Here is a 57,119-nt window from a genome sequence, read left to right as displayed (position 1 = left end):
ATCAGCAGAGCCACCGGCTCTACGACAAGTTCCTGCCGGTGCTGGTGCAGCATATGGGCAAGGGCATTGTCGTCGATGTCGGGGCCAATTGCGGGGACAGCCTGGCCTCGATGCTGAGCCTGAATAGCCAGCTCCACTACGTCTGCGTCGAGGCCGATGCCGCGTTTTTCCAGTACCTGACCCGCAACGTCGAAAAAATGCGCCAGGCGCGTCCGGACGCCTCGGTAAGTCTGGTCAATGCCATGGCCGGACCAGCCGGAAAATCCGGCGTCATGGAGGGCATCGGTGGCACCAAGACCGCCGTCGCGGCCGCTGACAGCGCCCACTCGATGACCACGACCCCGCTCGATGATCTGGCCGAACTCGCCACCGAACAGCGCGTGGTGTTGATCAAGGTGGATACCGACGGGCACGATTTTGAGGTCATTCAATCGGCTGGCAATATCCTCGCCAAGCATTCGCCGATGATCCATTTCGAATGCTATCTGCCGGACGCCCAGACTCACCAGAACTATGTTGCCGCCATCAAGGAGCTGTTCGATGACGGCTACAAGACCTGGTACGTGTTCGACAATTTCGGCTATCTGCTGATTGCCACCAGCGATCTGGCTGTGGTCAACGCGCTGATCGACTACAGCTACCTGCAGAACGCTGCGCCCGATGGCGGGGCCATCCAGTATCTGGATTTTCTCTGCTGCCGTTGGGCCCAGGATCAGGCTATCGCAGATGCTGCGGTTGCCGATTACATGGCGACAATTCGGCGCGGCAATTTCGCTCATTGATGGCGTCGGCGCGATGCCTTGCCTGCCGCAACCAAAGGAAATCCTAGCATGCGTCTGTTTGGCTCCCTGATCAGGAAGTTCAAGGCCCTGTTGCTGCTGTCCACCCGGGCCGATGAACGGTTTGACCGGATTGCAACCACGCAGGGTCTGGTACTGGCCACGCTCAATGCCGGCAAGACCAGTCGGGACCTGAAGGACTTCGAGTTTTCGGTCTTCTCCCAGTGGGGCGAGGACGGCATCATTCAGCGCCTGATTGACCTTGTGCCGATTAAAAACAAAACCTTCGTCGAATTTGGCGTCGAGACGTTTTCCGAGGCGAACTGCCGCTTCCTGATGGTCAAGGACAACTGGCGCGGCTTTATCATCGACGGCAGCAGCGATAATATCGCGGCGCTCAAGGCCTCGTACTATTTCTGGAAGTATGACCTGAAGGCGATTTCCGCCTTCGTCGACAAGGACAATATCAACGGTCTGATTGCCCAAAGCAATTTTGACCGGGACGTTGGCATCCTCTCCGTCGATATCGATGGCAATGACTACTTTGTCCTCGATGCCATTTCGGGCATCTCGCCACGGATCATCATTGTCGAATATAACGGCACCTTCGGTCCGGACCGCAAGATCGTCGTGCCCTACGACAAGAGCTTCTGGCGAAACTCGGCCCATTACAGCAACCTCTATTGGGGTGCCTCGCTGGGGGCGCTGGCCGACGTGGCAAGGTCCAAAGGGTATTCCCTGGTCGGCGTCAATTCGTCCGGGGTCAATGCGTTCTTTGTCCGCGATGACCTGATCACCCCGGCGCTCGAAGTGCTCTCGGTGAAAGACGCCTTTGTGCTCCCCCACTTCAGGGACAGCCGCAATGCCGAAGGCGGCCTGACCTATCTCGACATGAGCGAGCGGATGGCGGTCATCAAGGGCATGCCGGTTCTCAATATCGAAACCGGTGTCGTCGAGCCGTTGTAGGGGCGCGGTGTCCGCTTAGCCGACGAAGTGCGGGGCGATATCGCCCCCATTGGCGTCGTTGGGCATATCCAGAACACCGGGGAACTGCGCGACAGTTTCGGCCTCGACCTCAAAGCGGGTAAAGCTCAGTTCGAGCACGGTCGGCACACCATGCCGGCTGATCGTGCCGTAATTGTTGACGTGCAGGTGGCACAGGTTGAGTGGAAAGGCCGAGATGAAGGCCTCGATCTTGGGCATATGCAGATCGACATCATGCAGCTCGAGCGCCATGCCGCTGAACCGCGCAGCATGGGCAACGATATCCTCGAACACCCGATATTCCGAGCCTTCGATATCCACCTTGAGGAAGATGTCGGCGTCTGACGTCTGGCGCGCCATGGCCATCACGGTGTCAAACGACGCGCTGTTGGCGCTGTCGCGGTCCGACACATATTTCATGACGTGGGAATGCTTGCCGAAGAACTGCTTGTAGCTGCGGTAAAGCCGCAGATTGCGGGCGAATATGCCGGGCTTGTCGATCCGCGCCGCCGATTTGATCATGGTGTTGCGAAACTTGAGCAGGCCCACGGTAGGATCGAATGCCAGCACCGGTGCGCCGGTGGCCCGCGCGAAATCTTCCTCGAAACTCCAGTCATCATTGATGCCAAGACCGACCAGCAGTTTGGACGCATCCACGCTGCGCTGGTCGACGACATAGCCGCCGTCATTGTCCCGGCCAAGACGAACCAGGGTGTTGATCCGGTGCGGGTGCAGAAATTCGGGGAGGGAGGCTTTTTGCAGTTCGGGCATATGGATCTCTGTCAACAACGGTCAGTGCTGTCGCCCGCTGGGGTTCAGCGCAGCAAGGGTTGGCTCGAAAGGCACTGGCGCTAGCTATCGGCGCCGTACATGGCGGAAATAACCTCTCGCATTTTTTTGGTCGCCGTCCAATTGAGCTTTTCCCGGGCCTTTGCCGGATTGGCAAAGCCGGCGCGGATGTCACTCGGTCGCACCAGCGCTTCGGACAGCTCGACATGATCGTGCCAGTTTAGACCCGCCTGCTGGAAGGCGATGTCGACGAAGTCTTCCAGGCTATTGGTCTCGCCAGTCGCCACGACGAAATTTTCCGGCTCCGGCTGCTGCAGGATCAGCCACATGGCCTCGACATATTCGGGAGCCCAGCCCCAATCCCGCGAAATGTCGAGATTGCCCAGCCGGAGCGGCTCCTTGTCACCCCCGGCGATGCGCTTGACCGCATGGATGATCTTTTGCGTCACAAACCTGGTCGGTCGCAGCGCCGACTCGTGATTGAACAGGATGCCGGAGCAGGCAAACATGCCATAGGATTCGCGGTAATTATCGACGAGCCAGATTGCTGCCGCCTTGGCGACCGCATAGGGACTTCTTGGCTGAAACGGTGTGGTCTCGTTGGCGGCGGCGCCCTCGGTATTCCCAAAGCACTCGCTTGAGCCTGCGTGAAAGATGCGAACAGGTCGGTCCAGCAGGCGACAGGCCTCCAGGATATTCAACGCGCCCAGTGAGATGCTCTGGATGGTTTCCGCCGGCTGCTCATAGGACAAGCCGACAGAGGTCTGGCCCGCCAGGAAATAAACCTCATCGGGTTGCGCGCGACGCAGTGCCATGAACACGCTGCGAAACTCTTCGGGGTCCATCGAGAGCGTGCGAACCTGGCCTTCGACGCCCAGCCGGATCAGATTGCCGAAGGAAGCCCCGCCGGCGTCACGCGAGGTGCCCCAGACCTCGTAGGATTTGGCCAGCAGAAATTTGGCCAGCAAAGCGCCATCCTGGCCACCGACGCCGCAGATCAATGCGGTCCTGATTTTGTTGGACGAGATTATAGCAGCCTCCCATACACTGACAGCGTTTCGTCGGCGCATCTCTGCCAGCTGAATTCGGCGATCCGGTTTCTGCCCAAATTGATCAGCTCCCCGCTGCGACCATCGGAATAGACCACGCTCTCGATGGCACGAGAAATATCTTCCGGCTGGTTTGGGTCGAAATACTCTGCCGCTGTCCCGGCAACTTCGGGAATGGAACTCACCCGCCCGGTGATGACCGGACAGTTCTGGGTCATCGCCTCAAGCGGTGGCAGGCCGAAACCCTCGTAGAGCGAGGGGTAGATAAAGGCCTTCGCGCCGCGGTAAACCTGCCGCAACCGTTGATCATCGCCACGCAGGTGCCGCACATTGGCATGGTCGACGCCGAGATCCGACACCATGTCGTATTCCGACGCATCAAAGTCGTGGCTCCCGAAAGCGACGATATCAAAGTCCTTCCTGAGACGTGGCGACAGCGCATAGGCTTTTAATAGCCCTGAAAAATTCTTGTAACCAGCCCGGCTCCCGACAAACAGCAGGTATGGCCGTTCGCCATGAGACGCTGTGAGGCTTTCCAGCGGCCAATCCTCGGCGCCGAGGTAAACAACGGTCGCCTTCTCGGCCGGCAGTCCGGTCAGGCGGATCAGGTCGTCCTTGGTGCTTTGCGAAATGCAAAGCACATGGTCGGCCTGCCACACAGCTTGGCGCTTGAGCTCCGCCGTTCTGTCGCCGGCACCGAAGGCCGTGGGATACAGTTCATGGATCATGTCATAGACGGTCGTTACCGTGGGCACGCCGTTCGGCGCGCGGCGTCCTTCCTCGAAATAGGTCCGGTGCAGGACGTCGGGCTTCCATGCCGCAATGCTGATCTGGTTGACGATACCATTGATCGTCCGCACCACGCGGCCGCTGCCCTTGGGCAACCCATCAAGCGTTACGCCAAAGACCTCGCCCCGGCTCAGATCGCGCAAATAGCTGTTCTGGTTGATCGGGGCAAAAACCTTGGCCCGATGTCCCCTGAGGCCGATATGCTCGATCGTGCGCGCATAATATCGCGATATGCCACCATATTTTTGCATGACGAATGCTTGGGGATCATAAGCGATTTTCAAGAAAACGATCTCCGGATGAACAATTGGGCATTGTATCGACGGCGCTGGTCGGCGCGTTCAATACGAGCAGGATTAGCCTTGGGCGTCCCGGTTGCTTCTGACTTCGATGCCGTCGTAAGCGATGAGTTCGTTCCCGCCGGGATACCCGAAATAGTCAAAGCTGATGACTTTTTTGTCACCAATCAACGCAGCCCACCACAGCGCCGAGGATACGTCCCCAGCGACCACCCGGCTCGCTTCTATCAGCGCTTCAGCAGAGAGTGTAGGCGCAACCGCCGAGAGTTGCGCAAACGCCGCCTTCAGGTTCTGGATCGTGCGCATCCAGATCGGGTCATTGGCGGCGGCGGGATGAAGCTTGATGACCATGGGCCATGCCGGGTGTTCGCCTTCAAGCTCTGAAAGTGCAAGCGACCATGCCTGGCTCAGGTACCCGACGACCTCATCGTCCGTTCTGGTTTTCTGCAGTTCCGTGGTGAAGCCCACAGATGGCAGGATGACGATCTGATCGTGAACGATAGTGGAGCGCCCCAGCAGTTGCGCCAAATCGCGACGGTGCGCCTTGGCGGGGTGATCGATTGCGCGCACTCTGCGCAAGCCCACCTTGCGGTAGATATCGGCCTCGTATTCCACGTAGGCGAACACTTGGTCCGTCGCGGTGTTCCACTGCTCGCAATAGCCGCTGGTGATGACACCCGTATAGACATTATACCATGGCCGAAATTGCTTTCCGGTCAGCAGCATTGGAAAAACAGTATAGTTCAAAAATGAAAGGACCATGCCCCTCAGTTTGACCAATGCAGTTGCGATCGGCCATGGCAGATGCATTTTTTCATGAATTATTTTTGCGTCCATCGCGATGCGATACTGGAAGTCGAGCCTGAAATCTCCGGTCAGGCGGCCATTCTGGAAAAATACTCTGGTGATGCCTTCGCCGCGCGATCGAAAAAGGCGAAGCAGGTAGAAATCTTCGATGTAGTTCATGTTGTGGAGATACAGCAGGTCAGGCGGGTATTTTGCCGTCGCAGCTTCTAGCGCGCGCTTGACCAGCAGATGCCGGGACAGCAGCCTTTGTCCGACGATCTGGACATGCTCGAGAACGAATTCCAGTTCGCGGATCGTCTGAAAATCCGGGCTCTGGTCGTAGCGGCCGTCGTCGGTGACAATAACCACGTCATGTGTGCGCCCCAGCTCCAGCAGGTGAAACACCCCGGTGGTCCAGAACAGGTGGGCAGGACCTGGCATGAAGTAGGCGATTGGTCGTGGCGTGGTCATTTGGTACTCGCTGTGAAATCAGCGAATAACATGACCGGCTAGACAGCGGCCAGCCTTCTGTGGCAACGATCTTGCGCATCGATCCCGTCATGTTTTTTGGTCTGCTCATGATTGTTGGTATCGACGCTTCAAATATCCGGGCAGGCGGTGGTGTCACTCACCTCAAGGAAGTGCTGGGGGCAGCGCAACCGGCGCGCTTCGGGTTTGAAAAGGTCGTGGTCTGGTCGTCGGCGGCGACGCTGGCAAAACTCCCTGACCGGGAATGGCTGGAAAAGCGCTCGGAACCATCGCTTGAGGGTGGCTTGCGACGGACCATGGCCTGGCAGATGTTTGATCTGGCCTCGCGAGCCACGCAGGCAGGTTGCGACCTGCTCTTTGTTCCCGGCGGCTCGTTCACCACGGCGCGGCGGCCCATCGTCACCATGAGCCAGAACCTGCTGCCATTCGATTGGCGCGAATTGCTGCGCTATGGCGTTTCGGCTATGACCTTGAAACTGATCGCCCTGCGCATCAGTCAGTCGCGATCGTTTCGAAAGGCCTCCGGAACGATCTTTTTGACCGAGGCGGCAAAACAAACGGTGCTGGCAGTGACCGGGCCACTGTCCGGCGCCACGGTGACGATCCCGCATGGTATCGATCAACGCTTTGCCGAGGCCCCGCGATCGCCCCGCTCGCTAGCCGATTGCAGCGCCGCCGATCCGTTCCGCGTGATTTATGTGTCGGCTGTCGAGCACTACAAGCATCAGTGGCATGTCGCCGAAGCCGTGGCCGCCTTGCGGGCCGAAGGTCTGCCCATCAGTCTCGATCTGATCGGACCGGCCAATCCGGCGGTGCTGCCCAAGCTGCAAAAGGTGCTGGCCCGGGTCGATCCCGCCGGCGAGGCCATCCGCTATACTGGCATGGTGCCCTATGACGAGCTGCACACCAGATATCGCAGCGCGGACCTGTGCGTGTTTGCCTCCAGCTGCGAGACCATCGCCAATATCCTGATCGAAGGCATGGCTGGCGGCGTTCCCACAGTCTGCTCCGATATCGGCCCGATGCGTGAAGTGCTGGGCGATGGCGGGATTTATTGTGATCCCGAAAGCCCGACCAGCATCGCGGAAGCTATTCGGGCCATGGTGGTCTCGCCTGAACTGCGCCTCGAAAAAGCCCGCATCGCCTTCGAGCGGTCAAAACACTACTCGTGGACGCGCTGCGCCGACGAGACCTTTGCCTTTCTGGCCAGCGTGCTGTCCGGCACGGCAAATGAAACGAGTGGCAAGCCCTGATGCGTATTCTAGTCGTTAGTCAGTATTTTTGGCCGGAAAGCTTCCGCATCAACGATGTGGTCACTCAGCTGCATCAGGCCGGATGCGACGTGGTGGTGCTGACCGGCCAGCCCAATTATCCCGGTGGGCAGATTTTCGACGGCTACAAGGCCAGCGGGCTTGGCCTTGATCCGGCCATCACCGATGCCAAGGTCTACCGTGTCCCGATGCTGCCCCGCTATCAGGGCAAGGGTCGGCAACTGGCGCTCAATTACCTGTCCTTCCTGGGCTCGGCGACGCTGTTCGCGCCCTGGCTGTTGCGCGGGCAATCGTTTGACGTGATTTTCGTCTATGGCGTCTCGCCGATCCTGCAGGCCATACCCGCCATCGTTTTAAAATGGATCAAGCGTGCCCCGCTGGTCGTCTGGGTGCAGGACCTGTGGCCGCAGAGTCTGGAAGTCACCGGTTTTGTCAAAAACCGTGCGATCCTTGGCGCAGTCGGCGCCGTGACCCGCTGGATCTATCGCCGGTCCGACCTTGTTCTGGGCCAGTCGCGGGCCTTCGTGCGCACCATCACGGCGATGTCTGGCAAGACTCCAGTCCGCTATCACCCCAGTCCGGGCGATATTGCATCGACTGTCGTGCCGGCCGCAGACCCGCTCGGGCTCAAGCTCGATCCGGGCTTCAACGTGGTTTTCGCCGGCAATCTGGGGACGGCGCAGGCGCTGCCCACCATTCTGGACGCCGCCACCGCGTTGCGCGATGACGCCAATATCCGCTTCGTGCTGGTGGGCGATGGCAGCCGGCGCGACTGGGTGGCTGACGAAGTCAAGCGTCGTGGTCTGGCCAATGTGCAATTGCCGGGTCGGTTTCCACCCGAGGCCATCCCCGCCATTCTGCAACAGGCGTCCGCCTTTCTCGTCAGCCTCAGCCGCTCCGATATCCTATCCCAGACCGTGCCGGCCAAAATCTCGACCTATCTGGCTGCCGCAAAGCCCATCATCGCCTCGCTCGATGGTGAGGGTGGCCAGGTCGTGACCGATGCCAATGCGGGCATCGCCTGCCCGGCCGAAGATGCCGTCGCTCTGGCCGCCGCAGTGCGCAAAGTGGCCGGGATGCCGGAACATCAGCTGGCGGCATTGGGACGATCCGGCCGGGTCTATTTCGACGCCAATCTTTCCCCCGGCGTGCTGAACGAGCGCTTGATGGCGCTGTTCCAACATGCCATTGACTCGCGCGGTTCCGCAAAAAAGAATTGAGTTCGAAGACGTGGCCGATACCGAAGCGATGAAAATACTGGTGCTTGGCGCCTCCGGCATGATGGGTAACACCATCCTGCAGGTGTTCAATGCCGAGCCCGGTCTCAGGACTCTTGGAACGGTCCGCTCCGATGCCGCGCGAGATCGGTTGCCGGCTGCGCTTCGCGATAAAGTCATCGTTGGCGTCGATGCCCAGGATCTGCAGGGGATCGACGCGCTGTTGCGCGATCACCAGCCCCAGGCCGTCATCAATTGCATTGGCGTGGTCAAACAGCTTCCCGAAGCTTCCGATCCGCTGGTGACGATCCCGCTCAATGCCGTGTTCCCACACCAGTTGGCACGGTTGTGCGAAAAGCACGGCGCCCGGCTGGTTCACCTCAGCACCGACTGCGTGTTTGATGGCAAGGGCAGCATGTACACCGAGACGGACTTTGCCTCCGCCGACGACCTTTATGGGCGGGCCAAATTCCTCGGCGAAGTCGATTATCCCCATGCCATTACCCTGCGCACCTCCACCATTGGCCACGAACTCGGTCATCGCCACGGTCTGCTCGAGTGGTTCCTGTCGCAGGAGCAGGAAGTCGGCGGCTTCACCAGGGCGATGTATTCGGGGCTTTCCACCATCGAATTTGCCCGCGTCATCCTCGACATGGTCTTGCCGCGCCCGGACCTGCATGGCCTGTTGCAGGTTTCCGGCGACGCCATTTCCAAGTATGACTTGCTGGTGCTGATCCGGCAGATTTACGGCCGGTCAACGCCGATCCGGCGCAATGACGCGTTCAGCATCGATCGCACGCTGGATTCCACGCGCTTCCGCACCGCAACCGGCTACCGTCCGCCGTCATGGCACGATCAAATCCTGGAAATGTATCGGGCCCATCAAGGCTCGAACTGACGCCAAAGGGATAACAATGTTCAACGACAAAGTCCTGCTGATCACTGGGGGTACCGGCTCATTCGGCAACGCCGTGTTGAACCGGGTGCTCAGCTCCAATTTTGGCGAAATCCGTATCTTCAGCCGGGACGAGAAGAAGCAGGAGGACATGCGGATCGCCACCAAGGACGATCGTGTGAAATTCTATATTGGCGATGTTCGCGATTACGGATCAGTCGATGATGCCATGCAGGGCGTCGATTATGTGTTTCACGCAGCGGCCCTCAAGCAGGTGCCCTCGTGCGAATTCTATCCGATGGAAGCTATCCGTACCAATGTGCTCGGCGCCGAAAACGTCATGCGCGCCGCCATCGAACGCAAGGTACAGCGCTGCGTGGTGCTGAGCACCGACAAGGCGGTCTATCCGATCAATGCCATGGGCATGTCCAAGGCGATGATGGAAAAAGTGATGATCGCCAAGTCTCGCCTCAGCAACAATGGCGAAACGGTGCTGTGCGCCACCCGCTATGGCAATGTCATGGCCTCACGCGGCTCCGTGATCCCGTTGTTCATCGACAAGATCAAGGCTGGGCTGCCCCTGACGGTCACCGATCCCAATATGACCCGGTTTCTGATGTCGCTCGAGGACTCCGTCGACCTGGTGTTTCACGCCTTTGAGAACGCCCAGCCCGGTGATATCTTCGTGCAGAAGGCGCCGGCATCAACAGTTGGCGTACTCGCGGAAGCCTTGCGCACGCTGTTGGGAAAGTCCACCGACATCAAGGTCATTGGGACGCGCCACGGCGAAAAGCTCTACGAATCGCTGGTCTCCCGCGAGGAGATGGCGCGCGTTCAGGATCTGGGCGGCTATTACCGGGTTCCCGCCGATAACCGCGACCTGAACTACGACAAATACTTCGTCGAAGGGGCCGAACAGGTCTCGCAAATGGAAGACTACACCTCGCACAATACGCGTCGCCTCAACCACGACCAGGTATGCGAACTGTTGTCAAAACTCGATATCGTCCAGGAGGCGTTGCGTGCTTAAAGTCATGACCATCGTTGGCACGCGGCCGGAAATCATCCGGCTGTCGCGGGTCATTGAGAAATTTGATCGCCATTTCGATCATATCCTCGTTCATACCGGCCAGAATTACGACTATGAGCTGAACCAGGTCTTCTTCAAGGATCTGGGCATTCGCGCGCCCGACTATTTCCTTGAGGTCGCCGGCGCCACCGCTGGTGAAACCATCGGCAAGGTGATCATCGCTGCCGACGCCTTGTTCGAAAAGCTCAAGCCGGACGCTTTGCTGATCCTGGGGGATACCAATAGCGCGCTGTCGACGATCCCGGCAAAGCGCCGCAAGATCCCGATTTTCCACATGGAAGCGGGCAATCGCAGCTTCGATCTGCGCGTCCCCGAGGAAATCAATCGGCGTATTGTCGATCAGATGGCCGACATCAACATGCCCTATGGCGATATCGCGCGTGGCTATCTGCTGGCCGAGGGTTTCCCACCGGATCGCCTGATCAATACCGGCAGCCCGATGCGCGAAATCATCGAGCACTACCGTGAAGGCATCGACGGCTCGCAAGTGCTTGAGACCCTTGGGTTGAACCCGCGTGAATATCTGCTGGTCAGCGCCCATCGCGAAGACAATGTGGATTCCCCGGAAAACCTGCGGCGCCTGCTGGACGTACTCAACAGCCTCGCCGAAAAATACGACCAGCCGGTCATCGTCTCGACCCATCCGCGCACCCGCAATCGGATGGACGCGCTTCAGTCCAAGCCGCACCCCAAGGTCAATTTCCACAAGCCGTTCGGGTTTTTCGACTATGTACAACTGCAGATTTCGGCGCGCGCCGTTCTCTCCGATAGCGGCACGATCACCGAAGAATCCTCGATCCTGAATTTCCCGGCCCTCAACCTGCGCGACATGCATGAGCGGCCCGAAGGGTTCGAGGAGGGCGCCGTCATGATGGTGGGGCTGAACCTCAACCGCATCGTGGAGGGTCTCGATATTCTGGAAACCCAGCCGCGTGGCCAGGAGCGCCTGCTCAACATGGTGGCCGACTACGCCGTGACCAACGTCTCCGACAAGGTCGTGCGCATTGTACAGAGCTATACCGACTACGTGAACCGCAAGGTGTGGTCCAAGCCCATGTCGGACCGGCGCGCCGACGGTACGCCCGGTTAGCCATATGGCCGACTTTGATCTGGCAATTGTCGGAGGTGGTGCGACGGCGCACGCATTTCTGCTTGGATTGCCGGAACAGTCGAGGCGCAAGGTGGTGATGATCTCGCCAATGTCCGATCGCACGGACCGACCTGTGGCCCGATCGTCGACGATGGCGTCTCCGAAGATGAACAATCCGCTGCTGCAGCAGTCAGCGGCGGATTGGAACGCCCATTTTCCAGCCGAACTGTCCGTGACCGGTGACTTTGCGTATATGGGCTTCGGCAATGGCGGGGGCACCCGCTTCTGGGGCAATTCGGTCGGCATTTTTGATGATGATGACTTGCGCCATGTGCGTCTTGATCCAGATCGCATGCATCATGCCTATGCCGAGCTCGGGCGGCGCCTGCAGATCTGGGGTAATGTGGAAGATGCCCATGCCGGCATCTATAAAGATTTGCAACCTTCCAGAGCACCGTTCCGCAGCGGCCGAATTGCTCCGATAGACGGTGTGTATCGCGGCGGAAACTTACGCGTCGGCACCGCGCGCAACGCTGTGAAGTATCATGGCGAAAACGCCTGTACAGGATGCTCGCAGTGCATCAACGGCTGCCCGATTGGGGCGCTTTGGCAGTCGGCTGCCCCGAAAGTGGCGATTGGCAGAACCGATACTACCCTTTGCGATGATTGGGTCAGCAGCATCCTTCCGTTATCAGAAGGCTATCGCCTCCATCTACGGTCGGCTGAAGCGATTTCGGCAAACCAGATAGTGCTTGCTGTTGATCCATTGGCCTGCTTTGCGCTGCTGGCGCCTCTGGCAGGAGATGTGCCGACTGCTGCCTTGGCCTACAACCCCGCCGTTGCGTGGCTGGCTCTTTCCCCCAGACGTCAAGAAAGGGACGAAATATTTGGCTTGGCCCACTCGCAGGCAATCTACGCCGATGCGGGCAGCACTTTCGCATTCGGGCACATCTTCGATGGCTACCCGATGACCCTGTCCTCCACTCACGTTCTGAGCGAGAACAAGCTCATTGAGGCGGCGTTCAAGCTGGCATTGCCAAATGCCCTACTCGGCAACATGTTTTTCCGTTCACCGGCAAGCCTGCCGCAATTGAGCTTCTCAAAAGCCAGCATCCGGATTGAGGCGCCAACCGCGACGCGGCCTCAGGAGAGCGATGAGGTTTTGTGCGGTATTCGCGAAATGTTGCTGCGCCACGGCATTGTCATGGTCGCGTCGAAATTTTCGCAACCGGGATCGGATCTGCATTTCGCCGGCGGCACCCCGCATCAACTCCAGACCGCGACGGCGCACCACACCAGCCTGCGAGGAATATTTGTGGCAGGCGGCGCCGCCATGGAATCTCTGCCGCCGCAAAGTCCGACATTTACTTTCATGGCTGCGGCCTTCGATCTGGCGCGGCACTGGCAATGAGCACCGAGCCCAAACGGATGGTCATTACTGGCGCGACCGGCTTTATTGGGAGCCACCTCTGCGGCCATTTTTCCAGGCTGGGCTGGGATGTGATCGGAACCTTCCATACCGCGCTCCCGATCGCAACGACCAGCCAATGGCTACACTGGGACCTTAAGGATGCACCGCCGCCCGCGCTCGCCGAGGCCGACGTCGTTTTGCACCTGGCTTGTGCCTGTATTGCTGAACCCGCACCGCGTTCCGAGGAGGCGCAGTCGCCCGACGTTCGCGCTACACTGGCGCTTCATGCACAATGGCATGCGGTGCATAGCAAGCCAGCGCCACAGCAGAAGTTCGTGCTTTTTTCCAGCCGGGCATCGCATCCCCATGCCGCAAATCAATACGGCCGCGTCAAGCATCACTGCGAAGGCATCTGCGACCAGCCTGACGACATCATCATCCGCCCGGGCGTCGTTGTGGGGGAGGGCAGTCGCGGCGTTTATAGCACCCTGCGGCAAATTCTGCGGCGCCTGCCCGTAGTCCCGGTACCCGCCTCCCGGAGCCGTTTTCATCCAACGACGCTCGCCGATCTCGAAGCCGCGCTTCACGACGCCATTGCCGCGCCCGCGGGGCAATCTGCACAGATGCTCGCGCCGGCGGCGGCAGAAGACATGACGCTCAGGCAATTCCTTGAATTTATCTGTGAGCGAGAAAGCCTCAAACGCCCGGCTTTATTCGAAATTGATGCGCGATTGCCGGCGACGCTCCTTGCCGGTCTCGCCAGAATCTTTCCCCGATTGCGCTACCTGGAAGAACGGTTCTGCGGGCTTCTGCCGCCAACGCGATAGTATTTGCAGCGTTCAGAGCGTCAGCATGACGATGCCGACAATAATCCCGCCGATACCCAGTGCATGCATCGGGGAGATAGTTTCGCCCAGAAACGCGACCCCGGCTATTTGCGTGCCGACAATCAGTCCTGCAGACGCAATCGGAAATGCCAGCGACAGCGGCATGGATCGAATGATCAGAAACGAAAACAGGATATAGCCGATGCCATATAAAAATGTGCCGAAGGCATACTGTATCGAGATGACGTTCTCGCTGGCCTTCATGAACGACAGCCCAGTGGTCGTTACGATAAAATAAAACATCAGCGTCGCGGCACTTGTGAGGTTCATTCGGACGATCGTTTCACTGGAGTACGCGCCGAGGTAATTGCAATCGATCTGGCCAGGGCGGTGACGATTTCGGAGTTCGCCCGGATCCGCAGATGCACGTTCAAAATGGCGACGATGAAGATCAGAATGAACATGTAGAGGATCAGGTCCGAACCTCTGCCCACGCCCATCGCGACTGCGATATTAGTGGTCAGCTGCGGCGCGAGCGTGAAGACTATGCCAATGACCGAAGCACACAGCACCGTCAGGCTGAGCGCTGGTGCCAACTTGCGCTGCACCACGGAGTAAACGGACATCAGCAGGAAAAACAGAATCAGGATGAACTGAATAATCAATTCCGTATCTTCTCCACGATCAGGTCGATGATTATCGCAATCGCGCCTGAGATTTTCTGGCCTTTGGCTTTTGAGTGTTCCGTGTAGGTGATGGTATTTGGCATCTCGATAAAAGAGAGCTTGGCGGTGCCGATCTGATGTAGAATTTCGGAGGCATGCGCCATACGGTTTTGCCGCATGTGGATGACTTCGGCAGCACGCCTGCTCAACACCCGCAATCCGTTATGCGTATCGGTGACGTCAAGGCCGGTGGTGAGCCGGGTGAACAGCGTCGCCGCGCGCAGCAGCAATCGCTTTGAGACCGGCATGCCTTCGGTATGGCCGCGAAATCGCGATCCCAGAACGACATCCATCCCTCTCGTCTGCATGGTTTCCAGCATGGCGGTGGCGTCATCGACGCTGTGCTGGCCATCGGCATCGAAGGTAACGATCGCCTGCGCTCCCAGCGACAGTGCGTATTTTATGCCTGTAGTAAGGGCCGCACCCTGACCCAGATTGACGGGGTGCCGGCATACATGCGCACCGGCCTCAAGCGCCAGATCGCCGGTAGCATCGGATGAGCAGTCGTCGACGACCACGACATTTTCATATCGGGCTAGCACGGTTTTAAGGGTCGTGCTTATCGTATTCTGGGCCGCCTCGTTGTAAGCGGGTATCACGAACCAGATAGTGTCGCCTGTCATCGAGAACCGACCGATCTTATAGAAAGCATTCGCGCAATGGCCTCGCCAAGCACATCGATGGACGCCACCGATAGCGGCAACCGGCCAACCATATCACTCGATATCTTCGCGGCGCTGGTCAGCATTGTGAGCTATTGGTGCAGCCTGCAGCGCTATGGTGTTTACGACTATTTCGACGGTATCCGCTACCTCGCAAGTGGCGTTGCCCTCCTGGTCGATGGCGCCGCCAGCCCCATTCCGATTGCTTACCAATCCAATGCCGTCGTCGCCGATTTTGTCGCCCAGCAGTCGCTGAACTACCCCTCGATCCCGTTCCAGCTCTGGGCTGCCGTCACCACCGGATTGGGATCGCTCCCGCTGGTGGCCACCAGCATCGCTGCCGTGATTTTTTACATCATACACAACATTGCCTTTGCGCGGGTGGCAAGACAGTTTCTCCCCTTGAAGCTGACGGTCGCCGCACTAGCGATGCTGTGCTTTGCCCCATCCATCTTCGTGCGCACCATGACGCGCCCGCTGCCGGACAGCTTTTTGTGCATGACATTTACGCTGGGCCTGTGCCTGGCGTTGAGCCGCCGGCCGATTTCGGCCGGGGTGGTCGCGGGCCTTGGCAGTGTGGTGCGGTTCCAGGGACTGCTGTTTGCCTGGTCGCTGGCGTTCCTCAATCGAACGCCCCGGAGCACTATTGCGACACTGGTCGCCTTCGCCGCCGTTGTCGGCGTCACCAGCGTCCTGCTGTCGCTGGTGTCGGCCGGCCTGCACGTGGAAAAGTCCGCCAGCAATTTCGGATTTTATCTCAACCTGATGTCGCCCGAACTTGCGGCCGCCGCCGTGCGGAAGATTCCGGCGGACTTAATGATGACGGTGTCGGCGCTGCTGGCGGTCAGGGAATTTGTTGTCCTGCTGCTGTCTGTGCCGGTGATCGGCCTTGCGATATTTCTGTCCTCGAACCGACTCGAAAAATCGACGCTGACATTTTTTCTGCTGGTGTCGCTCTACATCGCCTTTTTCAGCTATCACGTCATGACGGTCACGCTGGGGAGCGGACATGACGCACGCTATATCGTCTATACGATGCCGCTGCTGGTTCTGGCTGACTTCGTGTCGCTGTCGATCATTGCCCGAAGGCTCAACATCCTGAGGCCGGTAGCGCTCGTTGCGCTCGGCGTAATGGCGCTCTATGGGCTCTCGGTGGTGTACTACGCCGCCAGAATGGACCCGCTATTGTCGCGGGACTACCTGCCCGAAAGCGCGCTGTCGTTCATCGGCCCGGACAAGACCATTGCGCTCGCGGCCTCCGAAGAGGCGGCTTCCGAACTCTACATCGTCACCAAGGCCCGTCACCTGATGTGGCTGCCCGAAGATCCAGCTCAATTCACCGCGGGAATCAATCCCACCGTCGATTATCTGCTCGTCGGCGGCTATTGGAATTCGCCCTATGACGCCAAATGGTCGGCTGTGCGAAAATTGGACGCGCCCATCCGCGACGCCGGCGGCAACGAGTTCCGCAAGGTAGCCAAGACCGCCTACTATGACATTTACGCCAGAAGCGCCGGCGCTACGCCTTGAAATCCTCGACACCTGCCGGTGCGCCGCTCGCAAATTGGTGCTACTGGCTCGCGACAGCCGAACTTGCAGTGCCGCTGGTCGAACCCCGCGCTCAAACAAGCCGACGTGGCAGGTGATGCACGCCGCCACTTTCTAAAAGGAAGCCTGAATTCGTGTATGATCTGACAGGGAAGAAGGTCTGGGTCGCCGGACACAGGGGCATGGTTGGCAGTGCGCTGGTGCGTCGCCTGGCAGGCGAGAACTGCGATGTCGTCGTCGCTGGACGGGATGTCGTGGATCTCAAGCGCCAGTCCGAGGTCGAGGCCTATCTGAAATCGAGCCGCCCGGATGTCATCATCATGGCGGCGGCAAAGGTGGGGGGCATCCTCGCCAACGATACGCTGCCGGCCGAGTTTTTGTACGACAACCTGATCATTGAAGCCAATGTGATGCAGGCCGCCCACGAGGCGGACGTCAATCGCTTCCTGTTTCTGGGCTCAAGTTGCATTTACCCCAAGTTTGCCGCCCAACCCATTCGCGAGGATGCCCTGCTCACCGGGCCGCTGGAGCCCACCAATGAGTGGTATGCGATCGCCAAGATCGCCGGCATCAAGCTCGCCCAAGCCTATCGCAAGCAATATGGCCGCGACTACATTTCGGCCATGCCGACCAATCTTTACGGTTTTGGCGATAATTTTGACCGCCAGTCCAGCCACGTGCTCCCGGCCCTGATCCGCAAGGCCCACGAAGCCAAGATTCGGGGCCAAGCCACGATGACCATCTGGGGCACGGGCACGCCACGACGCGAATTTCTGCACGCCAATGATTGTGCCGACGCGCTGGTTTTTCTGCTCAAATCCTATTCCGGCTACGAGCATGTCAACGTTGGCTCGGGTGAAGATATCGCCATCCGTGATCTGGCCGAACTGGTCTGCGACGTCGTCGGCTTTAAGGGCGAGATCGATCAGGACCTGAGCAAGCCGGACGGAACCCCGCGCAAGCTGATGGATTCCCAGATTTTGCGCGGCATGGGCTGGGCCCCTTCGGTAGAGCTGCGCCAGGGGATAGCGGACACCTATGCCTGGTTTTTGCAGCATCAGCCCAACGGCTAGCCCGCTCCCGGCGCAGTCTGGGTGGCGGGCAGATCGAACAGCGCGATCACTGTTGTCCCTGCAAAAGTGTGATGTGACTTTATCCAAAGGCGTTTCTGTGCAAAGCGGTTCTGGGACTTGGTCGGCGCGATGTCTGCCGTGCTCCCCCGTTGAATTGTGTGGGTCACGAAACTCGAATGCTTCCAGCAAGCGTGCGCTTTAGATAAAAAGAAAATCAATGACCTACGAAGTGATCAATTGGCTGGGCAATATACCGCGTTTCTGGAAACGCGTTATTATGGTCGCGTTCGACAGTCTTGCCCTGGCCTTTGCACTCTGGGCCAGTTTTTCCCTCAGGTTCGGGGCCTGGACGCCGCCCAGCAACATTGCCCAATTCGCGCTGATTGCCACTGCGCCGCTGGTGGCGATCCCGATCTTTATCCGGCTCGGACTCTATCGCGCCGTCATTCGCTACCTGCCGGAACGCGCCTTGTGGACGGTCCTGCAAGCCACCACCTTTGCCGCCATCGGTTGGGTGCTGCTGCTGTTCCTGTCGGAAATGGCCTGGCGCGCCAATATCCCGCGCTCCGTGCCGGTTCTGTATTGGGCGATCGCTACCATCCTGATCGGCAGCAGCCGGTTTCTGGTCAAGCGGTTGCTGTGGTCCAGCGGTTCGCAAACCAAAAACCGGCAAATACTGGTCTATGGTGCCGGTGAGGCCGGTGCCCAGCTGGTCGGTGCATTGCGGGGCGGTCGCGAGCGCGTTGTTGGGTTTCTCGATGACAATCGTGGCCTGCATGGCCGGGACGTGGCTGGCGTTCGGGTGTTTCCGCCCGAGTATTTCCCCCGCTTGGTCGAACAATACGGGGTCGACGAAGTCATCCTGTCGATTCCCACCCTGTCTGCCGCGAGGCGCAAGGAAATTGTCGCCCTGGTTTCGGGGCATGGCGTAAAGATCCGCACCATCCCCTCGGTGTCCGACCTGGTCAGTGGAAAATACGCCGCCAGCCAGATCCGCGAAATCGACATCGACGAATTGCTGGGACGATCTTCGGTGCCGGCCGATCCTGACCTGCTGCGGACCATGATCGAGGGCCGTGCCATTCTGGTCACCGGCGCTGGCGGCTCGATTGGCTCCGAGCTGTGCCGGATGATCGTGAAGTGGTCGCCGCGTGTCCTCGTGCTGTTTGAGGCCAACGAGTTTGCACTCTATCAGATCGAGCGCGAGCTCGGGCCCGTCAGCGATGTGACCATCGTTCCGGTGCTGGGCACCATAACAGACGCCCGCCGGCTGCAGCACACCATCCAGAAATACGGCACCAACGTGTTGTTCCATGCTGCGGCCTACAAGCATGTGCCGCTGGTGGAGGCCAACGTCATCGAAGGCATCCGCAACAATGTCATCGGCACGCGCAACGTCGTCAACGTCGCGCTAGAAAATGGTGTCGACAATTTCGTGCTGATTTCCTCCGACAAGGCGGTCCGGCCCACCAATGTCATGGGCGCCACCAAGCGCTGGGCCGAGTTGATCGTCGAACAGGCATCGCTCTCGGCAGCCCAGCGCCAGACCGGGCAGCGCTTTTGCGCCGTGCGGTTCGGCAATGTGCTGGGCTCCAACGGTTCGGTCGTGCCCCTGTTCAAGGAGCAGATCGATCGCGGCGGACCAGTGACGCTGACCGATGCGGAAATGACCCGCTATTTCATGTCGATCCACGAAGCGGCCGAACTGATCATCCAGGCGGGCAAGCTGTCCGAGGGGGGCGACGTGTTCCTGCTCGAAATGGGCAGCCCGGTGCTGATCCGCGATCTGGCCGAAAACATGATCCGCCTTGCCGGCCTGACCGTTCTCAACGACGCAACCCCCGATGGCGACATCGAGATCGTCATAACCGGCAAGCGCCCCGGCGAGAAGATGTACGAAGAGATGTTTTACGACGCCAACAGCGCCGTCGCCACCAGGCATCCCAAGATCATGCGTTCTCCACAGGGCAGCAATATCGCCGATCTGGCGGCCTGGATGGATAGACTGGCAACCGCGATTGACGAGGACGACGAGGCCGCCGCGCGGGCGGTTATTTTCGAGGCGATTAAGCATACGGAATAAGCGGTGTGGTGCAGGGTGCCTGAGGCCTCATGCGGGCCGAAAGCCGGAGTTCGGACCAACTCCTGGTGTACGGGGTGACTAACCCTGTGCTAACAGGCACACACTCTGGGTTTATGAGGGATGGTTGGGTGTCAAAAGTCGCGCTGATTACCGGTGTAACGGGCCAGGACGGGGCATATCTGGCGCAGTTGCTGCTCGACAAGGGCTACATCGTCCATGGTCTCAAGCGGCGCTCCTCGTCTTTCAACACCGGCCGGATAGAGCATCTGTATCAGGACCCGCACGAGGCCAATCCGCGGTTCTTCCTGCATCACGGCGACCTGACCGACGCCACCAATCTCATCCGCATCGTGCAGGAAACCCAGCCTGACGAAATCTACAACCTGGCGGCCCAGAGCCATGTCCATGTCTCGTTCGAGACCCCGGAGTATACGGCGAACTCGGATGGCCTGGGCGTGCTGCGGATTCTCGAGGCCATCCGCATCCTCGGCATGACCAAGCGCACGCGATTCTATCAGGCCTCGACTTCGGAACTCTACGGTCTGGTCCAGGAAGTTCCGCAACGCGAAACCACGCCGTTCTACCCACGCTCGCCCTATGGCGTTGCCAAGCTCTATGCCTACTGGATCACTGTGAACTACCGCGAGGCCTATGGCATGTATGCCTGCAACGGCATCCTGTTCAATCACGAAAGCCCGCTGCGCGGCGAGACCTTTGTGACCCGCAAGATCACCCGCGCGGCGGCGGCGATCCATCTGGGCCAGCAGGACAAGCTCTATCTGGGCAATCTTGACGCGAAGCGGGATTGGGGTCACGCCAAGGAATATGTCCAGGGCATGTGGCTGATGCTGCAGCAGGATGAACCCGATGATTTCGTGCTGGCCACCGGGGAAACCACCGAGGTCCGGCAATTTGTGGCCTGGGCCTTTGAAGAGCTTGGGATCGCGATTGAATGGCGCGGCAAGGGCGTCGAGGAAAAGGGCTATGATCAGGCGACCGGCAAGTGCCTGATCGAAGTCGATCCCCGCTATTTCCGGCCGACCGAGGTGGAGTTGTTGCTGGGTGATCCCAGCAAGGCCAAACAGAAGCTGGGCTGGAGTCACCAGACCACGGTTCAGGAACTGGCCCGGGAGATGGTGCAGAGCGACCTGAAATTGATGCAGCAGGGCGCCAAGGCGGTCTGAAATCTATTTTGCCGAAGGGTCCGGCTGCGTTCTGACATGAAGTGATGGGCTCGCGTCGCCGTTGAACAGCGGAGCCGATGCGAGCGAAAAATATGCCTTGAGAACACCAGTTGTAAACGTTTTCGAGGCAAATCTGGTTCAATCGTTCGGAACCGGAATATTAGTGATTGGCCGACTATCTCCCATTGCTGCGTGAGCGGCCAGCCTGCAATTGGCTGACAATGACTCGCGCCAGCCGTCAGAACCAGTTGCCGATGATCGCTCAAGTGGTGTCGTCATCCTGCAAAAAATCTGCTGCGCGATTTTTGGCGGCATCGCGGTGGCAACGTCGCCCTGATGTTTGGATTGCTGCTGGTGCCGTTGCTGCTGGCGCTGGGCATGGCGGTCGACTATTTGCGCGTCTACAACGCCCAATCCGAGATGCAGACCGAGCTTGATGTCGCGCTCATTGCCGCCATCAAAAAGGTCGATAACCTCAATTCCACGCAGCTCGGCGACGTTATCAAGACCTGGTTTGCCACCCAGACCCGCGTGAGCAACTACGGCTTCAGCAACATCACCGTTGATACCAGCAACGCCATGATTACCGCCCGCGCCACGGCCAGCATTCCAACGACCTTCATGAACCTGGCGGGCATCAGCTCCGTGCCGCTGGCGGTAACCAGCCAGGTCGCCGGCCCAGCCACGTCTTACCTCAATGTCTACCTGGTCCTCGACAAGTCCGCGTCGATGATGCTGGCGGCAACGCCGGCTGGTCAGGCCACCATGCGCGCAAAAATTGGCTGCGAATTCGCCTGTCACACCGGAGATCCGCAGGTCGTCAACGGCGTGAATTATGCCACCAACTATGCGTTCAGCACCGCCAGCAACATAACCCTGCGCTCCGACGTTCTGCTGTCCGCCGTCGATGAAGTCCTCAACACGGTGAACGGGTTCGATCCTTCCCATAGCCGGATCAAGACCGGCCTCTATCGCTTGTCCACGACGGTAAGCCAGGTTCTGGCACCCACCGCCTCGACTTCGGCAGTGTCCAGTGCGCTCCGTCTGGCGTCGAACCAACTGACGAGCGCCTCCTCAACGGACGGAACCCGCTTCGATACGGCCATGACATCGCTGGCTACTCTTGTCGGCACCGCCGGTGACGGCAAGACCGCATCCACCCCGCTGAAACTGGTGATGATGATTACCGACGGGGTACAATCGGCGCGCGCCTGGGTGACGATGGGCTCGCCCAGCAACTGCAACTGGACGTCCACGCCGACCTGCTCGATGAGCGCAGCGTCCAAGCAGGTTACCCCGCTCAACCCGGCCTGGTGCAGCGGCGTCAAAAGCAAAGGCGCGACCTTTGCCGTGGTTTACACCAGTTACCTGCCCCTGACTTCGGACTGGGGCTATAATGGAACCGTCGGCAATTCCATGTCGAGCAGCGTTTGGACGACGACTTGGGGCGGAACGATGCATTCCGGAGTGCCGACCAGTACCACGCGCGACAACTATATTCCGATTGCCCTGGGGGACTGCGCCACGTCCTCCGATTATTTTATGCAGGCCACCGATGCCGCGGCGATCCAGACCAGCTTGAATACGCTGTTCGGTCGCTATCTGTCCTCGGTGCATCTGACCCAATGATCTTCCGTCGGCGGTCTGGTCCAAAATGGTTGCGTGGTTTTGGCAGCCGCACCGATGGCGCGGCGGCGGTGGAATTTGCCATGGTGGTGGTGCCGTTTCTGATTTTCCTGTTCGGGCTGCTCGAGATGGGCCTGATGTTTTTTGTCAATGCCTCGTTTGACGCCGCCTTGACGCGCGCGGCGCGGCAGGTGCGCACCGGCCAGGCCCAGCAGGCGGCCATGACCATTGGCGGGTTTCGCACGGCGGTCTGTTCGGGGCTGCTCAACCTGTTTGACTGCAGTAATCAGACCTATTTCACCGTTGCGGTGATCAGCAATCTGAATTCCGTCACCTATACCAACCCGATCGATTCCAGCGGCAATGTTTCGATTACCCAGACATTCAATCCGGGCGCGGCAAGCGACTTCATGCTGGTGCGCGGCTACTTGCATTACAAACCACTTTTTAACGTTTTTGGAGTTTTGCACGCACCCATGAGTGATGGCGGCTATCTGTTCGTTGCAACGGCGTTGTTCCGCAATGAACCGTTCTAGCTTTCCCCGCTTGGGTAGTGCCCGAGGTTTCGCTGCCGATCAACGGGGCGTATCGGCCATCGAGTTCGCGCTGCTGCTGCCGGTCCTGATGCTGCTTCTCGCTGGCACATTCGACCTGTGCCAGGCGCTGACCATCAATCGCAAGATGCGCCAGATATCATCGACGGTCGCCGATCTGGTTGCGCAACGCAGCACCATTTCGGCAGCGGACGTTTCCACTTTGCTTGCCGGGGCGGCCACCATCCTGGTGCCCAACGATACCACGAACCTGAAGATCGTTCTGTCCATCGTCGACGTGACCAACGGTATTCAGACCATCAACTGGTCAAAAGCCTACCAGACCACTGCGCTTGGTGCGGGCATCGTCAACCCCAACCCAGTTCCCGTCGCCATCGCCGAAAACGGCATCCAGATGGTGTCCGTCAAAGTCGACTACCAGTTTACCACGATCTTCTCGAGCTATTTGCAGGGGGTCCTGGGTCGCATTGGTTATTCCATGTCCGATACCCTGTATGAGCGGCCGCGCGTCGGCGACAGCATCATCCTGAACTGACGCAACGTCTTGCCGCCGCTTCAAATCCGGGCGGTGCTCTGGCGCGCCACAAGCTCGAAACCCAGATCGATGCTCGGCTGGGCCGGACGCCGTCCTGCGATGGCATCGTTCAACATCTCCATGGCCTTGCGACCCATCTCATAGCGGTGCGTCACCACGCTCGTCACCGACGGGCTGGCAACGCCCATGAATTCCAGGTCGTTGAACCCGACAATGCCGAAATCCTGCGGGATGTGCATGCGACGGCGCTGGCATTCAAACATCGCGCCCAGCGCCACGTCGTCGTTATTGGCCTGCACCGCATCCGGGTCCACTTGGCGCGACAGCAGTTCCGAGCAGAGCGCAGTGCCCAGCACAACCGAAGAGGGCTTGGATGAGGTGACGATCAGGGCCTCGTCAAACCGCCCGGCTTCGTGCATGACGCGCGAATAGCCGGCGAGCCGCCGCTGGGTGCGCGGGTCCATCTGTCCCGCGAGAAAACCGATACGGCGATACCCCTTGGAGAGCAGGTGGCGGGTGCCCGCACCCGCCGCATCCTCGTGCGAGAAGCCCACCTGCATATCGATGGGATTGGCGCCGACTTCCATGATCTGCACGATCGGGCAATCATTGCCCCGCAGCAGGCGCCTGACTTCGTCGCCGTGATCGGAGCCAGTGATCAGCATGGCAGCGGGACGCTGGCTGACAAACAGCCGCAGCAATTCCTGTTCTTTGAGCCGGGAATAATTGGTGATGCCCAGTTGGATTTGAAACCGCGTGCCCTCGGCGGCGTCATAGATCCCGGTCAGCACGTCGGCAAACACCGCATTGGTCAGCGAAGGGATGACCACGGCGATGACATCGGTGCGTGCCGAGGCCAGTTGGCGGGCGGCGGAATTGGGCACGTAGCCGATGGAGCGTACGGCACTCTCGATGCGTTCGCGCAATTGGCTGGAGACCGAACCGGGATCCCGCAGGGCGCGCGATACGGTAATGGCGCTGACGTCGGCAGCCTTGGCGACGTCAGCCAGGGTGGGGTTACCGGAAGTTTTGCGTTCTCGGGACATGGGCGGTTCAACAGCCTTTGCAAACAACCAGCCTCGGACATCGCCGGCAAGCTCATCGAGCCGGGTTCAAAAGTAAATTAACTCCCTTGTCGGGCGTCACAATGGTGCAGGGCCGCATGGCAGGTTCGCACCCTGCATCAGCGCCCGGATTTTTCTCGACCGTACAGCAGCAGCATGGCCACGATCACCACGCCATAAATAATCTGGCGGCCGAATTCAGCGATCTGCATCACTGACAGGATCGACTGCAGCAGGGTGATCAGGATCACCCCGGCAATGGTACCCAGATATTTGCCGCGCCCACCCAGGATCGATGTGCCGCCCAGAACCACCGCCGCAATCGCCGGTAGCAGATAGGCATCGCCCATCGATTGCGCCGCCTTGCCGGCATAGCCGGCCAGCAGTACCCCGGCAAAAGCAGCAAGACCTCCGCTGAGCGCAAAGGCCAGCATCACCACGCGCTGCGTCGGAATGCCCGAAAGATAGGCCGCGCTTTCCCGGTTGCCGATGCCATAGACGGCGCGACCGAACGTCGTGCGGTTGAGCAGGAACACCGCCAGCGCCCCAACTACGATCCACATCAGCACGGCATTGGGCAGCCCCAGGATAAGCGTGCCGGCCGCGAGGTATTTCATAGCCGCAGACGCTGAATCCTGCGGTGCAAAGCCGCCGGTATAGGCCACCATCAGGCCTTGGGCGACGGCATTGACCGCCAGCGTCACGATCATCGAAGGAATGCGCAGGTAAGCGACGCCGATACCGTTGACCAGGCCCATTGCCACCCCGCACAGGATGCCGAAGGGAATCGCCAGCACTTCGCCGGTCGGGCCATAGGCCGCTGCCGCCGCAGCCATCATGGCGCCCATGGTAACCGCCCACGGCACCGACAGGTCGATTTGTCCGATCAGGATGACGATCATCATGCCGGTGGCGACAATGCCCAGAAAGGCGCCGACCTTGAGCTGCTGCAGCAGGTACTCGGGCGACAGGAAGTTGCGCGAATAGAGGCTCCCCACGATCAGCAGCACGATGATGCATCCGAAGGCGATGGCGACCGGCATGTCGATGCGGCTGGTCCAGCTCGGTCTGCCTGGGGTTTGCGTGTTGGTGGTCATGGTGGGGCCTAGCTGAACAGTTCGAGGCGGTTACGGATCCGGAACAGGCGGGCTGCTCCAAGCGACACGGCGATCATCAGGATGATGCCCTGGAACAGCGGCTGCCACAGCGGGTCGATATCGAACACGAACATCAGATCGCCGATGGCGCGGAACGCCAATGCTCCCAGAATGGCGCCCACGGCACTGCCGCGTCCGCCGAACAGCGACACGCCGCCCAACACCACCGCAGCGATGGAATAGAGCGTGTAGGTATTGCCATTGGCCGCCGAAGCCTCCCCCGAATAGGTGAAAAAGGTCAGGAACAGCCCACCAATCGCCGCCATCAGGCCAGACAGCACATAAGCGGCGAACTTGGCCCGCTTGATCGGCATGCCCGACATATAGGCTGCCGTTTCCGAGGACCCCACTGCATAGACGGCGCGTCCGAGCACCGAGCGGCGGAACGGCACCCAGATCACCAGCACGATGCCCACCAGCAGCATCAGGCTGGCCGGGATCACCCCGAACACCTTGCCGGTCAGCGCATCGGCCAGATCGGAGCCGAAATCGCTGGTCGAGCCGGGGAACGGCCGCAGCCACAGGGCGATGCCAAAAAACACCGCGCCCGAAGCAATGGTGGCAACGATCGGCTGCAACCGCCCGAAGATGACGATGACACCATTGATGGCGCCGCAGATCATGCCGCTGAGCAGCACGCCAAAGACGCCGACCGTAACCATCACCGGTGAACCGGCGACGATGTAGGACGCCAGGCAATTGGCGAGGATGAACACCGCCCCCACCGAAAGGTCGATGCCGGCGGTCAAAACCACGAAGGTCTGCGCCATGGCCACCAGAGCCAGCAGCACGCCCTTGTTGGCGGCGGTCTGCACCACATTGGCGGTGAAGCCAGCCGGGTGGTTGGCGACATAAAGGGTGAACATCACAAGGAAGATGGCGAGTGCCAGCAGCGTGCCGCGATGCTCGGTGAAGGCGAAGCGGAACCGGGTCATGCCGTAACCGGCGCCGGGCCGGCTCCCTCGTTGACGTCGATGTTGAGGGCGCTGGCAATCAGCGCCCGTTCGGTGATGGCATCGCCCACCAGTTCGCGCTTGACCGCGCCGTCATACATCACCAGCACCCGGTCACAACACCCGATCAACTCGTCATAATCGGTGGAATAGAGCACGATCGCCGCGCCCTGGTCGGCCAACTGGCGCAGCAGCAGGTAGATTTCCTGCTTGGTGCCCACATCGATGCCGCGCGTCGGATCATTGAGCAGGATAATGCGCGGATTGTTCATCAGCCATTTGGCGATGACGATCTTTTGCTGGTTGCCACCCGACAGCGATCCGGCCGTGGCCGCGCTCCCCGCAGTCTTGATCGCCAGCAGCTTGATCATGGCATCGATGGATTGGTCTTCCGCGGCGCGATCGATCAGCCCGGCCTTGGAAACGCGGCCGAGCGAAGCAAAACTCAGATTGTCGCGCACCGACATCGGCAACATCAGCCCTTCGGTCTTGCGATCCTCCGGGATCAGCGCCATGCCGACATCGGCGGCCTTGGCAGCGCGCGGGCCGTTGATGGACTTGGGCTTGCCATCGATCAGCACCTGCCCACCCATGCCGCGCAGCACGCCAAAAAGTCCCAGCAGCAATTCGCGCTGGCCTTGCCCATCCAGGCCCCCCAGGCCCACCACTTCGCCGGCGCGCACCGAAAACGACACGTCGTTGAGGCGCGGCGCCCAGTTGAGGCTTTTTGCCTCCAATACCGGCGCCTTGCCGATATCGAGCGGCTTGGCCTTGGGCGGAAACATTGCCGAATATTCGCGCCCGATCATCAGTTCCACCACTTCGTTGTCCGATTTGGTGCCGGCCGCATAAGTCGCCACATTGCGCCCATTGCGGAACACCGTGCAGTCATCGGCCAGTTCGGCGATTTCATGCATGCGATGGGAAATATACAGCAGCGCGATGCCCTCGGCGCGCAGGCGCTTGAGCACACCGAACACCGTGGCGACGTCGGCGGCGGTGAGCGCCGAAGTGGCTTCATCCAGGATCAGCACGCGCGGCCTGCGTGCCAGCGCCTTGGCGATTTCCACGATCTGGCGGCGCGACAGCGGCAGATCCTTGACCAATTCGTCGGGATGAATATCGCCACCACCGGCCCGTTCGAGCGCCTCCATGGCAATGCGGCGCTGCGCCTTGCGATCGATCATGCCGAAACGGGTCGGCGGATTGGACACCACGATATTGTCGGCCACTGACAGGTCGGGGATCAGCGAGAGTTCCTGAAAGATGCAGACGATCCCGGCGGCATTGGCGGCAGCGGGATTGGCAAACGTCACCGGTCTGCCATCGAGCAGCATCTGCCCCTCGTCGGGCGATACCACGCCGGACATGATCTTGATCAGCGTCGACTTGCCGGCGCCGTTTTCGCCCAGGATGGCGTGGACGCGTCCGGCGTGAACGGTGAGTTCCGCCTGTTCGAGTGCCCGCACCCCGCCATAGCGTTTTGAGATGCCCTCCATGCAAAAGAGCGGCGTCAGTTCAGTCATACAATGCCCCTAAACCAGAATGCCGCGAGGATTGCTCCTCGCGGCGATCATTGCCTGTCGAACGACTATTGGTCGTCCTTGCTCTGGCCCATGATTTCTGCGGCATTGAAATTGATGCCGCAGGTGGGGAAGGAATTGCCGACGAAAAAATTGTCGGACTGGTCGGCGTAGAAATTGTCGCCATCCTTGAAGTTCGGGTCTTCCACCACCGACGTCGGCAGCTTGACCGACTGTGGAATGACTTTGCCCTGCAGCAGGTCGATAGCGGTCTTGACCGCCACGGCCACCTGGGCCGGGCCGGTGCCCGACGACGAGCAGACCAGGCCAGCGGCAGAGTACTGGGCGCAGAACTTGCGGAAGCCGTTCTCGGTTTCGCCCGCAAACGGCACCCATGGATGCTTCGCGTCGATCATCGCCTGAACGATACCGGTATCGCCGCCCTGGGCAGCGATGGCGTCGAACTGACCCTGTACGGCGAACGCGTCGGCCGCAGCCTTCTGGGCGGTGCCGTCATCCCACTTGCCGACAACTTCGACGACGTCGAACTTCTTGCCCGATGCATCAAGCCCGGCATGCAGGCCGTTGTGACGGTCGGTATCGACCGAGGTGCCGGCGACGCCGCGCACTTCGAGCACCTTGCCGCCCTCGGGCAGGTGCTTGAGGATCCACGCCGACTGCAGCGAGCCAATCCCGACCTGATCGACATTGACGTTGATGGCGTCCTTGGTGTCGAGGATATTGTCGAACGCCACCAGCACCACGCCGGCTTCCTTGGCGCGCTTGATCACCGGGCCGAAAGCCTGCGGATTCTGGGCGTTGACGATAATGGCGTCGTAGCCGCTATCGATGAAGTTGTTGATCGCCGAGATCTGGGCGGCCACGTCTTCACCGGTGGAGACCACCTTGAATTCCTTGAGCATGGCAGCGACTTCGGGCTGGGCTGCGTAGGCCTTTGCCGTCTGGATCATCTGGATGCGCCAGGTATTGGCGATATAGCCGTTGGCCAGCGCCACGCGATATGGCCCCGGCTTGGCTGGGTATTGGAAAAACTGCGTATCGGCAGCCCAGGGTGCATAGCACTCCGCATCAGCAGCCGGCCCGGCGACCATTGCCGGTTCGGCCTGGGCCATCGTGCTCAGCGCCGTTGACATCACCAGCGTAGCGGCAGCGCCGCCGGCCAGTTTCAGAAGCGTATTCAGTTTCATCGGTAAACCTCCCTTTCCGATTGAACAGGGCAAGTCGCGCAAATCGCCTTTCGGCCGTTTCGTGGCCGTTAATATTTATTGGCGGATTGTCGCGTCCATCCCCATCGCTCACCAGCAAACCAACAAATGATAGCGCTGTCAATTCGTGCGGAAGCGGCGAGCTGCATCGTTTGCGCGCGCTAAGCTATTGATATGTAATATACTATAGACTGCGGATTTGACGGCGTCGTTGTTATACTTTGGTAGCGCTAATATATTACCAAATGTGCCGACGGGATGAGTTTTCTCATGCTCCGGCAGAAGCGCGGGCAACTGGTCAGGTGGCGTCGCTGATTGGTCTTCGGCCCCTCGGGGCAACCCCGGCTGCTGCCTCAAGGCAGGCGCCTGGGCAACATCGTGGCCCGCCTCGGCGGCGCAATTACTGCCGGATTCAACCCTGCAGGGTGTTCTGTTCCGCTTTGTGCGGTTTCGGTCAAATCGCAACTTTGCCCGGGGCTTGGCGTTACTGGCCTGAGCCGGAGGCGAAAATGTCCCGTTATTTCTTCAATATGGTCGATGGTATTTCCATCTCCGATCCCGAAGGGCGAGAATTCGCAGGCGACCTTGATGGCCTGCGCGTGGAGGCGATCAAGGATGCTCGTCAACTGATCAGCGACGCGGCGCGGTCGGGCAGTGACATTTCCGATCGGCGCTTCGAAATCTGTGATGAACAGGGCAGGCTGGTACTGATTGTGAACTTCACCGAAGCCCTGGACCCTGAGCCGCAGCGCCCTGCGGTCGCCGCCGTTCATCGGCGGTAGACTGGCGCTGCCGTTTCACCGCGACAGCCGTACTGTGGATCACCATCGCTGAAAGCGGTTCTGCCTTGGCCAATATAACAAAACGTCATTTACATCTGCCATAATGGTACGATTGCCGCTGCGCGGGGCGCGGTCACCGGATGCCAGCATGAGTTTGAGTTCCTTCCCCAATCAACAGGCTCCAGCCTATCCCGGCTTTTTCGACATGACGGCGGTGTTTGCGCGCATCGGTTGCCTCAGCTTTGGCGGACCGGCGGGACAGATCGCCTTGATGCACAAGGAACTGGTCGAGCAGCGGCGCTGGATTTCCGAAGAGCGGTTTCTGCATGCAATGAACTATTGCATGCTGCTGCCCGGCCCTGAGGCGCAGCAATTGGCCACCTATATCGGCTGGCTGCTCTACGGCACGCGCGGCGGCGTGGTCGCGGGAACACTGTTCGTCATTCCCGGCCTGCTGGTCATGCTGGCGCTGTCAACCGCCTATGCGCTGTTCCATCAAACTGCGTTGCTCGACAGCCTGTTCTTCGGGCTCAAGGCGGCGGTGCTCGCCATTGTCATCGAGGCGGTGATCCGGGTCAGCGGCCGGGCGCTGCGCAATCGGTTCATGCTGGTCGTGGCAGCCCTGGCATTCGTTTCGCTCTTCGTTTTTGCCGTGCCGTTTCCGCTGATCGTGCTGGCCGCAGGTCTGCTCGGTTATGCCGGCACGCGATTGCGGCCTCAATGGTTCGCTACCCCCGCCAGGAAGGCCTCCGATGCTGCCGGCGGCAGCGCCGTAATCGACGTCAATGTGCCGGACGTCGAACCGACGCTGGCGCGTGCCATACGGGTGATCCTGATCTGGGGTGCTCTCTGGTTGGCGCCACTGCTTGTCATCGTGCCGCTGCTCGGCTGGTCTAATACCTATGCGGCGGTGTTCGGCTTCTTCTCCCAGATGGCCGTGGTTACCTTCGGCGGCGCCTATGCGGTGCTCGCTTATGTGGCGCAGCAGGCCGTGCAGAGCTTTGGCTGGTTGCAGCCGGGCGAAATGATCGATGGGCTGGCGCTGGCCGAAACCACGCCGGGACCGCTGGTGCTGGTGCTGAGCTTTGTCGGATTCCTGGCCGCCTATCGCGCCCCCTTCGGCCTTGATCCACTCTGGGGCGGCATTGTCGGGGCGGTGCTGACCGCCTGGGTCACCTTCGTGCCGTGCTTTTTGTGGATATTTCTGGGTGCGCCTTATATCGAGCGGCTGCGGCAGAACCGGGCCTTGTCCGGCGCGCTGGCCACCATCACCGCCGCCGTGGTCGGGGTCATCCTCAACCTGGCGATCTGGTTTGGCCTGCATGTGGTCTTCGCCCACGTCGGCACTTTGCGGTCCGGACCGATCACCATGCCGTGGCCCGATTGGGCCAGCCTTGATCCATTGGCGCTTGGCCTGAGCCTGCTGGCAGCGCTGGCGCTGTTCCGGTTCAAGCTGGGCATGCTCAAGACCCTGGCGCTGTTTGGTGTCGCGGGCCTGCTGGTCGGTCAGTTCCTCAGATAACCGTGCCAACCAGCTTGCCGATACCAGCGGTGACCAGCATTGCCAGCGCCCCCCAGAAGGTAACCCGCAGCGTCGGTTTCCAGATCGGGGCGCCACCGGCCTGCGCCCCCAGCGCGCCAAGTGCTGCCAAAAACAGCAACGAGGCCAGCGACACCGCTGGCACCAGCCAACTGCCACGGACCAGCACCACCATCAGCAAAGGCAGCGCCGCACCAATCGAAAATGTCGCCGCTGAAGTCAGCGCCGCCTGCACTGGTCGCGCGGTGGAGATATGGGAAATTCCCAACTCATCGCGGGCGTGGCTGCCCAGCGCGTCCTTGGCCGTAAGCTGGACGGCAACCTGCTGGGCCAGCGCCGGATCGAGCCCGCGGCCAACATAGATATCGGCCAGTTCCTGCAATTCCAGTTCGGGCTGTTCGCGCAATTCCTGCCGCTCACGCGCCAGGTCGGCCTGTTCGGTATCGGCTTGCGAACTGACCGATACATATTCGCCGGCCGCCATCGACATCGCGCCTGCCACGAGGCCAGCAATGCCAGCCAGCAAAATGGCGGATTGACCGGCGGCGGCCGCCGCGACGCCGATGATCAGGCTGGCGGTCGAGACAATCCCGTCATTGGCGCCCAGCACCGCTGCGCGCAGCCAGCCGACGCGGTCGACCTGATGGGTTTCTGGATGGGCAAGCGGCTCGTTCATCTGCGCGTCCATCCTTACGCGGACCGGCCGCTATTGACGCCTTCAGCTTGCTGCTGCACCGGAGGTCAGTCAACCCTCGCATACATGGTCAAACCACAGCGCGACCGGTTCATTGCGGTCCGGGTCGCTTTACCCTTTTCCACGGCGGCGAATTGTCCCATGCTGGGGGACCATCCAGTTCCTGCTCAAGATTTGCGCGAGGTCAATTGTCCCGGGCCGAGACACACGATATTTTTGAAGCCGGCGCCAAGCGCATGGCCGCCTCTGGCCTGCGCCAGAACAATGAGCGCGCCGTGCTGATCGCGGTGGCGACGCAGCCTGGTTCTTCCAGCGCCGAAATTGCCCGCCGCACCGGGCTGGGGGCGCAGTCGATTTCCCGCATTCTGGGTGATCTGGAAGTCGAAGGCATGGTCATGCGCGGCGAAGCGCGTCGAGGCTACCGTGGCCAGCCCGCCATTCCGATCTATCTCGATCCCGGCGGCGCCTATTGCATCGGTTGCGAAATCGGTTGGCAACATCTGGAAATTGTCGCGCGCAATCTCAGCGGCGAAATCCTCGGACAGCAGCGCCGCGACTATGCTTTCCCCGATGCCACAACCATCGTTGCCGAAGTGACAGCGCTTGCCCGGCAAATGACCGACCTGATCGCACCCGGGCATCGATCGCGATTGATCGGGCTGGGTCTGGCGCTGCCCGGCGGCACTGCCCGCCATATCAATAGGTTCGGTGGCACAGAGGCCGACGCTGCGGCGTGGAAAAACCTCGATATCACCAACCAATTGGCGGCATCGACCGGCCTGCAGATCTTCGCCTTCAATGATGGCAATGCCGCCTGCTGGGCCGAACTGGCGGCCTCTCCGGCGCCCCGGCCCAACAATCTGGCCTATTTTCTCGTCGGCTCGTTCATTGCCGCAGGCATTGTCGCCGAGGGGCGCCTCTGGGAAGGGCCGAGCGGCAATTCCGCCAATCTGGGCTCCATCCTGGTCACTGACCGCCACGGAAAGCAGAATTTCGTGCATCTGATCGCTTCGATCCACGCGCTGGAAAGCCTTTTGCGCGCTGCCGGCAAGCCGGTGCCGGTGGGAAGCCCTGCGCAGTGGGATTGGCCGACGCTGGAGCCAGAGGCCTCGCTTTGGCTGGACGAGGGGGCCAAGGCGCTGGCCAAGGCCATTGTCAATACGGCCGCAGTGATGGAGTTCAACATCGCTATTGTGGATGGAGCAATGCCCCGGCCCATCGTGCAGCGGCTGGTCGATCTGGTGCGACACCACAGCCAGGACCTGCCGGTACTAACCACCGACCGCCCAAAGGTTGAGATGGGTCGGCTCGGCGCCGCCGCTGCGGCGCGTGGCGCGGCCTCTATACCGCTCTATCGCCGGTTTTTCTCGCGCGAACGCGAGGACATTCTGGCTGCCACCGTGCGCTAGAATGCCGCGAAATTCATCATTTTCTTACCCTGAGTGATAAGCCGTCCTTAAGAGGTTTAATTCATCTTGGAGAGGAATTAATCTTCGGCGGCCGGTATCCTCCATCCGCCGGTTCGGAACTATCCATGGAAAAGCCAACCGCTCGTTATGTGTTCGATGCGATCCTGGGCTGGGGGAGGGGCACCGTGCTGGAGAACGGTACTGAGGAATTTCCGGTGCCGTCCGGGCCCGTCATCCTCAACGCCGACATCCTTGCTGGGATCCGCGACGACTTGCTGGCCAATGCCGAGCAGCTGCTGATCGAAATCGAAAGCGCCCTGGCGGGCGCCGATCTGCGCGCGGCCGATCAGGGATTGCGCGCCCTCAAGACTGCCGCCCAGACGCTGGGATATCGCGGACTCGCCCGCGCCGCCCAGACGGGTCGAGGCATTCTGGGCATGGCGCCGGGCCTGGATATGCTGGCCCTCCGCACATCGCTCGATCTGGCTAATGCGGCCACCCGGCCCGACCTGGCAACGCCGGCCTATTGCGATCTCGGATCGTCCCCGCTGCGCGCGATGATCCTCGACCAGGAGCAATACTGGACCGCCATCGAGATGCACATCGAGCTCCAGAGCACCGAGCGCCCCCGACACTGATAGGTTCAGTCGGCCGGATCGTCCTCGGCGCTAAGACTATGGGCTTCCCATTGTTCCGGCGGGATCAGTTCGCCCACCTCGAACTTGAAATCGGCGACACCCTGATAATCGGGCGAAGCGGTGCAGGAAAACCTGAACCTGTACCATTGCCGCGCGTCCCGGATCGCCCCGCCCTCGGCGGTCAGCGTCTGGCCGGCGACGGTAGTCTCGGCAAAGGCATAGGGCACCAGCGTGTCGGGGTTCAGCGATGGCTTCCAGGCATGGACCTGCTCCAGCGCCTCGATATTGCAGAGCTGTACGATGCGCTCGTCACTCGCCAGCAGCGGCAGCGTATCGCGGATTTCCTTGTTGGCCGGTTCCGACAGGATCGAGGAGGCATAATACTGGCTCGATTGCACCATGCCGCCGGCCTTGGCGGCCGGTACAACAGCCGCTGCCGCTGCGGTCCTGGTCGGCGCGGTCCTCACCGGCACGAGCGGTGCAGCCGGGGCGATTGGCGCTGGCTGCGTCGCCGTCCGGTATTGCCGCTCGCTCACCAATTGTACCGCAATGGCGTGTGGACGCGGCACCACCAGCGGATGCACGCTCCCCACCAACAGCCAAAGTCCACCCAGCAGCAGATGCAGGCCCACCGACACCGGCAGCGGCCATCGGGCATCGCGCGCCTCGGGCCTGAATGCAACCCAACTCATGCCCGTCGGCAACAAGGCAGGGCGCAGGCCGAGAGCCTGTTGCACGACGCGGGTAATGGCATCAAGAACCGGCAAATCGGCAACCGTGGAAAATCGCAATGGATTACTTGCAGGTGTTTACGGCTGTTTTTGGGAGTGCCGAAAATTCAGCTCAGCGTGCCCCAATCGTTAACGAATTCGTCCCCAGATGCGCATCGACGTTAACGTTAATGTGGATCGTCTTTTGCGGTTCGTATCCAGCTTGCCAGTGTGAACGGCGGATGGCCGGTTCGGTTCAGCGCTTGGTCTGCAGCCGTAGCACGATGTCCTGATCGTAATTGCCGTAGCCACGGCCAAAGATATTGATCCCGCCCGGATGTCTGGCGTCTTCGCGCACCCCGATGCGCAGGCGGATCGAGTGATGGGTTTCAAGGTCCAGGTCCTTGAGCGACACCGGGGAGATTTTTACCCCGTCGACAAAGGTGCCCGTGGCGGTAATGCGCCAACTCTTGAGCTTGCCATACTGGCTGCCCTTGAGTTTCCACCAGCTTGGCGTATAGACGCCGCGCTTGTCGCCGAAGTCGCCCGGCGAGGTCCAGGTGCCCACGTCCTGCCCGTTGACCGATACGGTAATGTCGGAGGGCCAGTCGGCCGAGGTGCCCGGCACTTCCGAGCTCAGCTCCATGGAAAACTCCATGGTTTCAATCTCGTTCTTGGCCAGCTTGGCATTGTTGGGGAACTGATATTCCACATAGCCGCGGGTAAACCAGATCAGCCCGGCCTTCATCCGGTCGGGGTCGAGAAAGGTATCGGGCACATCGAGCAGCCCGATAATGCCATCGACTGAACACAGCCCACAGGGTGAGGAGACTTCGCAACTGGTATAGAGCCCCAGCGGCATCGACACTTCGATCGTGTCCGAGTTGGACACGGCCACCCCGGCCTTGAACATCACCATGATTTCGTCGAACGTCGAATGACAGATCTTCTGGTTGCCCTTGCGCGCCTTCTGCGTTTCGGTGCGGATCAGCCCGGCGGTTTCCAGGATTTGCACATTCGAGGACACTGTCGATTGCGGCAGGTCCAGTGCGTCGGCAATGTCGTTGACGTTGAGCGCGCCCTTGACGTGCAGCAACTTCAAGATCTTGACGCGGACGGGCGACGCCAGTCCCTTGAGCACTTCGATATCGTCTTCCGGATCGACCACCAGGAAATTGCGGCTCATCGGCAGCTCGCCTCGGTTAGCGGATAAACTGTACCCGCGCACCCCGTCTGTATCAACTATTCGGATTTAATCAATCGTCAAAAAACAGCCCCGCCGCTCCGCCAATCTGGCGCAGAGCAACCGGGCTATTTGTGCGGATCAGGCGCGACCGAACTCGTCTTCGATGCGGATGATATCGTCTTCGCCCAGATACGAGCCAGTCTGTACTTCGATCAACTCGAGCAGGATTTTACCCGGATTGGCCAGCCGGTGTACACAGCCCAGCGGCAGGTAGATCGACTGGTTTTCCGCCAGCATCGTGACATCGCCGTCGATGGTGACTTCGGCGGTGCCGGAGACCACGATCCAGTGTTCGGCGCGGTGATGATGCTTTTGCAGCGACAGTTTCTTGCCCGGCTTGACGAACAACCGCTTCACCTGGAAGCGGTCGCCATGCAGGATCGACGAATAGCCGCCCCATGGCCGATAGGCGGTGCGGTGGATTTCGGTGAGGCCGGCGGTCTCGGGGCTGGCGCTCAGGGTCTTGACGATCTGGCCGACCTTTTGCGCCTGCGACAGCTTGCCGACGAAAATCGCGTCCTCGCTGGCAATCACCGCCACGTCGTCGAGCCCCTGCACCACGACATGGGCATGTTCTGAAATCACCAGCGAATTGGTGGTATCGGACAGGCTTGCCTTGCCCTGGGTCACATTGCCTTCAGCATCCTTGCCGCTGGCAGTCCACACCGCGTCCCAGCTGCCAAGGTCGGACCAGGCATAGCTGACCGGCACGATCGAGACGCGGTCCGATTTTTCAAACACCGCATAGTCAACCGAAATATCCGGCGCCTTGGCAAATTCGGCCGCGTCGAGACGGATGAAATCGAGATCCGCCTTGGCTGCGGCAACCGCTGCCTTGCTGGCGGCATAGGTGTCGGGGCCATGCTTTTCCAGTTCGCTCAGGAACGTCTGCGCGTGCAGCATGAACATGCCCGAATTCCACACGAAGCCGCCCGAGGCCAGCATCTGTTCGGCCTTTTCCAGCACCGGCTTTTCCACGAAGCGCTTGACCTCGTAGACACCGGGCGCGCGTTCCTGGCCGGATTCGATATAGCCGAAGCCGGTTTCGGGATGAGTCGGGCGAATGCCGAAGGTCACCAGGCGGCCCTTTTCGGCTTCGGCAGTGGCCTGATCGACCGACAGCCAGTAGCCCTCATCAACCGTAATCGCATGATCGGACGGCAGCACGTGGATCAGCACGTCGCGGCCGAACTGGTTGACGGCCTGCACGGCGGCAACCGCAATGGCAGCGGCGGTATTGCGCGCAATTGGCTCCAGCAGCATGCCGGCCAACGGCCGTCCGGCTTCCTGGGCCTGTTCAGCCACGAGGAACCTGTAGTCATTGCCGGTCAGGATCAGCGCATCGGAATAGCGTTCATTGGCGACGCGCAGCAGGGTCTGCTGGAACAGGCTCGAAGGCCCCATCAGCGGCAAAAACTGCTTCGGCCGCGCCGAGCGCGACATTGGCCAGAGGCGCGTTCCCTTGCCACCAGCAAGGATTACCGGAACGATGGGTGAAGGCATGCATGCTCCTCAAGTGATCTGCGGCGACAGCCAGTATTACTGCAAAGCAATTAGACTAAACGCGGCCGGCAACGTATGGCGGAATTTTCATACGGGCTATGCGAGCCGCGACCAATACCTGTCACATGGCAGAGTTAATTGCGGCGACTGCGGACAATAAAAAGGCGCCCGTGGGCGCCCTTTTGTCGATCAGGTCTGGCGCACTCAGAGCGTGCGCTGGATGGTTTCGACGCGGAAGCATTCGATGACGTCGCCAACGCGCATGTCTTCGTACTTCTCGAAGGCCATGCCGCATTCCTGGCCGGTCTGGACTTCCTTGACTTCGTCCTTGAAGCGCTTGAGCGTCGACAGCTTGCCCTCGTGAACCACGACGTTGTCGCGGATCAGACGCACGCCGGCGCCACGTTCCACGATGCCTTCGGTAACGCGGCAACCCGCGACCTTGCCGACCTTGGAAATGTTGAACACTTCCAGGATCGAGGCATTGCCGATGAAGGTTTCGCGGCGTTCTGGCTTGAGCAAGCCCGACATGGCCGCCTTCACGTCATCCACGAGGTCGTAAATGATGTTGTAATAGCGGATTTCGATGCCTTCGCGGGTCGCCAGATCGGTGGCCTGCTTGTTGGCACGCACATTGAAGCCAATGATGATGGCATTGGATGCCGTCGCCAGCGTCACGTCGCTTTCGGTGATCCCACCCACCGCCGACATCAGCAACTGCGCCGAGACCTCGTCGGTCGACAGCTTGTTGAGCGATGACGTGATGGCTTCGACCGATCCCTGCACATCGCCCTTGATGATCAGTGGGAACTTGGCAATGCCGGCCACCTTGAGCTGATTCATCATCTGCTCAAGGCTGGTGGCGCCGCCGCCCGCGGTCTTTTCGCGGATGGCGCGCTGACGGTATTCGGTGATTTCACGCGCCCGGGCTTCGTTCTCGACCACCGAGAAGCGGTCGCCGGCATTTGGCACGCCGGTAAAGCCCAGAACTTCCACTGGAACCGAAGGACCGGCATCCTTGACCTGATCGCCCTTGTCGTTGATCAGCGCACGAACGCGGGCAAACTCGGTGCCGGCCACGACGATATCGCCGATGGCCAGGGTGCCGCGCTGCACCAGCATGGTCGCCACCGCACCGCGGCCGCGATCCAGCTTGGCTTCGATGACCAGACCCTCGGCGCGCCCGTCACGGGCCACCTTGAGTTCGAGCACTTCGGCCTGCAGCAGGATGGTTTCGAGCAGTTTGTCGAGACCCGCCTTGGTCAGCGCCGACACTTCCACATCGAGCACGTCGCCACCCATCGATTCCACGAACACTTCGTGCTGCAGCAGCTCGGTGCGAACGCGGGTCGGGTTGGCCGATGGCTTGTCCATCTTGTTGATCGCCACGATGATCGGCACACCGGCCGCCTTGGCGTGTTTGATCGACTCGATGGTCTGGGGCATGACGCCGTCATCGGCGGCCACCACCAGCACGGCGATGTCGGTCGCCTGCGCGCCACGGGCACGCATGGCAGTGAACGCTTCGTGGCCGGGGGTGTCGAGGAACGTGACTTTTGCCCCGTTCTTTTCCACCTGATAGGCGCCGATATGCTGGGTAATGCCACCGGCTTCGCCCGACACCACATTGGCTTCGCGGATCGCATCGAGCAGCGAGGTCTTGCCGTGATCGACGTGGCCCATGATGGTCACCACCGGCGCACGGTTGGTCAGATCCTCAGCCTTGTCGTCAGCGACAATGTCGTAGAGACCTTCTTCCACGTCGGCATCGGACACGCGCTTGACCGTATGGCCCAGTTCGCTCGCGATCAGTTCGGCGGTATCGCTGTCGATCACGTCGTTGATCGTTGCCATGGTGCCCTGTGCCATCAGCATCTTGATGACCACAACCGAACGCTCGGCCATGCGGTTGGCGAGTTCCTGAACGGTAATCGCTTCCGGGATGATGACTTCACGGCTGAGCTTGGGCGCGGACTGCTGGTTGCGGCCCATCTTCTTGTCGCGGCGACGACGCATGGCGGCCAGCGATGGCCCCTTGTCGCGGTCACCTTCGACGCCAGCATTGGTCACCGTCAGGCGGCCACGCGCATTGGCATCTTCGCCAGCGCGGCGCACCGGACGTTCCGGTGTCGCACGCGAGGCGCGGCGGGCATTTTCGATCTCGGCTTCTGTCGTTGGACGAGCGGAGGGCGAGCCGGTGCGGACCTTGCGGCCATCGGCTTCATTGGGGCCCGCTGGCGGCACATTGCCGATCGGGGCCATGCCGGCGCCAGCCGGACGGCGTTCGCCGGGTGGACGCGTTGCCGTGCCAGCCGGGCGCGCAGTGGCGCCAGCCGGGGTGCGCAATGCAGCGCCAGCGCCACGTTCGCTTTCCGGACGGGCATTGGGATTGGGACGATCGCCGGCCGGACGGGTCGGGCGCGGCGGCTGGCCAGGACGGCCGGCAACCACGCGCACGCTGGACGGACCCGCCTGACGCGACGGTGCTGGTTCCGCCGCTCCAGCTGGCTCCGAGGCGACAGCAATTGGTGCTGCCGGCTCGGCCTCGGCGGGCGCTGCCGCCGGTGCAACTTCGGCAACCGGGGCTTCGACGACTTCGCTGGCCTGGCGGCGTTCTTCTTCCTGGCGGGCCGCTTCTTCGCGGACCTGACGACGGCGCGCATCGTCTTCGATGCGGCGGGCCTCTTCGGTGGCGAAGCGCTCACGCTCTTCGACCTGACGGGCGCCGGCATCGCGCAGCACATTGCGGCGTGCTTCAGCTTCGGCAGCCGATAGCCCGATGGCGGGACGCTGCTGCTGGACTGGGCGTGCAGACTGCGGTGGGCGCTGCGCGGAAACCGGCGCTCCCTGGGGGCGCGTTTCAGCCGGGCGCTGGGACTGCACTGGCACACCGCTCGGGGCGCCCGGAGTTGGCACGCGGCGCGTACGCTTTTCCACGACGACCGTGCGTGACTGTGGGCGCGACATGCCCGGGCGGTTGCCGAGGCCCGGCCCACCCTTCAAAGTAAGCGTCTTCTTGCCGCCAGCGCTGGAGGTATCTTCGGTGCGCGTGTCGTCGTTATCAGCCATGTAAATCGCGTCTCTTGTCTTGGTGTGTCGAAAAATCGATCGGGCAGTTACATCGCCATTTCGATTCTACTCCGTAGCATTCGACAAAATTTCAGCGTCAACCGCATCGCGGCCGCTGTCATTTTGACCTGGTGTAGCGATGAAAAGGGCCAGTCTGCGGGCCTTTTCCACTGCCGAGCGGGCTGCTGCCCCCTTCGTGAGCGCAGCATGTATCACATTTTCGAGCCCAAGTGCCAAACCCAATTGCTCTGAACTGAGCAATTCGAAATGCGGCACCTCAAACCCGTCGTTTCCCTCTTCCTCGGCCGCATAATGGAGGGCCTTGAGCGGCCCCACCATCTTGCTGCGTCCGTCGGCCGAGGCATCGTCTGCCGTCAGCAGGGCGATCAGATCGCCGGTGGCCAATGCCGAGCGCACCTTGGTGGCGCCTGATATCAGCTGCCCGGCCTTCCGGCACATTGCCAGCGCCGACAGGAACCGCTGTTCCAGCCGCAACTGGGTGAGCCCGGCGAGATCGTCGGGCACCTTGACGTCAGTCTTGAGGCTTTTGGCAAAAGCCTTCTTCTTGACGGCCTGCTCCACCGAAGATCGGTTGAGCGTGATCCAGACGCCGCGGCCTTCGGCCTTGGCATCGGTATCGGGCACGATCTCCCCGTCGGGGCTGACCACGAAGCGGATGAGCTCGGCCACGGGCTTTTCTTCCCGCGTCAGCGCGCACATCCGCGTCGTTGGCTCGGGCCGGGCCATTGCGGACCCTCCCGCCGGGCCTCTTAGACCGCTTCCTCTTCGACCGCGTCGCCTTCGGCAACGGCGGCTTCATCGGCGGTGATCCAGCCGGCCGATACGCGGGCCTGCAGGATCATGTCTTCAGCTTCTTCGCGCGATACCGGGAAGTCCTTGAAGGTGCCGTCGAAGCGCTTGGTTTCGCCGTCCTTGCGTTCGGACCAGCCCACCAGATCGTCGGCCGCGCAACCGGCGAAGTCTTCGATGGTCTTGATGTCTTCCTTGCCCAGGGCCACCAGCATGGCAGCGTTCAGGCCGGCAATGTCATAAAGCTCGTCGGCAACGCCCAGCTTCTTGCGCGCATCATCATGGGCCTTGTCGATGGCCGCCAGATAGTCGATGGCGCGATTCTGAATTTCCGACGCGGTCTCTTCGTCAAAGCCTTCGATCGAAGCGATTTCGTTCAGTTCGATATAGGCCAGTTCCTCGACAGTCGAGAAGCCCTCGGACGCCAATAGCTGGGCAACCATCTCGTCAACGTCAAGGGCCTGGATGAACAGCGCCGAGCGCTCGGTGAATTCCTTCTGGCGGCGTTCGCTTTCTTCCTGCTCGGTCAGGATATCGATATCCCAGCCGATCAGCTGCGACGCCAGGCGCACGTTCTGGCCGCGACGGCCGATAGCCAGCGACAGCTGCTCGTCCGGCACCACCACTTCGATGCGTTCGGCCTGTTCGTCCAGAACCACCTTGGCAACGTCAGCCGGCTGCAGGGCAGACACGACGAGGTCGGCGATGTTGTCGGTCCACGGAATGATGTCGATCTTTTCGCCCTGCAATTCGCCAACCACGGCCTGCACGCGTGAACCGCGCATACCAACGCAGGCGCCCACTGGATCGATGGACGAGTCGGACGAGGTCACGGCGATCTTGGCGCGCGAACCCGGATCGCGGGCAATCGAGCGGATGGTGATGATGCCATCGTAGATTTCCGGCACTTCCTGCATGAACAGCTTGGCCATGAACTGCGGATGGGTGCGGGAGAGGAAAATCTGCGGCCCGCGCTGTTCGCGGCGCACGTCGTAAACGTAAGCGCGGACGCGGTCGCCATAGCGGAACATTTCGCGCGGGATCAATTCGTCGCGGCGGATGATGGCTTCGCCACGACCCAGATCGACGATGACGTTGCCATATTCGACGCGCTTGACCGAACCGTTGACGATTTCGCCGATGCGGTTGAAGTATTCGTCATACATGCGCTCGCGTTCGGCATCGCGCACCTTCTGCACGATCACCTGCTTGGCCGACTGCGCCGCGATACGGCCGAATTCGATCGGTGGCAGCGGCTCCGTCAAGAAGTCGCCAATCTTGGCGGTCGGGTTCTTGGGCAGCGCGTCCTTGAGCGAAACCTGGCGGGCGTGTTCTTCCACGACCTCGACGATTTCCAGCAGTCGCCACAGGCGCAGTTCGCCCGAGCGCGGATTGATTTCCGCCTTGATTTCGGTTTCGGCGCCGTAGCGGGCCTTGGCAGCCTTTTCGATGGCGTCCTGCATGGCTTCGATCACCACCATGCGGTCGATCGATTTTTCGCGGGCAACGGCGTCTGCGATCTGCAGCAGCTCAAGTCGGTTCGCGCTAACGGCCATCAGTGTATCTCCTCGGAAATATCGTCGTCGGTGTCATCGTCGTCCAGATCGTCTTCGTCATCGAAGTCCTCATCCAGATCGTCGTCTTCGGTCTCGATCTCGTCGTCATCGAGCGGATTGTTCTCTTGCTGGGCCGTCCGCGCCATATCCATCAGCGCATCGGTCATCAGCAGCTTGGCGTCGGCCAGCATGGCAAGCGGCAGCTTGAAATCGGGATCGGTGCCCGCGGGCACTTCGGCGATGCGGATGGTGACGCTGTCAGCGTCCGCCGCCACGATCGGACCACGGAAGCGCCGGCGGCCATCAAGCATATCGGCCAGTTCCACCTTGGCCTCATGGCCGATATAGGCGATGAAATCGCGCGCCCGCACCAATGGCCGGTCAATGCCGGGGGAGGACACTTCCAGATGGTATTCGCGCTCGATCGGGTCTTCGACATCGAGGGCCGGAGAAACGTCCTTGCTCAGCTTTTCGCAATCGGTGATGCCGAAATTGCCATTGGCGTCTTCCGCCATGATCTGCAGCGTGCAGCCGTTTTCCTGGGTGATCTTGATGCGCACCAGCGCATAGCCGAGCCCATTGGCAACTGGCTCGACGATGGCGGAAATCCGTGCTTCCAGCCCGGTTTCCTTGATGTAGCGCTTTTCCTTGAGGTCGAAGCTCATGGTTCCTTGGGTAATAAAAAAGAGCGGGGCCGGGAGGCGCCCACTCTGCAAACTTGCTGAGATGTTGACGCCTATATAGCGCCGAACCGTGCCCCGCGCAAGGCGGCGCACTTATCGCCGGGTGAAGCTGAAATAAAAGCTGATCAACCGTCCCTCACGGCGGGCCTTGGTTTCATAGCGGGTTGAAACCCAGCCCGGATACGGCTGATGCCAGCTTCCTGGCGCCCCGGCTTCAAACCGGAATTCCGGTTCGCGCAGGATGTGCGCCAGCGTCGAATTGGCATAATCCTCGATGTCGCTGGCAAAATAGAAGGTGCCGCCCGGGCGAATGACGCGCGCCAGTTCTTTCAGCGTCGTCGGCGACACAAACCGGCGCTTGTGGTGGCGGGTTTTGGGCCACGGATCGGGATAGAGCAAAAACACTTCATCCAGTGACGCATCAGGCAGCGTCACCAGCAGCTTGAACGCATCGTCGGTAAACAGCGCGATGTTCTTGAGTTGCTGCTCGTTGATCGACTGCACCATCTTGCCGATGCCGCCGGTGAACACTTCGCACCCGATGTAACCGGTGTCTGGATTGCGGCTGGCTTCCAGCGCCAAATGCTCGCCCCCGCCATAGCCGATCTCCAGCGATAGCCTGGTCGCGTTTGGAAACCGTTTTTGCGGGTCAAAAACCTGTTCCTCGAGATGAATTTTCAGGTCGGGCAGCGTCGCATCATAGATCGCCTGCTGCCCGTCATGCAGCCGCTTGCCGGAGCGGCGGCCAAAAAACGCGCGCGGGCTGCCATCAAGGGTTTTGGGAAGCTGGTGGTCGCTCATCGTGTGGCTCCATTGTGCCACGCCCTCGTGGTTCGAGGGTCGCTGCGCTCCCACCGCACCATGAGGGCTGTTGGAAGCGCCATACTTAGAGTAGCCCTCATGGTGAGGCGCGAGTTCTTACGAACCTCGAACCACGAGGGCGGGTTGCCGAATTACTTCACAGCAGCCTTCAGGGCATCGACCAGATCGGTCTTTTCCCAGGAGAACGAACCGTCACGGCCCGGCTTGCGGCCGAAATGGCCATAGGACGAGGTCTTGGCGTAGATCGCCTTGTTGAGGTCAAGCTTGGTGCGGATACCATGCGGGGTCAGGTCCATGACCTTGGCCAGCGCTCCTTCCACCACTTCTTCGCTCACCTTGCCGGTGCCGTGCAGATCGACATAAATCGACAGCGGCTGCGCCACGCCAATGGCGTAGCTGAGCTGGATCGTGGCGCGATCGGCGAGGCCGGCGGCAACCACATTCTTGGCCAGATAGCGTGCGGCATAGGCTGCCGAACGGTCAACCTTGGTGGGGTCCTTGCCCGAAAACGCGCCGCCACCATGCGGGGCAGCGCCACCATAGGTGTCAACGATGATCTTGCGGCCGGTGAGGCCCGCATCGCCATCCGGACCGCCGACGACAAACTTGCCGGTCGGGTTGACGTGCCAGACGGTATCCTTGGAAATCCAGCCTTCAGGCAGGGCCTGGCGGATATAGGGTTCGACGATCTTGCGCACGTCGGCCGAGGTCAGGCTGGCATCCAGGTGCTGGGTCGACAGCACGATCTGGGTCACGCCGACCGGCTTGCCATCTTCATAGCGCACGGTGACCTGGCTCTTGGCATCGGGGCCGAGAACCTTGGCCGGACCGGTGCCTTCCTTGCGGGCATCGGTCAGAACGCTCAAAATCTTGTGGGCGTAGTAGATCGGCGCCGGCATCAATTCAGGGGTTTCGCGGCTGGCATAGCCGAACATGATACCCTGGTCACCAGCGCCGACGTCCTTGTTGCCGCCTTCGTCCACGCCCTGCGCGATATCGGCCGACTGGCCATGCAGCAGCACGTCGATCTTGGCGGTCTTCCAGTGGAAACCCGACTGTTCATAGCCAATGGTGCGGATTGCCTTGCGGGCGATCGCCTTGAACTTGGAGGGATTGATCACCGGATTGCCGGCAGCATCGAGCAGGACCTTGCCATCCTTGCCCTTCTTCAGCAGCGTTTCCGGAACCCGGACTTCGCCGGCGATGACGACGCGGTTGGTGGTCGCCAGCGTTTCGCAGGCGATGCGGACCCGCGATGGGTCCATGCCGGTCTTCTTGGCTTCGCGGAATACCAGATCCACCACCTCGTCGGAGATGCGGTCGCAGACCTTGTCCGGATGGCCTTCAGCGACCGATTCCGAGGTGAAGAGGTAAGACGAACGTGCCAAGCCGGCCCCCAAAAATGCAAAAAACGCTCAAAATCGAGCTCTTAGGTGCGGTTTGTGACACCGCGCCACACTATGGTCAAGTGGATATAAGGAAACCTTTATGCGGCGTTTGCAGGCAGAAAACAAAAATCGACCCTAGCGGCGGCGTCTTTTGCCGCCGCGTGTTACGGCGACGCTGACCAGCAGCCCGATCAATAACGCAATCAGTAGCGGCCAGTAGCGATACTGCGCGAACAGCGTCCGCGGCAGCTTCTGGTCGGGAACGACGTCGAGCACGTTCATTTCCTTGGGGGCCAACTGCGCCGTGACGCGGCCTAATGGATCAACCAGCATGGTGATCCCCGAATTGGCGGCGCGGATCAGGCTCATGCCTTCTTCGACGGCACGCACCTTGGCGTGCTGGGCATGCTGGGCCGGGCCGATGGAATCATCGAACCAGGCATCATTGGTGATGTTGAGCAGGAACTGCGCCTGCTCGGTCTCGCCCAGATCGCCTGAAAACAGGATTTCGTAGCAGATCAGGGCCAGGAACGGCGGCGTATCAGGCAGGCTCATCAGCCGGCGGCGCGCGTCGCCATGGGCCCAGCCATCGGCGCCCGGCACGAACTGCTTGATGCCGAGCTTGCTGAAGAACTCCTGGAACGGCAGGAACTCGCCAAACGGCACCAGATGGGATTTGTCGTAGCTGTCGAAAATTTCGCCATCGGAATTGATCGCCAGCAGTGAATTGTACGGCGCATGGGTGGTCACCGCGCCGTTTGGCTCGTAGTCCTGCCGCGGCGCGCCGGCCAGCAGCACCACTTTGTCAGGCAGCATGCGGGCGATGCGCGCCAGCGCCTCCGGATATTGCGGCAGGAAAAACGGCAGTGACGATTCGGGCCACACCACCTGGGTTACCCCCGCAAGGCCCTTGTCAGTGGGCGATGTCTGCATTTCCGATAGCGTCAGCAGCTTGTCGACGATGGCGACTGGATCGACCTTGCCCCAATCGGCATGTTCGTAGATCAGCGGCTGCACCAGCCGCATTTTGACGTCGGTGCGGGGGGTGACGGTGGTGCCAACGAGGCGGGTGTGACCATAGCCCAACTGGCCGGCGAGCACGGCCAGACTGAGGAAAAACGGGAACAGCCGCCGAGTGAGGTTGCGCTGGTCGGCGGGCCAGATCAGGGCCGGCGTCAGCGCTAACAAAGCGGCCAAAAACGTTAACCCATAGATACCCGTGACCGACGCAAGTTGCAGCATTTCGTCAGTTGGCGTTAGCGCATAACCCAGAAGGTCGAATGGAAAGCCGCTCAGCACATGTCCGCGTGCCCATTCGGCGATGGTGAGGAACGTCGCCAGCGTCACCACGCGCCAGGCGCCGTTGGACCAGAACAGATGCGCCAGCGCACTGGCGAGCCCCCAGAACAACGCGATCAGCGCCGCCAGGGCGACGATGGCAAACGGCATCAGCACCAGTATCATTCCGCCATCGACGAAGAAGGCATCGGCCAGCCAGTGGAACGAGACGGTGAAATAGCCCAGCCCGAAGGCAAAGCCGATGGTAAAGGCCGGGCCGAACAGGCGCTGCACGCCGCGCCGGTGTTCGGCGCCATCCAGGCACCACACCCAGATCGGGAAGGTGACAAAGATTGCTGGCAGGATGAACCATGGTGCGATCGACGTTGCAGCCAATGCTCCGGCGACCAGCAGCAGCAGGAAGCGCCGCCAGCCATGGGACAGCATGGCGGTCTCGGCCAGCCAGGTCATGAACGGGGCGCTCGCGGCGAATCAATGTGCATGCGGCAAAGTCGCTGGCAGGAAGGGGAGCGTCAAGGCTGGACGGGGCGGCCAAGCGCCGCTAGACCCGAGCCATGACCATCGTGCTCGCCATCGATACCGCTGCCCCCCGCCTGCAACTGGGATTGCTGCTGGCTGACGGGCGCGTCGACACCAGCGTCGATGATATTGCCACTGGCCACGCCGAGCTGATCTTCGGGCGGATTGCGCAGCTGCTGGAGCGCAATGGCGTCGGTTATGCCGATCTGCAACGGGTGGCGGTAACCACGGGACCCGGCTCGTTTACCGGCCTGCGCATCGGGCTTTCGGCGGCACGTGGTATCGGGCTGGCGCGGGCCATCCCGGTGATTGGGGTGCCGAGCCTGTTGGCAATTTCGCTCGCTGCGCCAGCGGCGGTTTCAGTGCTGCTCGATGCGCGGCGCGGCGAAGCCTATATGCAGAATTTTTCGGCGCCGGGGGTGCCGCTCGATGCGGCGCAAATCCTGCCCATGGAAACGGCCCGCGCCACGATCCGGTCCGGTGCGCCGATTGAAAGCCCGTTCGTCGATATCGGCCTCGTGGCCCGATACGGCGCGACCGCCGATCCAGTTGCACACATGCCCGAGGCTGCCTATGTGCGGGAGGCCGACGCCAAGCCGCAAACGGCCGCGCGGATCGAAAGAACCCATCAATGATGAAGCTCTGGATGGCCCCGGCCGGGCTGCATATCGAGCCTGCCCGCAGCAGCGATGCCGAAGATCTGGCGCGGTTGCACCAGCAGGGCTTTTATCGTGGCTGGCCGCGCGAGGAGTTTGCCTCGTTTCTGGCCGAAGACGCCACGCCCACCTATATCGCCTGCGATGCCAAACGGCGGGTGGCGGGCTTTGCCATGATCCGCATCGGCGGCGACGAGGCCGAGCTGTTGACCATCGCGGTCGATACCAAATGGCGCAGCAAGCGGATCGGCACGGCGCTGCTGCGGGCAACTTTTGCGGATTTGATGATGAGCCCTGTTCGCCGCATGTTTTTGGAAGTGGACGAGCTTAACGCCGCGGCGGTCAAGCTCTATACCCGCGAAGGCTTTGCCCAGGTCGGCACCCGCAAGGGCTATTATCCCAAGGCCGACGGCAGCGCTGCGACCGCGCTTGTCATGGCGCGCGATCTTGATTAACTCAGTCTCAGAGACGGTTGGGAAACTCTACTCTAGCGGCCATCTGACGCGATTTTCTGCGCTTCCGGTGCTCACGTACAAAACGTACGCTGCGCTCCGGTTCTCGAAAACCACGCCAGCTGACACCCCAGAGCGACTTTTCAAAACATCTCTTAGATCACCAGGAGGGCGGCGGTGAGCAAGAACCAGACCGAGCTGACGCTGGAAGAGGCCTGTGCCCATCGCGGCATGCGGATGACCGACCAGCGCCGCATTATTGCGCAGGTGATCGAAAATAGCGCCGACCACCCCGATGTCGAAGAATTGTATCGGCGCGCCTCGGCCATCGACAACAAGATCTCGCTGTCCACCGTCTATCGTACGGTCAACCTGTTCGAGGAAGCTGGCCTCGTCACCAAGCACGATTTCAAGGACGGTCGCGCCCGGTTCGAACTGATCCCTGATGAGCACCACGATCACCTGATCGACATCCGTAGTGGCAAGGTCATCGAGTTTCGCAATGAAGAAATCGAGGCAATCCAGGAAGTGATCGCCCGCAAGCTGGGCTATCGGCTGGTGGACCATCGGCTGGAACTTTACGCGGTTCCGCTGGAGGGCAAGACGGGAGACGACGCCAAGTGATTTTTCGCGTGCTGTTTTTTGTCTTTGTCTTCATTCCTGTCATGATCGTGGTCATTCCATTGCAGGCGCTGGTCAATGCGCTGAAACTGCCATTCTGGAATGTGCTGCCGCGATTTTTCCACAAGGTCGGTTGCGTATTCCTGGGCCTGCGGGTCACTGTCATCGGCCAGCCGGCCACCGGGCGGGCCACGCTGCTGGTTTCCAACCATATTTCGTGGACTGACATCATCGCCATCGGCTCGGTGGCCGATGTGACTTTCGTGGCCAAGCGCGAAGTGGGTGACTGGTTCTTCGTCGGCATGATGGCGCGGCTGCAAAAGACCATTTTCGTCGATCGCACCCGCAAGACCGATGCCAAGCGCACCTCGACCGAGATGGGCGCGCATATGGCGGGCGGCAATGCCGTATTGCTGTTTGCCGAAGGCCAGTCCGACATCGGCACCCACGTACTGCCGTTCCGCTCGGCGCTGGTGGGCGCGGCGCAGCACGCCATGATCGAAGCGGGCGCTACCGATGTGCTGATCCAGCCGCTGACCATTGCCTATACGCGGCTGCAGGGCCTGCCGGTGGGGCGCAACGAGCGCTCGTTGATCGCCTGGGTCAAATCCAGATCGCTCAAGCAGAATGTCGTCGAAATCCTTGGCGGCGGTGTCAAGGACGTCACCGTGGCATTCGGCGCTCCGCTGTCGCTGAGCCAGACCGATGATCGCAAGGCAGTGACGCGCGCCGCCGAAAACCTGGTGCGGGCCAATCTGGTCGCGCTCAATCGTGGCCTGCAGCTCGCGGTGGCGACCAATCGGTAAAACCCCACCGATTAAGTTTAACGACGGCTTGCATTGGGCATTTAAGGTTTTGTTAGCTATCACCGACCTGTCGAGGCAAGCAGGTGCGGATCATGGTTTTGCAAGTTGTGGGTTTGTGGATCGTTGTTGGTCTGATCATGGTCTGGTTCGTCAGGGACGAACAGCAGCGTCGCGATCTGGCCGCGCGTCAGTTGGCCGCGTCGACGCGACAGCCGTATCGCTACAAAGCGCCGGTGGAAAAGGTAGCCGTGACGCCACCGACCCCGGTGCGCCGGCCAGTGCTGACCGACGCTGAGCGCAACTTTATCGCCATGCTCAACAATCCGCAGGCCTAAGCCAGATCATTCGGCCTGCGCCGCGTCGCTGCGCTCCAGCGTCGCCTTGACCCTGCCGACAATGTCGGCTGCCTTGAGCAGCAGGGCCATTTCAATGTCCTGTTCGCTCATCTCGGGACCGGTTGGCGTCCACACTGAAATCGACAATTCATGATTCTGGCCGCGGTCGATCTGCTCTTCGTTCAATACGGCGCGAACCGTGCCGACAGTGCGGCTTGCCAATGTCGGGTGGCGATGGCTTTCCACCACCGCAATATCAATCAAACTGTACGGCAACTAACTTGCTCCGGCTGAGGAGCCCCCGTTGGCAAACTCGGCCGCTGGTGGTTCACAGCGCGTTAATGCGCCAGGCCATGGATTGGTTCATCCACAGCTTCCTCATTCGAGCAGTTCAGGCGGCTAATGCGCTGCCAATTCCCGAAGGTTTGCGACCAAGGCAGCGGGATTGTAGGGCTTGGGCAGAAATTGTGCTCGAGCCGGCAGGTCGGCCTGATCAACGCGTCGGTGCCCTGACGTCACCACGATCTGTATCGGTGGCCAGCGGTCGCGAACCGCTGCGGCAAGCATCAGGCCGTCCATCCCGCCGGGCATATCGATGTCGGTAAACAGGATGGCGATCTGTGGATTTTGAACGAGAATTTCCACAGCCTGCGTCGCATTGGCGGCTTCAAAAACTGTAAAGCCTGCATCTTCCAGGTAATCAACAATCCCCAGCCGCAGCAGGGCCTCGTCTTCAACCACGAGAACGACGATTCTGTTATTGCCCATAAATGCGCCGCTTTCGGTTAAGTTGAGTGACCAGTGCCGACGCTTGCTGCTGGCTGTCATCTCAACACTCAACGCCGCGGCGGGCCATTCGATGCCGACACCACGATCACATTGCCGGTCAATTTATTGGCACGTGCGATCCCTCAAACTGATCGGCGACGATCTTCAGATTTGCGCGTCACGGCCACGGCAGTCCGCCGGGAGCTTTCCAGATGGCCGCTGTTTTGTAAAATCTCGAACTGATGCTGGGCGGCCAAGCGGGCGTTGGCGGCGTCACGAAACATTCTGGCGATCCGCTGGCCCTTGACGCTAACGGTGATCATGGTGCCGATTTCAAACCGCAGCGTCGCAACCGTCTCGCCCCGGAACCGGCCGATCTGGATCGGCTCATCCGCGCTCGCTTCCCATTCGATCAGATGCCGAAATTTTGGCATGGGTACGATGCCTTCAAACCAATTGTTCGGAAGCGCACAATGTGAACCGGCTCGGGTGGTTCCGCGTTGGTGCAAAAATCACGTCTGCCAGTTTCTTATTGCGAATGATTTGCAATTGCATTATTGGCTGGAGTGCATCCCGCCTTTGCCAATGATCCGGATTCTCAATGTCAGACCTCGTCGCACCGCCGCCTGCCCGGACCGATTGGAAATTTTCCGGCCCCGAAGAGGATCGCCGGCCCAGCCTGGAAGATGTTCACGCCTCCATCAAAGTGCCCAAAGGCGGGGTCTGGTTCCGCCGGCTTCTGGCTTTTGTCGGGCCAGGGTTCATGGTGTCGGTGGGCTATATGGATCCCGGCAACTGGGCCACTGATCTGGCTGGTGGCGCGCAGTTCGGCTATACGCTGCTGACCGTCATCCTGCTCTCCAACCTGATGGCCATCCTGTTGCAGGCGCTGGCCGCGCGGTTGGGCATCGTCACCGGGCGCGATCTGGCGCAGGCTTGCCGCGACCATTATTCCCGGCCGGTGAACCTCATGCTCTGGTTGGCCTGCGAAGCGGCGATCATCGCCTGTGATCTGGCCGAAGTCATCGGCACCGCCATTGCGCTCAACCTGCTGTTCGGCATTCCGCTGATTGGTGGGGCACTGATTTCGGCGCTCGACGCCTTCCTGCTGCTGTTGCTGATGAACAAGGGCTTCCGCTTCCTCGAAGCCTTCGTCATCGCGCTGTTGGCGATCATCGCCATCTGCTTTGGCATTCAGATCGTAGCTGCGGCGCCCCCAATCGCTGCCGTGATGGCGGGCTTTTTGCCTTCCACCGAAGTGGTCACCAATCCGGCCATGCTCTACATCGCCATCGGCATCATTGGCGCCACGGTGATGCCGCATAACCTCTATCTGCACTCCTCAATCGTGCAGACCCGCGCCTATGAACGCACCGACGAAGGCAAGCGCGACGCCATCAAATGGGCGGTGACCGATAGCACCGTTGCCCTGATGCTGGCGCTGTTCATCAATGCCGCCATCCTGATCGTCGCCGCGGCCGCATTCCATGAAACCGGCCATTCCGATGTAGCCGAAATCGGCCAGGCGTTCGAACTGCTGTCCCCGCTATTGGGGCTGGGCATCGCCTCGACCCTGTTCGCCGTGGCGCTGCTGGCCTCGGGCGTCAACTCGACGGTGACCGCGACGCTGGCCGGCCAGATCATCATGGAAGGCTTCCTGCGGCTGCGTATCCCGAACTGGGCGCGCCGCCTGCTGACCCGCGGCATTGCGGTCATTCCGGTGGTGATCGTCACCTGGATCTATGGCGAAAAAGGCACCTCGGAACTGCTGGTGCTGAGCCAGGTGATCCTGTCCATGCAACTGCCGTTTGCCATCGTGCCGCTGATCACCTTTGTCACCAACAAGGACAAGATGGGCGCCTTCGTCATCCCGATGTGGATGGCGGTGCTGGCCTGGGTTATCGCCAGCATCATCATCGTGCTGAATATAAAACTGCTGTTTGAGTTTTTCTTTTAGCAGCGCTCTTGCTTACCTCCACGCCACCTCACTATCTGCGCTTTCCCTCGGGCTTGACCCGAGGACCACTCTCGACAGGGTGACCGCTCTGAACGGCCATCGGCTCAGGCCCGAGGGAAAACAACTGAAAGTCTGGGGCCGTAAGTAAGCCTTAAACCGTCTTGCCACGCGCCGCGACCGGCACGCTTTCCAGCCAGTCGCGGCCGGCAATCAGATGCACCTCATCATGCAGGTTCGACACCGGGCAGGCGTGGTTGGGAATGATGCGGATGCGGTCTCCGATGCGGGGGCGATCATTGGGCACATCGAGTTCGATTACCCCGTGCTCTTCCGACAGCGATTTGACCGCGATGGTCGTGTCGCCCATCACCACGCCATAGCCGGTGAGGCCGAACAGGTCGCTGGTCAGCGATTTGGAGCCGGCATCGATGACGATGCGGTTGGCGGTGGGGCGCGAAACGACGGTGGTCAAAACCGTCAGGGCGCAATCGTCCCAGGTCGCGGCGCCGAGCGACACCTGGCCGCGATCATTGTAAATATAGGTGCCGGGGCGGATTTCGGTGACCACGGATTTTTCCAGCCGATAGAGGTCCGGCGTATTGCCCCCGGTCACCACCGGGCAATCGAACCCGGCGTCATCCAGCAGATTGATCGCGGTCGCCAGCCACGTGTCGGATTGTTCGATCTTGCCGGCGGCCGGATAGGTCATCAACCCGCCAAAGGCCAGGCCCGGCGACATCACGATCTGCCGCGCCAGCGCCAAAGCCTGCGCCGCCGTCTGCACCCCGCAACGGCCAAGGCCGGTATCGCATTCCACCAGCACCGTCAGCGGCTTGTTGGCATCGGCAAAGGTCTGGGCATAACCCATCACCGTGTCGGGGCTGTCGGCGACCACCTTGAGCACTACCCGCTCATTGAGGGCACGCAGGCGGGCGAGCTTTTTGGCGCCAACGATATTGTAGGTCAGCAGCATGTCGGTCAGCCCGGCATCGGCCATTACCTCGGCTTCACCGAGCTTTTGCACGGTAATGCCGACAGCACCCAGCCCGACCTGCAATTGCGCAAAGCGCGGAATCTTGTGGGTCTTGATATGGGGCCGCAAGGCCACGCCCAAAGCGTCAGCCTTGGCCTGACCGCGCTTGAGATTGGCTTCGACGCGATCGATGTCGATGACGACGCAGGGGGTTTCAAGATCGTCGATCGATTTGGGCATTCGGTGCACTCCAGCGGTTTGTCGCACCATCGTGGGCTTGCCCGGTTCGATCAAGAGTGATGAGACTGGCGCCATTCATTTTGGGTGATTTCATGGCCTATGGCGTACACGAATATGCCGACGACAAGCGTAACGCGACCATCCAGATCGCCGTCAACGATGCGCTGCTGCCGCGCGACAAGGCGGTGGTCTCGGTATTTGATTCGGGCTTCGTGCTCGGCGACGGCGTCTGGGAAGGCCTGCGGCTGCACCAGGGCGGTATTCCATTCCTGTGGGCGCATCTGGAGCGGCTCTATGAAGGCGCCAAGGCGCTGGATTTCGAAGTCGGGCTGAGCCCCGACGCGCTGGTCAAACGCATCTTCGATTGCCTTGGCGCCAACGGCATGACCGATGGCGTCCATATCCGCCTGATGGTGACGCGCGGCATCAAGGCGACACCCTATCAGGACCCGCGCGTGACCATCGGGCCTGCGACGATCGTCATTATCCCCGAATACAAGGCGCCATCGCCCAAGCCGAACGGCATAGCGCTGTTCACCTCGACCATTCGGCGTACCGCGCCCGATATGCAGGACCAAAAGCTTAATTCGCACTCCAAGCTCAACTGCATCCAGGCCTGTATTCAGGCGGCCAAGGCGGGGGCGGACGAGGCGCTGATGCTCGATCCGCAGGGTTTTGTCGCCACCTGTAACTCGACCCATTTCTTTATCGTGCGGCGCGGCGAAGTGTGGACCTCGACCGGGGATTATTGCCTGGGCGGGATCACCCGCGGCAACATCATCCGCGTCGCCGAAGCGGCGGGGATCACCGTGCGGCAGAAGAACTTTTCATTGACCGATGTCTATGGCGCCGACGAGGCCTTCGTCACCGGCACCTTTGCCGGGCTGACAGCGGTGCGCGAAGTCGATGGACGGGTAATGGGCCATCCGCTGACCGGGCCGGGGCCGATCCCCGGCGAGATGACGCTGCGGCTGCAGGGGCTTTATCGAGCCCTGATCGACCAGGAGATTTTCCGGCCATGACCGATCCCGTCCGCCGGATTGCCATGTGGTCTGGGCCGCGAAACCTCTCCACCGCCATGATGCGCGCCTTCAGTTCGCGCCCCGATTGCGCCGTCAGCGACGAGCCGTTTTATGCGGCTTATCTCAAGGCCACCGGGCTTGAGCATCCGATGCGGGAGGCGGTGCTGGCGTCGCAACCGCAGGACGCGGGGCAGGTAGCGGCCGATATGCTGGGCCCGGTGCCGGGCGCCAAAAAGGTTTGGTATCAGAAGCACATGGCCCACCACATGCTACCGCAATTTCCGCTCGGCTGGATGGATGGGGTGAGCAATGTGTTCCTGCTGCGCAGCCCCGAGCGGGTGCTCGCCTCCTACGCGCAAAAGCGCGAAAGCGTGACGCTGCGCGACATTGGTTTTGCCGAGCAGGCCACGCTGTTCGAGCGGGTGGCGGACCGGCTGGGCACAGCGCCGCCGGTGATCGAAGCCGAGGACGTGCGCCGCAATCCGGCCACGGCGCTGGGCGGCTTATGCGTGGCGCTCGGGCTGGATTTTTATCCCGAGATGCTCGCCTGGCGCATAGGTCAGCATCCAAGTGACGGCGTGTGGGCACCACACTGGTATGGCGCGATTTTTAACAGCACCGGGTTTGCGCCGCCGGATGAGGTAGAGCCGGTATTGCCGGCGCATCTGCGGGCGATCGCCGACCAGGCGCGGCCGTTTTATCAGCGGATGCGGGGCTTCAAGCTCAAGGCGGAGTGAAGAAACCCCCTCCCTTCCCTCCCCACAAGGGGGAGGGTGACATCCAGTTTGCTGCACAATCAAGCCAAAGCCACAGGGTTCACCCTCCCCCTTGTGGGGGACTGTTCACTTTGGACTCAGTTTGAGATTTCGGTTGAAGAACAGGGCAAGTGTCACGTCGAGCATCTGAAGTGTTTTGGAGGCGCGTTTGGATCGGCGGGTGAACC

The 57,119-nt window shown here is 60.8% G+C and carries 55 protein-coding genes (1 of these 55 running past the window's edge); 28 read left to right on the top strand and 27 right to left on the bottom strand.

Features of this window, described 5'->3' with window-relative positions; genetic code table 11:
- Both ABIT12_RS03495 and ABIT12_RS03490 read left to right on the top strand, forming a co-directional pair.
- Positions 1-782: the 3' portion of an FkbM family methyltransferase gene (locus ABIT12_RS03495; RefSeq protein ID WP_348046098.1), read on the top strand. It extends 34 nt beyond the left edge of the window; only the last 782 of its 816 coding nucleotides appear in the window; the start codon falls outside the window, past its left edge; it ends in the stop codon at positions 780-782.
- Positions 783-830: 48 nt separating this feature from the next.
- Positions 831-1,745 (top strand): hypothetical protein, encoded by a 915-nt coding sequence (locus tag ABIT12_RS03490; RefSeq protein ID WP_348046096.1) that lies wholly within the window; start codon positions 831-833, stop codon positions 1,743-1,745.
- A gap of 15 nt (positions 1,746-1,760) precedes the next feature.
- Here ABIT12_RS03490 and ABIT12_RS03485 read toward each other — a convergent pair whose 3' ends face one another.
- The 4 genes from ABIT12_RS03485 to ABIT12_RS03470 form a co-directional block, all read right to left on the bottom strand.
- The gene (locus tag ABIT12_RS03485) at positions 1,761-2,534 is read right to left on the bottom strand and encodes a hypothetical protein (RefSeq protein WP_348046094.1); all 774 of its coding nucleotides are present in this window, start codon (positions 2,532-2,534) and stop codon (positions 1,761-1,763) included.
- Positions 2,535-2,614: 80 nt separating this feature from the next.
- Entirely contained in the window at positions 2,615-3,622 is a 1,008-nt protein-coding gene (locus ABIT12_RS03480; protein ID WP_348046092.1) for a GDP-mannose 4,6-dehydratase, read from the bottom strand.
- Positions 3,580-4,674, bottom strand: coding sequence for a glycosyltransferase family 1 protein (locus ABIT12_RS03475; RefSeq protein ID WP_348063288.1), 1,095 nt, complete (start codon positions 4,672-4,674; stop codon positions 3,580-3,582). The genes ABIT12_RS03480 and ABIT12_RS03475 overlap by 43 nt, the downstream gene beginning before the upstream one ends.
- A 72-nt stretch (positions 4,675-4,746) precedes the next feature.
- A complete protein-coding gene (locus ABIT12_RS03470) occupies positions 4,747-5,946 on the bottom strand; it encodes a hypothetical protein (protein ID WP_348046088.1) in 1,200 nt (399 codons plus the stop codon).
- Positions 5,947-6,017: 71 nt separating this feature from the next.
- On the opposite strand from ABIT12_RS03470, the gene ABIT12_RS03465 reads away from it, so the two are divergent.
- From ABIT12_RS03465 to ABIT12_RS03435, 7 genes are read left to right on the top strand one after another with little or no spacing between them, the layout of a single operon-like run.
- Positions 6,018-7,217 (top strand): glycosyltransferase family 1 protein, encoded by a 1,200-nt coding sequence (locus tag ABIT12_RS03465; RefSeq protein WP_348063287.1) that lies wholly within the window; start codon positions 6,018-6,020, stop codon positions 7,215-7,217.
- A complete protein-coding gene (locus ABIT12_RS03460; RefSeq protein WP_348046084.1) occupies positions 7,217-8,455 on the top strand; it encodes a glycosyltransferase family 4 protein in 1,239 nt (412 codons plus the stop codon). The genes ABIT12_RS03465 and ABIT12_RS03460 overlap by 1 nt, the downstream gene beginning before the upstream one ends.
- 10 nt (positions 8,456-8,465) lie before the next feature.
- Positions 8,466-9,350 (top strand): SDR family oxidoreductase, encoded by an 885-nt coding sequence (locus ABIT12_RS03455; RefSeq protein WP_348046082.1) that lies wholly within the window; start codon positions 8,466-8,468, stop codon positions 9,348-9,350.
- Positions 9,351-9,366: 16 nt separating this feature from the next.
- Positions 9,367-10,377: a polysaccharide biosynthesis protein gene (locus ABIT12_RS03450; protein WP_348046081.1), complete on the top strand. Its 1,011-nt coding sequence runs from the start codon at positions 9,367-9,369 to the stop codon at positions 10,375-10,377.
- Positions 10,370-11,527 (top strand): non-hydrolyzing UDP-N-acetylglucosamine 2-epimerase, encoded by a 1,158-nt coding sequence (gene wecB / locus ABIT12_RS03445; protein ID WP_348046079.1) that lies wholly within the window; start codon positions 10,370-10,372, stop codon positions 11,525-11,527. The genes ABIT12_RS03450 and wecB overlap by 8 nt, the downstream gene beginning before the upstream one ends.
- A 4-nt stretch (positions 11,528-11,531) precedes the next feature.
- On the top strand, positions 11,532-12,938 hold the full coding sequence (locus ABIT12_RS03440) for a hypothetical protein (protein WP_348046077.1): 1,407 nt from the start codon (positions 11,532-11,534) through the stop codon (positions 12,936-12,938).
- Complete coding sequence (locus tag ABIT12_RS03435; RefSeq protein ID WP_348046075.1) at positions 12,935-13,765, top strand: NAD-dependent epimerase/dehydratase family protein; 831 nt, start codon at positions 12,935-12,937, stop codon at positions 13,763-13,765. The genes ABIT12_RS03440 and ABIT12_RS03435 overlap by 4 nt, the downstream gene beginning before the upstream one ends.
- Before the next feature lie 12 nt (positions 13,766-13,777).
- Here ABIT12_RS03435 and ABIT12_RS03430 read toward each other — a convergent pair whose 3' ends face one another.
- Genes ABIT12_RS03430 through ABIT12_RS03420 form a run of 3 tightly spaced genes read right to left on the bottom strand, consistent with a single transcriptional unit; the run spans position 13,778 to position 15,113 of the window.
- The gene (locus ABIT12_RS03430; protein WP_348046073.1) at positions 13,778-14,095 is read right to left on the bottom strand and encodes a hypothetical protein; all 318 of its coding nucleotides are present in this window, start codon (positions 14,093-14,095) and stop codon (positions 13,778-13,780) included.
- Positions 14,092-14,430, bottom strand: a complete 339-nt coding sequence (locus tag ABIT12_RS03425) for a DUF2304 domain-containing protein (RefSeq protein WP_348046071.1) — start codon at positions 14,428-14,430, stop codon at positions 14,092-14,094. Before ABIT12_RS03425 ends, ABIT12_RS03430 begins: the two co-directional genes overlap by 4 nt.
- The gene (locus ABIT12_RS03420; protein ID WP_348046069.1) at positions 14,427-15,113 is read right to left on the bottom strand and encodes a glycosyltransferase family 2 protein; all 687 of its coding nucleotides are present in this window, start codon (positions 15,111-15,113) and stop codon (positions 14,427-14,429) included. The genes ABIT12_RS03425 and ABIT12_RS03420 overlap by 4 nt, the downstream gene beginning before the upstream one ends.
- 36 nt (positions 15,114-15,149) lie before the next feature.
- On the opposite strand from ABIT12_RS03420, the gene ABIT12_RS03415 reads away from it, so the two are divergent.
- From ABIT12_RS03415 to ABIT12_RS03385, 7 genes are all read left to right on the top strand, one after another.
- Positions 15,150-16,682, top strand: coding sequence for a hypothetical protein (locus ABIT12_RS03415; RefSeq protein WP_348046067.1), 1,533 nt, complete (start codon positions 15,150-15,152; stop codon positions 16,680-16,682).
- Between the two features lie 152 nt (positions 16,683-16,834).
- Positions 16,835-17,773, top strand: coding sequence for a GDP-L-fucose synthase (locus tag ABIT12_RS03410; RefSeq protein ID WP_348046065.1), 939 nt, complete (start codon positions 16,835-16,837; stop codon positions 17,771-17,773).
- Between the two features lie 217 nt (positions 17,774-17,990).
- Positions 17,991-19,856 (top strand): nucleoside-diphosphate sugar epimerase/dehydratase, encoded by a 1,866-nt coding sequence (locus ABIT12_RS03405; RefSeq protein ID WP_348046063.1) that lies wholly within the window; start codon positions 17,991-17,993, stop codon positions 19,854-19,856.
- A gap of 128 nt (positions 19,857-19,984) precedes the next feature.
- Complete coding sequence (gmd, locus tag ABIT12_RS03400; protein WP_407065581.1) at positions 19,985-21,040, top strand: GDP-mannose 4,6-dehydratase; 1,056 nt, start codon at positions 19,985-19,987, stop codon at positions 21,038-21,040.
- A 291-nt stretch (positions 21,041-21,331) separates the two neighbouring features.
- Positions 21,332-22,669 (top strand): pilus assembly protein TadG-related protein, encoded by a 1,338-nt coding sequence (locus tag ABIT12_RS03395; RefSeq protein ID WP_348046144.1) that lies wholly within the window; start codon positions 21,332-21,334, stop codon positions 22,667-22,669.
- Positions 22,666-23,202, top strand: a complete 537-nt coding sequence (locus ABIT12_RS03390; protein ID WP_348046059.1) for a TadE/TadG family type IV pilus assembly protein — start codon at positions 22,666-22,668, stop codon at positions 23,200-23,202. Before ABIT12_RS03395 ends, ABIT12_RS03390 begins: the two co-directional genes overlap by 4 nt.
- Positions 23,189-23,755, top strand: a complete 567-nt coding sequence (locus ABIT12_RS03385) for a TadE/TadG family type IV pilus assembly protein (protein WP_348046057.1) — start codon at positions 23,189-23,191, stop codon at positions 23,753-23,755. The genes ABIT12_RS03390 and ABIT12_RS03385 overlap by 14 nt, the downstream gene beginning before the upstream one ends.
- 20 nt (positions 23,756-23,775) lie before the next feature.
- On the opposite strand, the gene ABIT12_RS03380 is transcribed toward ABIT12_RS03385, so the two are convergent.
- From ABIT12_RS03380 to ABIT12_RS03360, 5 genes are all read right to left on the bottom strand, one after another.
- Positions 23,776-24,801: a LacI family DNA-binding transcriptional regulator gene (locus ABIT12_RS03380; protein ID WP_348046055.1), complete on the bottom strand. Its 1,026-nt coding sequence runs from the start codon at positions 24,799-24,801 to the stop codon at positions 23,776-23,778.
- 137 nt (positions 24,802-24,938) lie between these two features.
- Positions 24,939-25,916, bottom strand: a complete 978-nt coding sequence (locus ABIT12_RS03375; RefSeq protein ID WP_407065580.1) for an ABC transporter permease — start codon at positions 25,914-25,916, stop codon at positions 24,939-24,941.
- Positions 25,917-25,924: 8 nt separating this feature from the next.
- Positions 25,925-26,911: an ABC transporter permease gene (locus tag ABIT12_RS03370; protein ID WP_348046053.1), complete on the bottom strand. Its 987-nt coding sequence runs from the start codon at positions 26,909-26,911 to the stop codon at positions 25,925-25,927.
- Positions 26,908-28,455 (bottom strand): sugar ABC transporter ATP-binding protein, encoded by a 1,548-nt coding sequence (locus ABIT12_RS03365; RefSeq protein ID WP_348046051.1) that lies wholly within the window; start codon positions 28,453-28,455, stop codon positions 26,908-26,910. Before ABIT12_RS03365 ends, ABIT12_RS03370 begins: the two co-directional genes overlap by 4 nt.
- Positions 28,456-28,520: 65 nt before the next feature.
- Positions 28,521-29,606 (bottom strand): sugar ABC transporter substrate-binding protein, encoded by a 1,086-nt coding sequence (locus tag ABIT12_RS03360; protein WP_348046140.1) that lies wholly within the window; start codon positions 29,604-29,606, stop codon positions 28,521-28,523.
- A gap of 581 nt (positions 29,607-30,187) precedes the next feature.
- On the opposite strand from ABIT12_RS03360, the gene ABIT12_RS03355 reads away from it, so the two are divergent.
- Together ABIT12_RS03355 and chrA are read left to right on the top strand one after the other, a co-directional pair.
- Complete coding sequence (locus ABIT12_RS03355) at positions 30,188-30,460, top strand: DUF6894 family protein (RefSeq protein ID WP_348046049.1); 273 nt, start codon at positions 30,188-30,190, stop codon at positions 30,458-30,460.
- A 148-nt stretch (positions 30,461-30,608) separates the two neighbouring features.
- On the top strand, positions 30,609-31,982 hold the full coding sequence (gene chrA / locus ABIT12_RS03350; protein ID WP_407065579.1) for a chromate efflux transporter: 1,374 nt from the start codon (positions 30,609-30,611) through the stop codon (positions 31,980-31,982).
- Here the strand turns inward: chrA and ABIT12_RS03345 are convergent.
- Positions 31,975-32,676 carry a VIT family protein gene (locus ABIT12_RS03345; protein WP_348046047.1) on the bottom strand — a complete coding sequence of 234 codons (702 nt, stop codon included), beginning with the start codon at positions 32,674-32,676 and terminating at the stop codon, positions 31,975-31,977. The two genes, chrA and ABIT12_RS03345, sit on opposite strands and share 8 nt — an antisense overlap.
- Positions 32,677-32,882: 206 nt before the next feature.
- Between ABIT12_RS03345 and ABIT12_RS03340 the strand changes: the two genes are divergently transcribed.
- Positions 32,883-34,103: an ROK family transcriptional regulator gene (locus tag ABIT12_RS03340; protein WP_348046045.1), complete on the top strand. Its 1,221-nt coding sequence runs from the start codon at positions 32,883-32,885 to the stop codon at positions 34,101-34,103.
- Between the two features lie 125 nt (positions 34,104-34,228).
- Positions 34,229-34,741, top strand: coding sequence for a hypothetical protein (locus tag ABIT12_RS03335; protein ID WP_348046043.1), 513 nt, complete (start codon positions 34,229-34,231; stop codon positions 34,739-34,741).
- Positions 34,742-34,746: 5 nt separating this feature from the next.
- Here ABIT12_RS03335 and ABIT12_RS03330 read toward each other — a convergent pair whose 3' ends face one another.
- From ABIT12_RS03330 to lnt, 10 genes are all read right to left on the bottom strand, one after another.
- Positions 34,747-35,532, bottom strand: a complete 786-nt coding sequence (locus ABIT12_RS03330) for a DUF930 domain-containing protein (RefSeq protein ID WP_348063286.1) — start codon at positions 35,530-35,532, stop codon at positions 34,747-34,749.
- A 175-nt stretch (positions 35,533-35,707) separates the two neighbouring features.
- Entirely contained in the window at positions 35,708-36,637 is a 930-nt protein-coding gene (locus tag ABIT12_RS03325; RefSeq protein WP_348046039.1) for a helix-turn-helix domain-containing protein, read from the bottom strand.
- A gap of 138 nt (positions 36,638-36,775) precedes the next feature.
- A complete protein-coding gene (locus ABIT12_RS03320; RefSeq protein WP_348046037.1) occupies positions 36,776-38,200 on the bottom strand; it encodes a mannose-1-phosphate guanylyltransferase/mannose-6-phosphate isomerase in 1,425 nt (474 codons plus the stop codon).
- Between the two features lie 204 nt (positions 38,201-38,404).
- Positions 38,405-41,269, bottom strand: a complete 2,865-nt coding sequence (infB, locus tag ABIT12_RS03315) for a translation initiation factor IF-2 (protein WP_348046035.1) — start codon at positions 41,267-41,269, stop codon at positions 38,405-38,407.
- A 66-nt stretch (positions 41,270-41,335) separates the two neighbouring features.
- The gene (locus ABIT12_RS03310; RefSeq protein ID WP_348046033.1) at positions 41,336-42,016 is read right to left on the bottom strand and encodes an RNA-binding protein; all 681 of its coding nucleotides are present in this window, start codon (positions 42,014-42,016) and stop codon (positions 41,336-41,338) included.
- A gap of 23 nt (positions 42,017-42,039) precedes the next feature.
- Entirely contained in the window at positions 42,040-43,635 is a 1,596-nt protein-coding gene (gene nusA, locus ABIT12_RS03305; RefSeq protein ID WP_348046031.1) for a transcription termination factor NusA, read from the bottom strand.
- Positions 43,635-44,300 carry a ribosome maturation factor RimP gene (gene rimP, locus ABIT12_RS03300; RefSeq protein ID WP_348046029.1) on the bottom strand — a complete coding sequence of 222 codons (666 nt, stop codon included), beginning with the start codon at positions 44,298-44,300 and terminating at the stop codon, positions 43,635-43,637. Before rimP ends, nusA begins: the two co-directional genes overlap by 1 nt.
- Positions 44,301-44,411: 111 nt before the next feature.
- Entirely contained in the window at positions 44,412-45,119 is a 708-nt protein-coding gene (trmB, locus tag ABIT12_RS03295; RefSeq protein WP_348046026.1) for a tRNA (guanosine(46)-N7)-methyltransferase TrmB, read from the bottom strand.
- A 152-nt stretch (positions 45,120-45,271) separates the two neighbouring features.
- Positions 45,272-46,528 (bottom strand): methionine adenosyltransferase, encoded by a 1,257-nt coding sequence (gene metK, locus ABIT12_RS03290; RefSeq protein ID WP_348046024.1) that lies wholly within the window; start codon positions 46,526-46,528, stop codon positions 45,272-45,274.
- A gap of 135 nt (positions 46,529-46,663) precedes the next feature.
- Positions 46,664-48,277, bottom strand: a complete 1,614-nt coding sequence (gene lnt / locus ABIT12_RS03285; RefSeq protein ID WP_348046022.1) for an apolipoprotein N-acyltransferase — start codon at positions 48,275-48,277, stop codon at positions 46,664-46,666.
- 104 nt (positions 48,278-48,381) lie between these two features.
- On the opposite strand from lnt, the gene tsaB reads away from it, so the two are divergent.
- The 5 genes from tsaB (at position 48,382) to ABIT12_RS03260 (ending at position 51,216) form a co-directional block, all read left to right on the top strand.
- Complete coding sequence (gene tsaB / locus ABIT12_RS03280) at positions 48,382-48,981, top strand: tRNA (adenosine(37)-N6)-threonylcarbamoyltransferase complex dimerization subunit type 1 TsaB (RefSeq protein WP_348046020.1); 600 nt, start codon at positions 48,382-48,384, stop codon at positions 48,979-48,981.
- Positions 48,978-49,457 (top strand): ribosomal protein S18-alanine N-acetyltransferase, encoded by a 480-nt coding sequence (rimI, locus tag ABIT12_RS03275; RefSeq protein ID WP_348046018.1) that lies wholly within the window; start codon positions 48,978-48,980, stop codon positions 49,455-49,457. The genes tsaB and rimI overlap by 4 nt, the downstream gene beginning before the upstream one ends.
- Positions 49,458-49,685: 228 nt before the next feature.
- Positions 49,686-50,078 (top strand): Fur family transcriptional regulator, encoded by a 393-nt coding sequence (locus tag ABIT12_RS03270; RefSeq protein WP_348046136.1) that lies wholly within the window; start codon positions 49,686-49,688, stop codon positions 50,076-50,078.
- Complete coding sequence (locus ABIT12_RS03265; RefSeq protein ID WP_348063284.1) at positions 50,075-50,881, top strand: lysophospholipid acyltransferase family protein; 807 nt, start codon at positions 50,075-50,077, stop codon at positions 50,879-50,881. The genes ABIT12_RS03270 and ABIT12_RS03265 overlap by 4 nt, the downstream gene beginning before the upstream one ends.
- Before the next feature lie 92 nt (positions 50,882-50,973).
- A complete protein-coding gene (locus ABIT12_RS03260; protein WP_348046014.1) occupies positions 50,974-51,216 on the top strand; it encodes a hypothetical protein in 243 nt (80 codons plus the stop codon).
- 6 nt (positions 51,217-51,222) lie between these two features.
- Here the strand turns inward: ABIT12_RS03260 and ABIT12_RS03255 are convergent, their stop codons facing one another.
- From ABIT12_RS03255 to ABIT12_RS03245, 3 genes are all read right to left on the bottom strand, one after another.
- A complete protein-coding gene (locus tag ABIT12_RS03255) occupies positions 51,223-51,492 on the bottom strand; it encodes a hypothetical protein (protein WP_348046012.1) in 270 nt (89 codons plus the stop codon).
- Positions 51,493-51,615: 123 nt separating this feature from the next.
- Positions 51,616-51,984 carry a response regulator gene (locus ABIT12_RS03250; protein WP_348046134.1) on the bottom strand — a complete coding sequence of 123 codons (369 nt, stop codon included), beginning with the start codon at positions 51,982-51,984 and terminating at the stop codon, positions 51,616-51,618.
- A 143-nt stretch (positions 51,985-52,127) separates the two neighbouring features.
- Positions 52,128-52,418 carry a hypothetical protein gene (locus tag ABIT12_RS03245; protein WP_348046010.1) on the bottom strand — a complete coding sequence of 97 codons (291 nt, stop codon included), beginning with the start codon at positions 52,416-52,418 and terminating at the stop codon, positions 52,128-52,130.
- A 167-nt stretch (positions 52,419-52,585) separates the two neighbouring features.
- Between ABIT12_RS03245 and ABIT12_RS03240 the strand changes: the two genes are divergently transcribed.
- Entirely contained in the window at positions 52,586-53,941 is a 1,356-nt protein-coding gene (locus ABIT12_RS03240) for an Nramp family divalent metal transporter (protein WP_348046008.1), read from the top strand.
- A 151-nt stretch (positions 53,942-54,092) separates the two neighbouring features.
- Here ABIT12_RS03240 and ABIT12_RS03235 read toward each other — a convergent pair whose 3' ends face one another.
- Positions 54,093-55,154 (bottom strand): D-TA family PLP-dependent enzyme, encoded by a 1,062-nt coding sequence (locus tag ABIT12_RS03235; protein ID WP_407065578.1) that lies wholly within the window; start codon positions 55,152-55,154, stop codon positions 54,093-54,095.
- 59 nt (positions 55,155-55,213) lie between these two features.
- Here ABIT12_RS03235 and ABIT12_RS03230 point away from each other — a divergent pair, with 59 nt between their 5' ends.
- Entirely contained in the window at positions 55,214-56,176 is a 963-nt protein-coding gene (locus ABIT12_RS03230; protein ID WP_348046006.1) for an aminotransferase class IV, read from the top strand.
- On the top strand, positions 56,173-56,913 hold the full coding sequence (locus ABIT12_RS03225; RefSeq protein ID WP_348046004.1) for a hypothetical protein: 741 nt from the start codon (positions 56,173-56,175) through the stop codon (positions 56,911-56,913). Before ABIT12_RS03230 ends, ABIT12_RS03225 begins: the two co-directional genes overlap by 4 nt.
- Positions 56,914-57,119 lie beyond the last annotated feature (206 nt).

This window comes from Devosia sp. (assembly GCF_039927955.1).
Taxonomy (GTDB): domain Bacteria; phylum Pseudomonadota; class Alphaproteobacteria; order Rhizobiales; family Devosiaceae; genus Devosia.
Note: the sequence above shows the minus strand (reverse complement) of the source record. Positions and strands in the feature narration are given on the sequence as shown.

Excerpts from the sequence above, each read along its gene's own strand:
- ABIT12_RS03230 (WP_348046006.1), top strand. The coding sequence starts at position 55,214 with ATGAGACTGGCGCCATTCATTTTGGGTGATTTCATGGCCTATGGCGTA.
- chrA (WP_407065579.1), top strand. The coding sequence starts at position 30,609 with ATGAGTTTGAGTTCCTTCCCCAATCAACAGGCTCCAGCCTATCCCGGC.
- ABIT12_RS03260 (WP_348046014.1), top strand. The coding sequence starts at position 50,974 with ATGGTTTTGCAAGTTGTGGGTTTGTGGATCGTTGTTGGTCTGATCATG.
- ABIT12_RS03355 (WP_348046049.1), top strand. The coding sequence starts at position 30,188 with ATGTCCCGTTATTTCTTCAATATGGTCGATGGTATTTCCATCTCCGAT.
- infB (WP_348046035.1), bottom strand. The coding sequence starts at position 41,269 with ATGGCTGATAACGACGACACGCGCACCGAAGATACCTCCAGCGCTGGC.
- ABIT12_RS03430 (WP_348046073.1), bottom strand. The coding sequence starts at position 14,095 with ATGAACCTCACAAGTGCCGCGACGCTGATGTTTTATTTTATCGTAACG.
- ABIT12_RS03370 (WP_348046053.1), bottom strand. The coding sequence starts at position 26,911 with ATGACCCGGTTCCGCTTCGCCTTCACCGAGCATCGCGGCACGCTGCTG.
- ABIT12_RS03250 (WP_348046134.1), bottom strand. The coding sequence starts at position 51,984 with ATGGGCAATAACAGAATCGTCGTTCTCGTGGTTGAAGACGAGGCCCTG.
- ABIT12_RS03420 (WP_348046069.1), bottom strand. The coding sequence starts at position 15,113 with ATGACAGGCGACACTATCTGGTTCGTGATACCCGCTTACAACGAGGCG.
- rimP (WP_348046029.1), bottom strand. The coding sequence starts at position 44,300 with ATGAGCTTCGACCTCAAGGAAAAGCGCTACATCAAGGAAACCGGGCTG.
- ABIT12_RS03270 (WP_348046136.1), top strand. The coding sequence starts at position 49,686 with ATGCGGATGACCGACCAGCGCCGCATTATTGCGCAGGTGATCGAAAAT.
- ABIT12_RS03240 (WP_348046008.1), top strand. The coding sequence starts at position 52,586 with ATGTCAGACCTCGTCGCACCGCCGCCTGCCCGGACCGATTGGAAATTT.
- ABIT12_RS03310 (WP_348046033.1), bottom strand. The coding sequence starts at position 42,016 with ATGGCCCGGCCCGAGCCAACGACGCGGATGTGCGCGCTGACGCGGGAA.
- ABIT12_RS03480 (WP_348046092.1), bottom strand. The coding sequence starts at position 3,622 with ATGCGCCGACGAAACGCTGTCAGTGTATGGGAGGCTGCTATAATCTCG.
- ABIT12_RS03385 (WP_348046057.1), top strand. The coding sequence starts at position 23,189 with ATGAACCGTTCTAGCTTTCCCCGCTTGGGTAGTGCCCGAGGTTTCGCT.
- ABIT12_RS03450 (WP_348046081.1), top strand. The coding sequence starts at position 9,367 with ATGTTCAACGACAAAGTCCTGCTGATCACTGGGGGTACCGGCTCATTC.
- nusA (WP_348046031.1), bottom strand. The coding sequence starts at position 43,635 with ATGGCCGTTAGCGCGAACCGACTTGAGCTGCTGCAGATCGCAGACGCC.
- ABIT12_RS03415 (WP_348046067.1), top strand. The coding sequence starts at position 15,150 with ATGGCCTCGCCAAGCACATCGATGGACGCCACCGATAGCGGCAACCGG.
- ABIT12_RS03390 (WP_348046059.1), top strand. The coding sequence starts at position 22,666 with ATGATCTTCCGTCGGCGGTCTGGTCCAAAATGGTTGCGTGGTTTTGGC.
- ABIT12_RS03490 (WP_348046096.1), top strand. The coding sequence starts at position 831 with ATGCGTCTGTTTGGCTCCCTGATCAGGAAGTTCAAGGCCCTGTTGCTG.
- trmB (WP_348046026.1), bottom strand. The coding sequence starts at position 45,119 with ATGAGCGACCACCAGCTTCCCAAAACCCTTGATGGCAGCCCGCGCGCG.
- ABIT12_RS03345 (WP_348046047.1), bottom strand. The coding sequence starts at position 32,676 with ATGAACGAGCCGCTTGCCCATCCAGAAACCCATCAGGTCGACCGCGTC.
- ABIT12_RS03380 (WP_348046055.1), bottom strand. The coding sequence starts at position 24,801 with ATGTCCCGAGAACGCAAAACTTCCGGTAACCCCACCCTGGCTGACGTC.
- ABIT12_RS03460 (WP_348046084.1), top strand. The coding sequence starts at position 7,217 with ATGCGTATTCTAGTCGTTAGTCAGTATTTTTGGCCGGAAAGCTTCCGC.
- ABIT12_RS03245 (WP_348046010.1), bottom strand. The coding sequence starts at position 52,418 with ATGCCAAAATTTCGGCATCTGATCGAATGGGAAGCGAGCGCGGATGAG.
- ABIT12_RS03335 (WP_348046043.1), top strand. The coding sequence starts at position 34,229 with ATGGAAAAGCCAACCGCTCGTTATGTGTTCGATGCGATCCTGGGCTGG.
- ABIT12_RS03375 (WP_407065580.1), bottom strand. The coding sequence starts at position 25,916 with ATGACCACCAACACGCAAACCCCAGGCAGACCGAGCTGGACCAGCCGC.
- ABIT12_RS03225 (WP_348046004.1), top strand. The coding sequence starts at position 56,173 with ATGACCGATCCCGTCCGCCGGATTGCCATGTGGTCTGGGCCGCGAAAC.
- lnt (WP_348046022.1), bottom strand. The coding sequence starts at position 48,277 with ATGACCTGGCTGGCCGAGACCGCCATGCTGTCCCATGGCTGGCGGCGC.
- ABIT12_RS03360 (WP_348046140.1), bottom strand. The coding sequence starts at position 29,606 with ATGTCAACGGCGCTGAGCACGATGGCCCAGGCCGAACCGGCAATGGTC.
- ABIT12_RS03470 (WP_348046088.1), bottom strand. The coding sequence starts at position 5,946 with ATGACCACGCCACGACCAATCGCCTACTTCATGCCAGGTCCTGCCCAC.
- ABIT12_RS03435 (WP_348046075.1), top strand. The coding sequence starts at position 12,935 with ATGAGCACCGAGCCCAAACGGATGGTCATTACTGGCGCGACCGGCTTT.
- tsaB (WP_348046020.1), top strand. The coding sequence starts at position 48,382 with ATGACCATCGTGCTCGCCATCGATACCGCTGCCCCCCGCCTGCAACTG.
- ABIT12_RS03325 (WP_348046039.1), bottom strand. The coding sequence starts at position 36,637 with ATGAGCCGCAATTTCCTGGTGGTCGATCCGGAAGACGATATCGAAGTG.
- ABIT12_RS03405 (WP_348046063.1), top strand. The coding sequence starts at position 17,991 with ATGACCTACGAAGTGATCAATTGGCTGGGCAATATACCGCGTTTCTGG.
- ABIT12_RS03235 (WP_407065578.1), bottom strand. The coding sequence starts at position 55,154 with ATGCCCAAATCGATCGACGATCTTGAAACCCCCTGCGTCGTCATCGAC.
- ABIT12_RS03485 (WP_348046094.1), bottom strand. The coding sequence starts at position 2,534 with ATGCCCGAACTGCAAAAAGCCTCCCTCCCCGAATTTCTGCACCCGCAC.
- ABIT12_RS03320 (WP_348046037.1), bottom strand. The coding sequence starts at position 38,200 with ATGCCTTCACCCATCGTTCCGGTAATCCTTGCTGGTGGCAAGGGAACG.
- ABIT12_RS03440 (WP_348046077.1), top strand. The coding sequence starts at position 11,532 with ATGGCCGACTTTGATCTGGCAATTGTCGGAGGTGGTGCGACGGCGCAC.
- rimI (WP_348046018.1), top strand. The coding sequence starts at position 48,978 with ATGATGAAGCTCTGGATGGCCCCGGCCGGGCTGCATATCGAGCCTGCC.
- ABIT12_RS03365 (WP_348046051.1), bottom strand. The coding sequence starts at position 28,455 with ATGACTGAACTGACGCCGCTCTTTTGCATGGAGGGCATCTCAAAACGC.